General features: G+C 59.0%; 49 protein-coding genes, 4 tRNA genes, 1 pseudogene and 1 riboswitch (1 of these 55 cut by a window edge). Of the genes and pseudogenes, 39 read left to right on the plus strand and 15 right to left on the minus strand.

Features of this window, described 5'->3' with window-relative positions; genetic code table 11:
- A pseudogene (locus AACY52_RS19340) lies at window positions 1-177 on the minus strand (ribonucleotide-diphosphate reductase subunit beta); the annotation flags it as partial.
- Between the two features lie 484 nt (window positions 178-661).
- Between AACY52_RS19340 and vapB the strand changes: the two are divergent.
- Both vapB and AACY52_RS19350 read left to right on the plus strand, forming a co-directional pair.
- Entirely contained in the window at window positions 662-892 is a 231-nt protein-coding gene (gene vapB, locus AACY52_RS19345; RefSeq protein ID WP_339420786.1) for a type II toxin-antitoxin system VapB family antitoxin, read from the plus strand.
- Window positions 889-1,302 (plus strand): type II toxin-antitoxin system VapC family toxin, encoded by a 414-nt coding sequence (locus tag AACY52_RS19350; protein ID WP_339420784.1) that lies wholly within the window; start codon window positions 889-891, stop codon window positions 1,300-1,302. The genes vapB and AACY52_RS19350 overlap by 4 nt, the downstream gene beginning before the upstream one ends.
- 159 nt (window positions 1,303-1,461) lie before the next feature.
- Here AACY52_RS19350 and AACY52_RS19355 read toward each other — a convergent pair whose 3' ends face one another.
- Window positions 1,462-1,731, minus strand: a complete 270-nt coding sequence (locus tag AACY52_RS19355) for a DUF2790 domain-containing protein (RefSeq protein ID WP_339420782.1) — start codon at window positions 1,729-1,731, stop codon at window positions 1,462-1,464.
- Between the two features lie 397 nt (window positions 1,732-2,128).
- Between AACY52_RS19355 and acs the strand changes: the two genes are divergently transcribed.
- The 7 genes from acs to argR all read left to right on the plus strand — a co-directional run bounded on the left by acs (window position 2,129) and on the right by argR (window position 10,024).
- Window positions 2,129-4,084, plus strand: a complete 1,956-nt coding sequence (acs, locus tag AACY52_RS19360; protein WP_339420780.1) for an acetate--CoA ligase — start codon at window positions 2,129-2,131, stop codon at window positions 4,082-4,084.
- A 632-nt stretch (window positions 4,085-4,716) separates the two neighbouring features.
- Entirely contained in the window at window positions 4,717-5,502 is a 786-nt protein-coding gene (locus AACY52_RS19365) for an ABC transporter substrate-binding protein (protein ID WP_339420778.1), read from the plus strand.
- Window positions 5,503-5,592: 90 nt separating this feature from the next.
- A complete protein-coding gene (locus AACY52_RS19370) occupies window positions 5,593-6,282 on the plus strand; it encodes an ABC transporter permease (RefSeq protein WP_032886746.1) in 690 nt (229 codons plus the stop codon).
- A complete protein-coding gene (locus tag AACY52_RS19375; RefSeq protein ID WP_339457272.1) occupies window positions 6,279-6,977 on the plus strand; it encodes an ABC transporter permease in 699 nt (232 codons plus the stop codon). Before AACY52_RS19370 ends, AACY52_RS19375 begins: the two co-directional genes overlap by 4 nt.
- Window position 6,978: 1 nt before the next feature.
- Window positions 6,979-8,091: a succinylglutamate desuccinylase/aspartoacylase family protein gene (locus AACY52_RS19380; protein ID WP_339420774.1), complete on the plus strand. Its 1,113-nt coding sequence runs from the start codon at window positions 6,979-6,981 to the stop codon at window positions 8,089-8,091.
- Between the two features lie 27 nt (window positions 8,092-8,118).
- Complete coding sequence (locus AACY52_RS19385) at window positions 8,119-8,883, plus strand: ABC transporter ATP-binding protein (protein WP_005790637.1); 765 nt, start codon at window positions 8,119-8,121, stop codon at window positions 8,881-8,883.
- Between the two features lie 160 nt (window positions 8,884-9,043).
- The gene (gene argR / locus AACY52_RS19390) at window positions 9,044-10,024 is read left to right on the plus strand and encodes a transcriptional regulator ArgR (protein WP_339420771.1); all 981 of its coding nucleotides are present in this window, start codon (window positions 9,044-9,046) and stop codon (window positions 10,022-10,024) included.
- 3 nt (window positions 10,025-10,027) lie between these two features.
- Here the strand turns inward: argR and AACY52_RS19395 are convergent, their stop codons facing one another.
- Window positions 10,028-15,916, minus strand: a complete 5,889-nt coding sequence (locus AACY52_RS19395; protein ID WP_339560715.1) for a dermonecrotic toxin domain-containing protein — start codon at window positions 15,914-15,916, stop codon at window positions 10,028-10,030.
- Between the two features lie 246 nt (window positions 15,917-16,162).
- Here AACY52_RS19395 and AACY52_RS19400 point away from each other — a divergent pair, with 246 nt between their 5' ends.
- The 7 genes from AACY52_RS19400 (at window position 16,163) to astE (ending at window position 24,022) form a co-directional block, all read left to right on the plus strand.
- Entirely contained in the window at window positions 16,163-17,383 is a 1,221-nt protein-coding gene (locus AACY52_RS19400) for an aspartate aminotransferase family protein (RefSeq protein ID WP_339439427.1), read from the plus strand.
- A gap of 243 nt (window positions 17,384-17,626) precedes the next feature.
- The gene (aruF, locus tag AACY52_RS19405) at window positions 17,627-18,646 is read left to right on the plus strand and encodes an arginine/ornithine succinyltransferase subunit alpha (RefSeq protein WP_339420768.1); all 1,020 of its coding nucleotides are present in this window, start codon (window positions 17,627-17,629) and stop codon (window positions 18,644-18,646) included.
- A gap of 52 nt (window positions 18,647-18,698) precedes the next feature.
- Window positions 18,699-19,724, plus strand: a complete 1,026-nt coding sequence (astA, locus tag AACY52_RS19410; protein WP_065874005.1) for an arginine N-succinyltransferase — start codon at window positions 18,699-18,701, stop codon at window positions 19,722-19,724.
- Complete coding sequence (gene astD, locus AACY52_RS19415) at window positions 19,721-21,190, plus strand: succinylglutamate-semialdehyde dehydrogenase (protein WP_339420790.1); 1,470 nt, start codon at window positions 19,721-19,723, stop codon at window positions 21,188-21,190. The genes astA and astD overlap by 4 nt, the downstream gene beginning before the upstream one ends.
- A gap of 154 nt (window positions 21,191-21,344) precedes the next feature.
- Window positions 21,345-22,691, plus strand: a complete 1,347-nt coding sequence (gene astB, locus AACY52_RS19420; protein WP_339420766.1) for an N-succinylarginine dihydrolase — start codon at window positions 21,345-21,347, stop codon at window positions 22,689-22,691.
- Window positions 22,692-22,715: 24 nt separating this feature from the next.
- The gene (locus tag AACY52_RS19425) at window positions 22,716-23,006 is read left to right on the plus strand and encodes a hypothetical protein (protein WP_003214319.1); all 291 of its coding nucleotides are present in this window, start codon (window positions 22,716-22,718) and stop codon (window positions 23,004-23,006) included.
- Window positions 23,007-23,017: 11 nt separating this feature from the next.
- Window positions 23,018-24,022: a succinylglutamate desuccinylase gene (gene astE, locus AACY52_RS19430; RefSeq protein WP_339420764.1), complete on the plus strand. Its 1,005-nt coding sequence runs from the start codon at window positions 23,018-23,020 to the stop codon at window positions 24,020-24,022.
- A gap of 56 nt (window positions 24,023-24,078) precedes the next feature.
- On the opposite strand, the gene AACY52_RS19435 is transcribed toward astE, so the two are convergent.
- Window positions 24,079-24,588: a 6,7-dimethyl-8-ribityllumazine synthase gene (locus tag AACY52_RS19435; RefSeq protein ID WP_065874001.1), complete on the minus strand. Its 510-nt coding sequence runs from the start codon at window positions 24,586-24,588 to the stop codon at window positions 24,079-24,081.
- Between the two features lie 95 nt (window positions 24,589-24,683).
- Window positions 24,684-24,853, minus strand: a riboswitch (FMN riboswitch).
- Between the two features lie 190 nt (window positions 24,854-25,043).
- Between AACY52_RS19435 and ltaE the strand changes: the two genes are divergently transcribed.
- The 8 genes from ltaE (at window position 25,044) to mgtE (ending at window position 32,782) form a co-directional block, all read left to right on the plus strand.
- Window positions 25,044-26,048 carry a low-specificity L-threonine aldolase gene (ltaE, locus tag AACY52_RS19440; protein ID WP_339420761.1) on the plus strand — a complete coding sequence of 335 codons (1,005 nt, stop codon included), beginning with the start codon at window positions 25,044-25,046 and terminating at the stop codon, window positions 26,046-26,048.
- A 146-nt stretch (window positions 26,049-26,194) separates the two neighbouring features.
- Complete coding sequence (alaS, locus tag AACY52_RS19445; protein ID WP_339420759.1) at window positions 26,195-28,813, plus strand: alanine--tRNA ligase; 2,619 nt, start codon at window positions 26,195-26,197, stop codon at window positions 28,811-28,813.
- Window positions 28,814-28,905: 92 nt separating this feature from the next.
- Complete coding sequence (locus AACY52_RS19450) at window positions 28,906-30,147, plus strand: aspartate kinase (protein ID WP_049711891.1); 1,242 nt, start codon at window positions 28,906-28,908, stop codon at window positions 30,145-30,147.
- 174 nt (window positions 30,148-30,321) lie between these two features.
- A complete protein-coding gene (gene csrA, locus AACY52_RS19455) occupies window positions 30,322-30,510 on the plus strand; it encodes a carbon storage regulator CsrA (protein ID WP_003175645.1) in 189 nt (62 codons plus the stop codon).
- A gap of 62 nt (window positions 30,511-30,572) precedes the next feature.
- A tRNA-Ser gene (locus AACY52_RS19460) sits at window positions 30,573-30,663 on the plus strand.
- Window positions 30,664-30,771: 108 nt separating this feature from the next.
- Window positions 30,772-30,848 (plus strand) — tRNA-Arg (locus AACY52_RS19465).
- A gap of 72 nt (window positions 30,849-30,920) precedes the next feature.
- Window positions 30,921-30,997, plus strand: a tRNA-Arg gene (locus tag AACY52_RS19470).
- Window positions 30,998-31,336: 339 nt separating this feature from the next.
- Window positions 31,337-32,782, plus strand: a complete 1,446-nt coding sequence (gene mgtE, locus AACY52_RS19475) for a magnesium transporter (protein ID WP_339420757.1) — start codon at window positions 31,337-31,339, stop codon at window positions 32,780-32,782.
- A 137-nt stretch (window positions 32,783-32,919) separates the two neighbouring features.
- Here the strand turns inward: mgtE and AACY52_RS19480 are convergent, their stop codons facing one another.
- From AACY52_RS19480 to AACY52_RS19490, 3 genes are all read right to left on the minus strand, one after another.
- Entirely contained in the window at window positions 32,920-33,246 is a 327-nt protein-coding gene (locus AACY52_RS19480) for an Arc family DNA-binding protein (RefSeq protein ID WP_003175643.1), read from the minus strand.
- A 377-nt stretch (window positions 33,247-33,623) separates the two neighbouring features.
- A complete protein-coding gene (locus AACY52_RS19485; protein WP_339420755.1) occupies window positions 33,624-33,803 on the minus strand; it encodes a PA3371 family protein in 180 nt (59 codons plus the stop codon).
- An 11-nt stretch (window positions 33,804-33,814) separates the two neighbouring features.
- A complete protein-coding gene (locus AACY52_RS19490) occupies window positions 33,815-34,042 on the minus strand; it encodes a hypothetical protein (protein WP_339439428.1) in 228 nt (75 codons plus the stop codon).
- 325 nt (window positions 34,043-34,367) lie between these two features.
- On the opposite strand from AACY52_RS19490, the gene AACY52_RS19495 reads away from it, so the two are divergent.
- A tRNA-Arg gene (locus AACY52_RS19495) sits at window positions 34,368-34,444 on the plus strand.
- Between the two features lie 96 nt (window positions 34,445-34,540).
- On the opposite strand, the gene AACY52_RS19500 is transcribed toward AACY52_RS19495, so the two are convergent.
- The gene (locus AACY52_RS19500) at window positions 34,541-36,559 is read right to left on the minus strand and encodes a TonB-dependent receptor (RefSeq protein WP_339560718.1); all 2,019 of its coding nucleotides are present in this window, start codon (window positions 36,557-36,559) and stop codon (window positions 34,541-34,543) included.
- A gap of 171 nt (window positions 36,560-36,730) precedes the next feature.
- Window positions 36,731-37,120, minus strand: coding sequence for a DUF2946 domain-containing protein (locus AACY52_RS19505; RefSeq protein WP_339420752.1), 390 nt, complete (start codon window positions 37,118-37,120; stop codon window positions 36,731-36,733).
- Between the two features lie 196 nt (window positions 37,121-37,316).
- On the opposite strand from AACY52_RS19505, the gene AACY52_RS19510 reads away from it, so the two are divergent.
- Window positions 37,317-37,784, plus strand: a complete 468-nt coding sequence (locus tag AACY52_RS19510; protein ID WP_339457278.1) for a hypothetical protein — start codon at window positions 37,317-37,319, stop codon at window positions 37,782-37,784.
- A 246-nt stretch (window positions 37,785-38,030) separates the two neighbouring features.
- A complete protein-coding gene (locus AACY52_RS19515; protein ID WP_339420749.1) occupies window positions 38,031-39,416 on the plus strand; it encodes an MFS transporter in 1,386 nt (461 codons plus the stop codon).
- A gap of 59 nt (window positions 39,417-39,475) precedes the next feature.
- Here the strand turns inward: AACY52_RS19515 and AACY52_RS19520 are convergent, their stop codons facing one another.
- From AACY52_RS19520 to flgA, 4 genes are all read right to left on the minus strand, one after another.
- Window positions 39,476-40,225: a flagellar regulator YcgR PilZN domain-containing protein gene (locus AACY52_RS19520; RefSeq protein WP_339439430.1), complete on the minus strand. Its 750-nt coding sequence runs from the start codon at window positions 40,223-40,225 to the stop codon at window positions 39,476-39,478.
- A 96-nt stretch (window positions 40,226-40,321) separates the two neighbouring features.
- Window positions 40,322-40,792, minus strand: coding sequence for a flagellar protein FlgN (locus AACY52_RS19525; protein WP_339420747.1), 471 nt, complete (start codon window positions 40,790-40,792; stop codon window positions 40,322-40,324).
- 48 nt (window positions 40,793-40,840) lie between these two features.
- A complete protein-coding gene (flgM, locus tag AACY52_RS19530) occupies window positions 40,841-41,155 on the minus strand; it encodes a flagellar biosynthesis anti-sigma factor FlgM (RefSeq protein WP_339420746.1) in 315 nt (104 codons plus the stop codon).
- Window positions 41,156-41,295: 140 nt separating this feature from the next.
- The gene (gene flgA / locus AACY52_RS19535; RefSeq protein WP_339420745.1) at window positions 41,296-42,066 is read right to left on the minus strand and encodes a flagellar basal body P-ring formation chaperone FlgA; all 771 of its coding nucleotides are present in this window, start codon (window positions 42,064-42,066) and stop codon (window positions 41,296-41,298) included.
- Between the two features lie 81 nt (window positions 42,067-42,147).
- Between flgA and AACY52_RS19540 the strand changes: the two genes are divergently transcribed.
- From AACY52_RS19540 to AACY52_RS19570, 7 genes are all read left to right on the plus strand, one after another.
- Window positions 42,148-43,080, plus strand: a complete 933-nt coding sequence (locus tag AACY52_RS19540; RefSeq protein WP_339420744.1) for a chemotaxis protein CheV — start codon at window positions 42,148-42,150, stop codon at window positions 43,078-43,080.
- A 43-nt stretch (window positions 43,081-43,123) separates the two neighbouring features.
- Window positions 43,124-43,951, plus strand: coding sequence for a protein-glutamate O-methyltransferase CheR (gene cheR / locus AACY52_RS19545; RefSeq protein ID WP_339420743.1), 828 nt, complete (start codon window positions 43,124-43,126; stop codon window positions 43,949-43,951).
- Between the two features lie 242 nt (window positions 43,952-44,193).
- The gene (flgB, locus tag AACY52_RS19550; protein ID WP_010208346.1) at window positions 44,194-44,601 is read left to right on the plus strand and encodes a flagellar basal body rod protein FlgB; all 408 of its coding nucleotides are present in this window, start codon (window positions 44,194-44,196) and stop codon (window positions 44,599-44,601) included.
- Between the two features lie 3 nt (window positions 44,602-44,604).
- On the plus strand, window positions 44,605-45,048 hold the full coding sequence (gene flgC, locus AACY52_RS19555) for a flagellar basal body rod protein FlgC (protein WP_065873987.1): 444 nt from the start codon (window positions 44,605-44,607) through the stop codon (window positions 45,046-45,048).
- Between the two features lie 16 nt (window positions 45,049-45,064).
- A complete protein-coding gene (gene flgD / locus AACY52_RS19560) occupies window positions 45,065-45,790 on the plus strand; it encodes a flagellar hook assembly protein FlgD (RefSeq protein WP_339420741.1) in 726 nt (241 codons plus the stop codon).
- A 31-nt stretch (window positions 45,791-45,821) separates the two neighbouring features.
- The gene (flgE, locus tag AACY52_RS19565) at window positions 45,822-47,126 is read left to right on the plus strand and encodes a flagellar hook protein FlgE (RefSeq protein ID WP_339420740.1); all 1,305 of its coding nucleotides are present in this window, start codon (window positions 45,822-45,824) and stop codon (window positions 47,124-47,126) included.
- 179 nt (window positions 47,127-47,305) lie between these two features.
- Window positions 47,306-48,373, plus strand: a complete 1,068-nt coding sequence (locus AACY52_RS19570) for a hypothetical protein (protein WP_370467922.1) — start codon at window positions 47,306-47,308, stop codon at window positions 48,371-48,373.
- Window positions 48,374-48,461: 88 nt separating this feature from the next.
- Here the strand turns inward: AACY52_RS19570 and AACY52_RS19575 are convergent, their stop codons facing one another.
- Window positions 48,462-51,359: a ribonucleoside-diphosphate reductase subunit alpha gene (locus AACY52_RS19575; RefSeq protein WP_339420882.1), complete on the minus strand. Its 2,898-nt coding sequence runs from the start codon at window positions 51,357-51,359 to the stop codon at window positions 48,462-48,464.
- 726 nt (window positions 51,360-52,085) lie between these two features.
- Between AACY52_RS19575 and AACY52_RS19580 the strand changes: the two genes are divergently transcribed.
- Both AACY52_RS19580 and AACY52_RS19585 read left to right on the plus strand, forming a co-directional pair.
- A complete protein-coding gene (locus AACY52_RS19580) occupies window positions 52,086-52,811 on the plus strand; it encodes a response regulator (RefSeq protein WP_339420884.1) in 726 nt (241 codons plus the stop codon).
- Window positions 52,808-54,418 carry an ATP-binding protein gene (locus tag AACY52_RS19585; protein WP_339437446.1) on the plus strand — a complete coding sequence of 537 codons (1,611 nt, stop codon included), beginning with the start codon at window positions 52,808-52,810 and terminating at the stop codon, window positions 54,416-54,418. The genes AACY52_RS19580 and AACY52_RS19585 overlap by 4 nt, the downstream gene beginning before the upstream one ends.
- 36 nt (window positions 54,419-54,454) lie before the next feature.
- On the opposite strand, the gene AACY52_RS19590 is transcribed toward AACY52_RS19585, so the two are convergent.
- Window positions 54,455-55,171 (minus strand): 4'-phosphopantetheinyl transferase superfamily protein, encoded by a 717-nt coding sequence (locus tag AACY52_RS19590; protein WP_339420888.1) that lies wholly within the window; start codon window positions 55,169-55,171, stop codon window positions 54,455-54,457.
- 136 nt (window positions 55,172-55,307) lie between these two features.
- Between AACY52_RS19590 and AACY52_RS19595 the strand changes: the two genes are divergently transcribed.
- The 3 genes in view from AACY52_RS19595 to AACY52_RS19605 are tightly spaced (at most 18 nt apart) and all read left to right on the plus strand, a layout consistent with a single transcriptional unit that may run on beyond the window.
- Window positions 55,308-55,616, plus strand: a complete 309-nt coding sequence (locus AACY52_RS19595) for a hypothetical protein (protein WP_339437447.1) — start codon at window positions 55,308-55,310, stop codon at window positions 55,614-55,616.
- A gap of 18 nt (window positions 55,617-55,634) precedes the next feature.
- Window positions 55,635-56,312, plus strand: a complete 678-nt coding sequence (locus AACY52_RS19600) for a response regulator (RefSeq protein ID WP_339420892.1) — start codon at window positions 55,635-55,637, stop codon at window positions 56,310-56,312.
- Window positions 56,309-57,505, plus strand: the 5' portion of a protein-coding gene (locus tag AACY52_RS19605) for an ATP-binding protein (protein WP_339420894.1). Its footprint extends 150 nt past the window's final position; the window shows 1,197 of its 1,347 coding nt (coding positions 1-1,197); its start codon is at window positions 56,309-56,311; its stop codon lies beyond the right edge, outside the window. Before AACY52_RS19600 ends, AACY52_RS19605 begins: the two co-directional genes overlap by 4 nt.

The raw sequence follows: 57,505 nt of genomic DNA on the forward strand, positions 1-57,505 counted from the left end.
CTTGGCGCGCACGATGGCGGCGGAGTCATTGGCGGTGACGGCGCGGGCTTCGATGGCGGCGGCAGCGCCGGCACCGTCGAGGCGGTCCATGTTGGCTTCGGTGGCGTGGCCGGCGTTGGCGCCTTTGGTGGCTACTTCGCCTTCATCTTCTTTGTCGAATTCGTCCCAGCTCAGCATGACGTGTCGTCTCCTGCGTGAGGGCTCAAAGGTGCCCGTGTGAAACCGGATGGTTGGGTGTTCACACGGCCCAGAGGCCGCGGTGGATCTTAAGGAATCGTTTGTTGCAGCAGCTAGCGCAGGCATTAAACGGAATAGGGTTACGGGTACTCTGCGTGAGGCTTGAGGTGCGGAGCGGTGCGTGCTTGCTCCTGCGGAGGCCTCAGGTCTGGCTCTTCGTCCCTATGTAAAGGGATATTGCAGGCCCGATTTACCCGCGCATTGTAGGGGAAAAAAATGGGTTTGTGTTGGGACGGATAGTCTCGGAGGGAGAGCAAAATGAACGTCGTTACGGCCAGGGTCTTGGTTTGCAAGGGTTTGCGACTTCAGGATTTTTTTCGTGAATGCGGGAGGCTTCCGATCGTCGGCAAAGCGCCCTATGCCTTGCATATGTCTGTTTGGGTCCTTACATTGCATATGTCATGCATAGGTAGGAGTTCTAATCATGCGCACAGTCTCAATTTTTAAAAACGGAAAGAACCAAGCTATTCGGTTTCCAAACGATATGGCTTATGAGGGCGTCGGTGAGCTCGAAATTACTCGCAATGGCGACACGATTACGCTGCGCCCCGTCCGGCCTAGCTGGGGGTCTCTGAGTGATTTGCCTAAGGCGGACGAGGATTTTCTCCAAGAGCGTCAGGACGTCGTTGGCGATGAAGGCAGGTTCAATCTGTGACGACATACATGCTGGATACCTGCATTTGCTCGTTCATCATGCGTGAGCGGCCCGAGTGTGTATTGCAGCGGTTGGCGGCGGAGGTGGCGAGGAGTAATCGAATTGTTATCTCGGCAATTACCTATGCCGAAATGCGGTACGGGCAGATTGGTAAGAAGGCCTCTCCCCAGCACAAGACATTGGTTGATGAGTTTGTAAAGCGGCTTGATGAAGTACTGCCTTGGGGGCCGGCAGCCGTGGGTGCGACGGTCGAGGTGAAGCGAAGCCTTACTGAGACAGGGCTGATCATTGGTCAAAATGACACAGCTATCGCAGGGCATGCGATTGCGGCGGGGTGTACGTTGGTGACTAACAACGTTCGGGAATTCAGTCGGGTTGCAGGATTGTCGTATGAGGACTGGGTTCATTAGGGGAGGGGAATAGATTTAGAGCTGTGGAGTCGTCTGTACGGTCTTCGCGAGCAAGCCCGCACACCGTTGGATCTAGGTGTGCCAAGGGCGGGTCCTTGGCCGCAAGAACGATTTCTTGCGGCGGCCAAGATCCGGGGTTAAACCTGTCTTAATAAGTTATTATCCGTTAGAGCAACCATTGCCCATCACGTGGTAATTAAGAATATGACGCTGACCGTGCGAGTCTTCATATTCCATCTTCACCGGTACAACTTCGCAAACTTCCGGGACATTGCTCATCGACAATACTTTGGCGACGTCCAGGTGGGTGCTGTAAGTGTAGTCCTCAACAATCGGCGGGTTCTGGCCAGCCAGCTCAGTCGGGGCCTCGTCGGCCAGGGCGGCGGTGACGCACAAGCTGCTCAAGGCCATAACTAATAAAGCTTTCATTTCTTTACTTACCTTCTTCAGGGCGAAAGGGGGCACGGGGCCCTTGTGAGGCCACGTGTGTCACTTAGGATTGGTGAGTTCGGATTAACGTTGCCTTCGTGGGGGCTGTTGCGTTGTCAATCGCGGTGCCTTTGTTGGCGGAAGTGATTCTAGGCGTGTGGGTTATATTCATATACCCGCACTTTTGATAAACACTTTTGGCGGTTTTTGTAACAATCCCCTGGTAAAGCTTTTTTCACACAGCCGCCAAGCGCCGCAGCCCGCGGGCTAGAGGCGCGAACGGGGATGTCAGGGTAATTTGTAGGGGCTTGTTACTACCATCGTCGAATGGTTCTATAGGCCAGCCCCGGCTACAACAGGGCCATACAAAAACAACTATGTCACCGAGGTAAGAAAGATGAGTGCGGCTTCCCTGTACCCCGTTCGCCCCGAAGTAGCGGCCAACACGCTGACTGACGAGGCAACCTACAAGGCCATGTACCAGCAGTCGGTGGTCAACCCCGATGGTTTCTGGCGCGAGCAAGCCAAGCGTCTTGACTGGATCAAGCCTTTCACCACGGTGAAGCAGACCTCTTTCGACGATCACCATGTCGACATCAAGTGGTTCGCCGATGGCACGCTGAACGTTTCCTACAACTGCCTGGACCGTCACCTCGCTGAGCGTGGCGACCAAGCGGCGATCATCTGGGAGGGCGATGACCCAGCCGAGAGCCGCACCATTACCTACCGCGAGCTGCATGAACAAGTCTGCAAGTTCGCCAACGCCCTGCGCGGCCAGGATGTGCACCGCGGCGATGTAGTGACGATCTATATGCCGATGATCCCCGAAGCCGTGGTCGCCATGCTGGCGTGTACCCGCATCGGTGCGATTCACTCGGTGGTGTTTGGCGGTTTTTCGCCGGAGGCCCTGGCCGGTCGTATTATCGACTGTAAGTCGAAGGTGGTGATTACCGCCGATGAAGGCATTCGCGCCGGTAAGAAAATTCCGCTGAAGGCCAACGTTGACGACGCCCTGACCAACCCGGAAACCAGCAGCATCCAGAAAGTCATCGTGTGCAAACGCACCAATGGCCAGATCAAGTGGAACCAGCATCGCGACATCTGGTACGAAGACCTGATGAAAGTGGCCGGCACTGTGTGCGCACCCAAAGAGATGGGCGCTGAAGAAGCCCTGTTCATCCTTTATACCTCCGGTTCAACCGGCAAGCCCAAAGGCGTGCAGCACACCACCGGTGGCTACCTGCTGTACGCGGCCCTGACCCATGAGCGCGTTTTCGACTACCGCCCAGGCGAGATCTACTGGTGCACCGCCGACGTCGGCTGGGTCACTGGCCACACCTACATTGTCTACGGCCCGCTGGCCAATGGCGCAACCACGCTGCTGTTCGAAGGCGTGCCGAACTATCCGGACATCACCCGGGTGGCGAAGATCGTCGACAAGCACAAGGTCAACATCCTCTACACCGCACCGACCGCGATCCGCGCGATGATGGCTTCGGGCACCGCTGCCTGTGAAGGCGCCGATGGCAGCAGCCTGCGTTTATTGGGGTCGGTGGGCGAGCCGATCAACCCGGAAGCCTGGGATTGGTACTACAAGAACGTCGGCCAATCCCGTTGCCCGATTGTCGACACTTGGTGGCAGACCGAAACCGGCGGCAACATGATGAGCCCACTGCCGGGCGCTCACGCGCTCAAGCCGGGTTCGGCCGCGCGGCCATTCTTCGGTGTGGTGCCGGCGTTGGTGGATAACCTGGGCAACCTGATTGAAGGGGCTGCCGAAGGCAATCTGGTGATCCTCGATTCGTGGCCAGGCCAGGCGCGGACGCTGTACGGCGACCATGACCGTTTCGTTGATACCTACTTCAAGACTTTCCGTGGCATGTACTTCACCGGCGACGGTGCGCGCCGTGACGAGGACGGTTACTACTGGATCACCGGCCGCGTGGACGACGTGTTGAACGTGTCCGGCCACCGCATGGGCACCGCCGAGATTGAAAGTGCCATGGTTGCCCACCCGAAAGTCGCCGAAGCGGCGGTGGTGGGTGTGCCGCACGACATCAAGGGCCAGGGCATCTATGTCTATGTCACGCTCAAAAATGGCGAAGAGCCGAACGAAGCGCTGCGCCTGGAGCTGAAAAACTGGGTGCGCAAAGAGATCGGGCCGATTGCTTCGCCGGATGTGATCCAGTGGGCACCCGGGTTGCCGAAGACGCGGTCGGGCAAAATCATGCGTCGCATCTTGCGCAAGATCGCCACGGCTGAGTATGACGGGTTGGGGGATATTTCTACCCTGGCAGACCCGGGTGTAGTGGCGCATTTGATTGAAACGCACAAGACCATGAACGTCGCGTAAGGCGGTTTGATGGGACAGAGCCCTATTCGGTGTGAGCCGGGTGGGGCTTTTTTGTGGGATCCCGAAAACAATGAAGATCAAAGGTGGGAGCAGGCAAGCCAGCGCCCACCTTTTGACGGCATTTCAAAGCAGGCCTTATGGTGTCTGACAGATCTTCATTCCATCCAAGCCAATAAATATCGGTTTCTCACGTAGGAGGTTTCTGAATGTTACCGTCGAACGCAAATGTGTAACCTCACGCCCAAACATGAGGCAAAGTGCTACGTCCCCGCCCGCAAAAGCCGCATTCCAGACACCCCAACAAATTAGATTAAACGCCACACTTGCCGTGCTAGAAGGGTTTGCGAATAATAGGCCCGCAACTTGCAGTGTCTACAGGTTTAATGTCTTTTGTCTCTGCATAAAATACAGAGGCTGTCAATGAGTTGGAACGGCTTTCTCGGTGCTTCTGTAAATTGTTGTCGCATTGAGGAAATATCGGCTTCCAGCCTGTCGTTAGAATGCCGATCACTCGCTCGTCGTCGCAGGCTTAACTGGCGTAGGACGTAGCACCGCAATTCGGTTTCCTTTAAGTCGCATCGTGGGCCATGGCTCATACTGCTGTTTTTGCCCTATACCGATGGAGTCCCAAGATGAAGAAACTCGTGCTGTTGGGCGCCCTGGCGCTGTCCGTGCTGTCCATGCAGGCTTTCGCTGAAGGCAAGCCGCTGAAAATTGGTATCGAAGCGGCTTACCCTCCGTTTGCCTCTAAAGCTCCCGATGGCAGCATCGTCGGCTTTGACTACGACATCGGCAACGCGCTGTGCGAAGAGATGAAGGTCAAGTGCACCTGGGTCGAGCAAGAATTCGACGGCCTGATCCCCGCGCTGAAAGTGCGCAAGATCGACGCGATCCTGTCGTCCATGTCCATCACTGAAGACCGCAAGAAGTCCGTGGACTTCACCAACCGCTACTACCTGACCCCCGCGCGCCTGGTGTTGAAGGAAGGCACTGCGGTCAGCGACAGTCTGGATGAACTGAAAGGCAAGAAAATCGGCGTGCAGCGCGGTTCGATCCATGACCGTTTTGCCAAGGAAGTCCTGGCCCCTAAAGGCGCCACGGTTGTGCCTTACAGCTCGCAGAACGAAATCTACCTGGACGTGGAAGCCGGTCGCCTCGACGGCACCGTGGCTGACGCTACCCTGCTGCAGGAAGGTTTCCTCGATACCCCAGCCGGCAAAGGCTACGCGTTCACCGGCCCGGCCTTCACCGACGTCAAATACTTCGGCGACGGCGTAGGCATTGCGGTACGTAAAGGCGACAAGGAAAACCTGGACCGCATCAACGCAGCGATTGCCGCGATCCGTGCCAATGGCAAGTACAAAGAAATCGAGAAAAAGTACTTCGACTTCGATATTTACGGCGCTGAAGCCAAGTAAACCGTCGTAGCTGTCTGTCCTAAATGGCGCAAGCAACAGAGTTCCTGAGGTTTGCGCCATTTTTTCATCCCCTTTTCGAGGACCTGAATCATGTTGAAAGGCTACGGGGCCGTCATCCTCGATGGCGCATGGTTGACGCTTCAGCTCGCCTTGTCGTCCATGGCCTTGGCCATTGTTCTGGGTCTGATCGGGGTCGCATTACGCCTGTCGCCGGTGCGCTGGTTGGCTTGGCTGGGTGACTTGTACTCCACGGTGATCCGCGGGATCCCCGACCTGGTGCTGATCCTGCTGATTTTCTACGGCGGTCAGGACTTGCTTAACCGCGTCGCGCCGATGCTTGGCTATGACGACTATATCGACTTGAACCCCTTGGCCGCCGGCATCGGCACCCTGGGTTTCATCTTTGGCGCCTACCTCTCGGAAACGTTTCGTGGCGCCTTCATGGCCATTCCCAAGGGCCAGGCCGAAGCCGGCCTTGCGTATGGCATGAGCAGTTTTCAGGTGTTCTTCCGGGTGATGGTGCCGCAGATGATTCGGCTGGCTATCCCTGGGTTTACCAACAACTGGCTGGTCCTCACCAAGGCCACCGCGCTGATTTCGGTGGTGGGCCTGCAAGACATGATGTTCAAGGCCAAGCAGGCGGCAGATGCCACCCGCGAGCCTTTTACCTTCTTCCTCGCAGTGGCGGCGATGTACCTGGTGATCACCAGCGTGTCGTTGCTGGCCTTGCGTTATCTTGAGAAACGCTACTCGGTAGGCGTAAGGGCGGCTGATCTATGATCTTCGACTACAACGTCATCTGGGAAGCCATGCCGCTGTACCTCGGCGGCCTGCTGATCACTCTGAAACTGCTCGCCATCTCGCTGTTCTTCGGCCTGCTCGCCGCCTTGCCCTTGGGCTTGATGCGTGTGTCCAAGCAGCCGATCGTCAATGGCGCGGCCTGGCTCTACACCTACGTGATCCGCGGCACGCCGATGCTGGTGCAGCTGTTCTTGATCTACTACGGCCTGGCCCAGTTCGAGGCGGTGCGCGAGAGTTTCGTGTGGCCGCTGCTGTCCAGCGCCACGTTCTGTGCGTGCCTGGCGTTTGCGATCAACACCAGCGCCTACACCGCCGAGATCATTGCCGGTAGCCTCAAGGCCACGCCCAACGGCGAGATCGAAGCGGCCAAGGCCATGGGTATGTCGCGCTACAAGCTGTATCGCCGCATCCTGCTGCCGTCGGCGCTGCGCCGCGCGCTGCCGCAGTACAGCAACGAAGTAATCATGATGTTGCAGACCACCAGCCTGGCCTCCATCGTCACCCTGATCGACATCACCGGTGCCGCGCGCACGGTGAACGCGCAGTTCTACCTGCCGTTCGAAGCCTATATCACCGCAGGCGTGTTCTACCTGTGCCTCACCTTTATCCTGGTGCGCCTGTTCAAGTTGGCCGAGCGCCGCTGGCTCAGCTACCTGGCTCCGCGGAAGCACTGATATGGAACGTATCGATCACCTGTTGCCCTGGGGCCACCTGGGGTGCGAGCGCCAACTGAGCGTGTTCCGCTTTGGCAAGGGCGAGCGCAAGGCGTATATCCAAGCGAGCCTGCACGCCGATGAATTGCCCGGCATGCGCGCTGCGTGGGAGCTGAAAAAGCGCCTGGCCGAGTTGGAACAGCAAGGTGCGCTCAATGGCGTGATCGAGCTGGTGCCGGTAGCCAACCCGATGGGCTTGGGCCAGTTGCTGCAAGGCAGTCACCAGGGCCGTTTCGAAGTGGGCAGCGGCAAGAACTTCAACCGCGATTTCGTCGAGTTGAGCGAGCCGGTTGCTGCGTTGCTGGACGGCAAGTTGGGCGATGATCCTCACGCCAATGTGCATATGATCCGCCAGGCGATGACCGATGCGCTCAGCGCGTTGCCCGAGCCGAGCAGCCAGCTGCAAGGCATGCAACGCATCCTGCTGAGCCACGCCTGCACCGCCGATGTAGTGCTCGACCTGCATTGCGACGCTGAAGCCGCACTGCACATGTATGCGCTGCCGCAGCACTGGCCGCAGTGGCGCTCGCTGTCGGCGCATTTGGGTGTGAAGGTCGGCCTGCTGGCGGAAGATTCCGGCGGCAGCTCGTTTGATGAAGCCTGCTCGCTGCCGTGGCTGCGCTTGTCCCAGGCGTTCCCCGAAGCACAGATCCCGTTGGCCTGCCTGGCGACGACCCTGGAACTGGGCGGCCAGGCCGACACTGGTCGTGACGAGGCGATCTTCCACGCGGAAGGCATTCTCGCGTTTCTCGCCGAGCAAGGCCTGATCAAGGGTGAATGGCCGGCTGCGCAACACGCACCGTGCGAAGGCATGCCCTTTGAAGGCACCGAGCTGCTGTTCGCCCCCCACGCCGGGGTGATCAGCTACCTGCGTAAAGCCGGTGAGTGGATCGAGAAAGGCGAGCCGATTTTTGAAGTGATTGACCCCCTGGACGACCGCGTGAGCACCGTTTGCGCGGGCACCTCGGGGGTGTTGTTTGCCGTTGAACGGCTCCGTTATGCCCAAGCGGGTTTCTGGCTGGCCAAGGTGGCGGGGCGCGAAGCGCTGCGTCACGGGCGCTTGCTCAACGACTGACCACCTGTTTTTGTGAGAACCGACCGCATGTACAAACTTGAAGTCCAAGACCTGCATAAACGCTATGGCAGTCATGAAGTGCTCAAAGGCGTGTCCCTGGCCGCCGCGGCCGGTGATGTAATCAGCATCATTGGTTCCAGTGGTTCGGGAAAAAGTACCTTTTTGCGCTGCATCAACCTGCTCGAGCAGCCTCACGCCGGCAAGATTCTGCTCAACAACGAAGAGCTGAAACTGGTGGCCAACAAAGACGGCGCCATGAAGGCCGCCGACCCTAAGCAGTTGCAACGCATGCGTTCGCGCCTGTCCATGGTGTTCCAGCATTTCAACCTGTGGTCGCACATGACCGCGCTGGAAAACGTCATGGAAGCGCCGGTGCACGTGCTGGGCATGTCGAAAAAAGAAGCCCGTGAAAAGGCCGAGCACTACCTGGCCAAAGTTGGGGTGGGCCATCGTAAGGATGCGTTCCCCGGCCATATGTCCGGCGGTGAGCAGCAGCGCGTGGCAATCGCCCGTGCCCTGGCGATGGAGCCGGAGGTGATGCTGTTCGATGAACCCACCTCTGCGCTCGACCCTGAACTGGTCGGCGAAGTGCTCAAGGTGATGCAGGACCTGGCCCAGGAAGGCCGCACCATGGTGGTGGTGACCCACGAAATGGGCTTTGCCCGTGAAGTGTCGAACCAACTGGTGTTCTTGCACAAAGGTATCGTTGAAGAACGTGGCAACCCGCGTGAGGTGCTGGTGAACCCGCAGTCGGAGCGTCTGCAGCAGTTCTTGTCAGGCAGCTTGAAATAATCAAGGCTGCTTTTGTGCACTGAAGTAGTGCATGCTCGGCAGTCTTCGGGTTGGCCCGCTCCCACATTTGGATCTTCATCAGCTTTAGAGATTTGCGTTGGTTTACGGGCTAGCATTAGCCCTTGTCTTCATTACCGTTCTTCGTTTCGGATAGCCCTCCATGACCGCCCATAAAATTGGTTTCCTGATTTGGCCCAGCACAAAAGCCCTGACGCTTGCGCTGGCTGAGGAGGCCTTGCGCGTTGCTCAGCGGGTGCATCCGGACGTGGTCTACGAGCTGTCGTTTTTGCTCGCGGAACCGGCGGCCGAAGGCGCGTGGCAACTGCCGGGCGAGCCGTGGGCCGGTAAGCTTGAGGGCTTCCAGAAACTGTTCCTGCTGGCGGACGAACCGCCGACCATCATCGCCTCGCAACTGAGCACCGCGCTCAAGCAGCTGGTGCGCGCCGGTTGCGTGATTGGCGGCTTGTCGGCGGGTGTGTACCCGCTGGCCCAGCTCGGCCTGCTCGACGGTTACCGCGCCGCCGTGCACTGGCGCTGGCAGGACGATTTCGCCGAGCGTTTCCCCAAGGTCATCGCCACCAGCCATCTGTTCGACTGGGACCGCGACCGCCTCACCGCCTGCGGTGGCATGTCTGTGCTCGATCTGCTGCTGGCAGTACTCGCCCGTGATCACGGCGCCGAACTGGCCGGTGCAGTCTCCGAAGAACTGGTGGTGGAGCGCATTCGCGAAGGCGGCGAGCGCCAGCGCATTCCACTGCAAAACCGCCTGGGTTCCAGCCATCCGAAGCTGACCCAGGCGGTTTTGTTGATGGAGGCCAATATCGAGGAACCGCTGACCACCGATGAAATCGCCCAGCACGTCTGTGTATCGCGACGACAACTCGAACGCATCTTCAAGCAATACCTCAACCGCGTCCCCAGCCAGTACTACCTGGAATTGCGCCTGAACAAGGCGCGTCAGATGCTCATGCAAACCAGCAAGTCGATCATTCAGATCGGCCTGTCGTGCGGCTTCTCCTCGGGGCCGCACTTCTCCAGCGCCTACCGCAACTTCTTTGGCGCCACACCGCGTGAAGACCGCAACCAGCGGCGCAGCAGCAGCCCGTTCGAGCTGTCTTCAGTGCCGTCCGAGCGCGGTTAGCCGTTACTCCTCATCCATGGCGTCGTCTTCCGTGACCAATGGGGCACCGTGTTCATCCACGGTCACGTCTTGGATTTGGAAATCGATCCCTGTCTGTTGGTAGTACGCGCGCAAGCGCCTCATGCTCTTTGGCGACCAGGAGTTGCCACTCAAATCCGAGTCCGCGTCGAACACCTGCAGCATTTCCATCAGTTGCGCTGGGATCTTCGTAATGGAGTTACTGCTCAGGTCGAGGTTTTGCAGCAGGGGTAGTTGAAACACACCGGCGGGCACTTCGCTTATTTCCGTGTGCGGTAAGTGCAGTGAGCTCAACTGTTGCAGGTGGGTGACGTCCGGCGCGTTATTGAGTGGGTTGTTGGCTAAGCGCAGATACTCAAGGCTGTGCAGGTCACCCATTGCCCGGGCCGCGGTCGTCGTCAGGCTGATCTCGCAGTGCGACAGGTCCAGCGTGTTCAGGTGGGGCATGCTGAAAACCGCAGATGGCAACTTACCGAGCGTGCAATGGCTGACGATCAAGGTCTGGAGGGCGCCGAAGCGGGTAAGCGTGCCATTCACATCCGTGACGGTGAATGCGCCTTTGATTTCGAGCGATGTCACATGTTCGAAACCTGCCCTCAAGACTGGCATTGCGCCGATGATCGACACGTCGAGTACTACGGCGTGAGAAAAACGATCGTCCAGGCTTTCTGTGTCTTCCGGGGTCTCGCGGCGCCACGCCTTTTCAAGCTGACGCTTCAGGCGCAGGCGATTGAGCTCTTCTTCGACGCGCAGACTGTCACCCAGTACGCCGCCAACCAGTGGATGCTGCTCAGGAATATCCTCAGTCCAATGCTGGAGGTCCGCGACCAGTTGATGGTAGTCCGCCTCAAGTGCCATCAGTGCGTTATCGATGCCGTCCAGGTCGCCGGGCAGTCCAAAAATCAATCTGTTCAGGTCTTTTTCCTGTTTTTTGGGGTAGAGCGTTTTAGCGCGGCCTCGTTGTATGGCGGGTGTCTGGATATTAAAAAACACGTCAGTACGCTGGCAGTGGGTTTTGACCTGCTCAAGGGCTTGGCGCGTCAGTGGGTTGGCAGACAGGTCGATTGCTTGGCTGACGTGGCTGGGTAGCGCGAAAAGCTCGGGGGGCAGTTCAGTGATGCTGTTCCCGCCCAGATCAATGAGGGCGCGTGGTGTTTCCGTCAACAGGCTGAGGGGCACGGCTGAAAGCCCGGTGTCCCTTAGACGCAGGGTAGTCAGGTGGGTCAGTTGACTGAAGTCCGCTGTCTCGCCCAATGGGTTGTTGCTCAGGTTCAAGTAGTTGAGTTGGGTCATGCGTTCCAGGTTCGCGCGGCTGGTTTGCGTCAGGTGGACTGAGCAGTTTTCCAGATCCAAGAGTTCGAGTTTGAGGTGCGCAAAAATCGCGGATGGGATATCGCCAAGTCTCGCTCGATAAAGACTGATCGACCGCAGTTCGGGAAAGCGGTCGAGGAAGCTTTCGACGTTGATGAATACGTCGTTGCCCCGGATCATCAGCGAGGTAATGTGCGTGAACGAAGCGTCCAAAGTGGGGAGTTCGCCAGCCAGGTTGCGGGGAATGATCAGCGAGTGCCGTTGTTGGCTGCCGGTGGTCAATTCGCGTCGCCAACTGCTTTCCAGCAACCGGCGCAGCGCGATTCTGCGTTCAACCTCTTGTGGGGCAGTGCCGGGTGTCTGTTCCCACTGGCTGAGTTGCCCTTGCAGTGTTTCCAGCTCAGCAGCCCTGCGCGCCAGTTCGATACGGCCGGCTTCGAGTGTGCCCGGCAGGTTGTAGATCAATCGGTTGAGCTCTGTTTCTGTCAGGCTTGGGTACAGTCTATGTGCCTCGTGCACCTGCGCGGTCGGTGCGTCGGCTCCGAAATCAATGCCGTGGCGTTGGTAGTAGTTCTTGACCTGTTCCAGCGTGGGCAGCGACAACGGGTTGTCGCTCAGGAAGAACGTATTGGCTTTCTGCGGGGTGATCTCAAAAAAGCCAGGTGGCAGCGTCTGGATTCGGTTGTCGTTGAGCAGCGCCACTTGTAGCTCGGCGCGACTCAGCGCTCCGGCGGGTAACTGCGCGATACCGGTGTTCGAGAAGTCGAAGTGAATCAGATCGGGCATGTTTTCGATACTGGGTGCCAGGCCCAGAGGGTTGTTAGCCAGTTCCAGCGTCTGCAAGCGGCGCATCGATGCGATCCGGGCCTGGCTGGCCGGGTCCAGGCGTATCTGGCAATTGCTCAAGCTTAGGGAATTCAAGCGTGGCAGGGTAAAAATGGAGTCTGGAACGGTACCGAGGTTAAAGCCCCTGAGCGAAAGGTGACGCAGTTGCCGGAAGCCTTGCACAAACGCGCTGGCGCCAGGGGTGTGGGGGTGTCCGCTCAGCGTTAGCAGCGACACGTGGTTGAAGTTGGCCGTCAGTTCCGGCAGCGCGCCGAGGATCGGGTACTCCAGTCGCAGGCTGTGGCCATCAACGGAGGGGTCGTCGAAGTAGTCGTCGACTTCGGTTTCGCGTCGCCAGCAGCGTCGCAACGCTTGGGCGATCATGCGCCGGTTCTGGCGCTCGTTGCTGCGTTCGGGCGCGGTTAAAGGCTGCCCAGTGTCGGGGTGGACGTCGATGACGTGTCGCCGCCAGGTACGCAGGTCACTGTCCAGTTGGCGGTACTCCTCGGCCAGTGCCGCAAGGCCGTTAGCAGCGCCTTCCGGTTGGCTGCGCAGATAGTTGAGCACGTCGTTGATTTGTCGCGCGTCGAATGCCGGGTACAGTGCCCGTGCGCGTTGCTCCAAGGTCAACGGTAACGCTGCTGGCCCTGCCTGAACGCGGTAGCCCGCATCCATTCCCAGTGCGTGCAGTGTTTCCCGACTCGGTGGGCGGATCACCTCAGGATTCAGGGCTTTTCGCAGTTCGTCGCGGGGCAGTGGGTGTTGCCGCAGGCGTTGTTGCAGCGCCGGGCCTTGATTGACGTGGAACCCTAGGGCGTTTCGTTGTGCGTCGGGCAGGGCGTTGAGCGTCGCGGTATATAGGTCGGTTTCGCCAAACAGCGGGCCTTTTTCGTCGTGAGGAACATAGCGTCCGTCGGCGGTGCGCACCAGCGTGCGTAAGAGCGGCGCATCATCCGAGCCGATGTGCAGCCATTTCTCCCCGTCGGCGGTCAGGTGTCGGGCTTCAATGCGCATATTTGGCGACCAGCCCGGTTGGACTCTCAACGTGTTCAGGGCCAGTCTTTCGCTGTCCAGGTTGGGGGATGCGATTAGGTGTTGACCCTCGTAAGCCCGGTTCAGGCGCAGTTCGGCCAGTGCGGCGCTTGCCAAGTCTGCGAGGCGCGGTGGTGTGCGTTGATGGTCGAGCTCAGACCGTTCATTCGCGCTGGCGTGGTCCAGCAAGTGTGCAGCGACCTTGGCCGGCAAGCCTGGCGCCGCCTGAGCCAACTGCTGCGTCGACGTACCTTGGCCCAGTTGCTGCTGGGCGTAACGCGACTCGAACAGCTCGGTGCGATTGCGTTCGGCGAGTCGCCCAAGCTTTTTGCGCAGTTGCTTGACGCGGTTATCCAGGCTCAGTTGCGGGTCAGCGGCGCTTTCGTCGAACTGGGCGCGGATTTCTTCCGGGCTGAGGGCTTGCAGTACGGTCTTGAGCAGTTCGCCATTGGCCAGTTGGGTTTCATGGATCTGCACGACCGGCATGCGCATGTCGCCAAACTCCCAGGCAGCCCTGCCTTCGGCGTTGAGCATGCGCAGGGAACGGGTTTTGGGCCAGTTGCCGTGGGTGGTCAGCAACTGGAGCGTGTCCTGGGGGTCGATCTGGGCATGGTCGTCAGGGTTGTCGCTGTTGAGCTGGTCTATCAGGGTTTGCAGGTCGCGATCGATGCGCAGCCGCTCAAGGGTATCGTCCAGCAGTGGCGGTATCGGCTCACCCCGTACGTGCATCTGGCGCAGGGCGTTTTCCTTGACGTTGCTGAGGTTCAAGGCCAAGCGTCGGTCGGCCTCACCCAGACCGCGCGCGCCATGTCCCAGGCGCCCCAGCAGGGTGGGTTCGTCCCATTGCAAGGGCGTGTCCAGTTCGCTGTGCCATGCGCCTGCGCCGTTGTGTTGCAGACGTGGGGTGTAGGCGTCGGGGCGGGTAGGGTGTTTGATCACATAGTCTTCGTCCCCAGCAGCTTTTTGCACGCTGTACAGCTTGTCTTCCAGTGCCAGCATGGGCTCGCCGCGCATCTGGTGCAGACCCAGGCGGTCATGGCCCAGTTTCGGCGGCAGTTTGATGTCTTGTTGATAAGGGGCAAGGTCGGGTTTCCAATAGCGCTTGGCACCATTGGCCAAGGTGACGGGCTTGAAGCGATCGATAAAGGTCAGCACTTCCTGAGGCAAAACTTTGCGCAGCTCGGCGACGCCGATGTGGCCGCCCAGGCCGAAAATACCCAGCTGTACCAAGGATTGCAGCACACTCATCAAGTGGCCAAAGGCTTCTTGGTCAAGCCCTTCGGCCCAGTCGATGACACCTTCGAAGAGGTCATCGAGCAGTTGATAGGCCATGTACGCCAGCATCAGCTCGCCCAGCCCGGGAATGAACGGTGCAACGATAAGCAGCGCGGCGTTGAGGATCGACGACGCCACATTGACGAACGAGTCCCAGCGCGCCCACCGCGCTGCGCGATCGGCCTCGGCGGTCGACACGGCCTGGGAGCGGGCGTCGTTGAGGATCTGGTTGAGTTTTTGTTGATAGAGGTGCTGCCAGGCATCGTCCTGAATCGGGGTGGCAACGAACTGTAGTTTGGGGTCGTCGGTCGGCTCCTTGCGCCACGGCGCCTGGCCGCTGCCATGCTCGGGCGGGTGCCAGGTAATGCGCGCCAGGCGCTGGCTCAGGCCTGCGAAAAACACCCCGCGGCGCTCATGGGAGACGAAACGGCTGAAAAACGTCTGGTAATTGGCATTACGCAGTTGACGGGTGAGCTCCTGCTTGAACGCCAGCGCCGATGGGTATTCCTTGAGCGGATGCAGCGGGTCATCCGGTACGTAGGCGACCAGGCGCTGCACGGTGCGCGTGGTTTCCAGGTTTGGGGCAAGCAGCAGGATGCCGGCCAGCGGCGCACCCATCAGCGTCAAGCCGTGGCAACGCAGTGGCAGGTTGCCGAGCGTCAGGTCGCTGCGCCCTTGTAATAACCCCTCGACCTGTTGCGCAAAGTCGTCCTTGATATCTGCACCGATTTTCGCCAAATGCAGTGCGGCACGCAGGGCGGCTTTTTGGCTGGTTTCGACTTTGTTCTGAATGACAGCAGCGCTCAGCGGTTCGGTCAGACCCAGTTGCAGGCGCAGGTAACGACTGTAACGCGCGCCGATATCCAGTTCGCGGCACAGGCCGGTAAACGCGCGGATGCTGATTTTTTCCAACGTGGCCGGCAGGGTATAGAACTGTCCACTGGGCGTGGGGCGGGTGATAAAGGTTGATGCCGCCTCGTAGGCGCCCTCGACGGTTTCACCCTGCTCGAAGTTGTGCAGCGCGGCGTCCAGCAATGACACGGTCCAGGTGCGCGCGGCACCGGACGGTAGCTTAAACAACGTGATGGTCTGGGGAATGTACAGGCGCAGGTAGACGGCTTCGCTGTTGAGGTGCAGGCCGTAGCGCGTCAGCAGCGCTTCTTCGAGGATGCCACGTGCGTAGGTCCTGGGGTCCTGCACATTGTTAAGCGCGTCATCCACGGTATTTTGCGCGCTCCAGTGAGCGGCGTTCAGGCGTTTGAGTTCGCCCAGCAGCGCGGGGCTGGTGTGCAGTGGTTTTGGTTGGGCTTGGGACATGGCTTGGTGCTTGGCGCTGGAGGCCTTGCCCAGCCAGTCGGGAATGGCGGTTTGCAGCAGGTGATAGTGGCTGTCGGGCTGAACGGTATCAGTAGGGGGTGTTGGCGTGCTCATGGGCGCAACTCTGAATGGCAACAAAGCACATCAGTAGATCAGTGCGTTTCCCCCGGCCTGCTCTAGATAGTTAGTTTAAACTGCGCCATTGCGATGCTATTTGTCGCATTGGCGTAAACCCGCCAAAATCGCGGGTTGGCGCTATAAGAAGTTGTCGCTTGGCGGCAAGGCCCTACTGAAAACTGTCCTTACAATCCCTGCATCGCCCGCCAGTTCCAGGCAGGCGTTCCTCTTCAGGAGACTCCGATGTCCGTTGAGCAAGCCCCGGTGCAACGTGCCGATTTCGACCAGGTCATGGTTCCCAACTATGCACCTGCTGCCTTCATTCCCGTACGTGGCGAAGGTTCGCGCGTGTGGGACCAGGCCGGTCGCGAGCTGATCGACTTTGCCGGCGGCATCGCGGTCAACGTATTGGGCCACGCCCACCCGGCGTTGGTCGGGGCTCTGACCGAACAGGCCAACAAGCTGTGGCACGTCTCCAACGTCTTCACCAATGAGCCGGCCCTGCGCCTGGCGCATAAACTGATCGACGCCACCTTTGCCGAGCGGGTGTTCTTCTGCAACTCCGGCGCCGAAGCCAACGAGGCCGCGTTCAAGCTGGCCCGTCGCGTCGCGTTCGACCGTTTCGGCACCGAGAAGTACGAGATCATCGCGGCGCTGAACAGCTTCCACGGCCGTACCTTGTTCACCGTTAACGTCGGTGGCCAGTCCAAGTACTCCGATGGCTTCGGGCCTAAAATCACCGGCATCACCCACGTGCCTTACAACGACCTGGCTGCGCTGAAAGCCGCCGTGTCTGACAAGACCTGCGCCGTAGTGCTGGAGCCGATCCAGGGCGAAGGCGGCGTACTGCCGGCCGAACTGGCTTACCTGCAAGGTGCCCGTGAACTGTGCGACGCGAACAACGCATTGCTGGTGTTCGACGAAGTGCAAACCGGCATGGGCCGCAGCGGCCACCTGTTCGCCTATCAGCGTTACGGCGTGACGCCGGACATCCTCACCAGCGCCAAGAGCCTGGGCGGCGGTTTCCCGATCGCAGCGATGCTCACCACCGAAGCGCTGGCCAAGCACCTGGTCGTCGGCACCCACGGCACCACCTACGGCGGCAACCCGCTGGCGTGCGCAGTGGCCGAGGCAGTGATCGACGTGATCAACACCCCTGAAGTGCTGGCCGGTGTGAACGCCAAGCACGACCTGTTCAAGGCGCGCCTGGAGCAGATCGGCAAGCAATACGGCATCTTCACCCAAGTGCGCGGCATGGGCCTGCTGATTGGTTGCGTGCTGAGCGATGCGTTCAAAGGCAAGGCCAAGGACGTGTTCAACGCAGCCGAGAAAGAAAACCTGATGATCCTGCAAGCTGGCCCGGATGTGGTGCGTTTTGCACCGAGTTTGGTGGTGGAAGAAGCGGATATCAACGAAGGCCTGGAGCGTTTTGAGCGTGCTGTAAAAGCACTGACGCAAGTTTGATCTACCGCTCGGCGCCTGGCGATCGGGCGTCGAGCAAAAATTCTATATGCCGGACCGAGTCAAATGTGGGAGCTGGCTTGCCTGCGATAGCATCACCTCGGTGCAACTGACAGACCGAGTTGCCTGCATCGCAGGCAAGCCAGCTCCCACATGGATCTGCTTGCACATCGAGATGTATGTGAACTCAGATCTCGTGTCCGGCATTTTTCCCTCTATGAAGTTTTCGAGTTAAGGAGTGACACCATGCTGGTGATGCGCCCCGCGCAAATGGCTGATCTGGGCGAGGTACAGCGTCTGGCTGCGGACAGCCCGATTGGTGTCACCTCCTTGCCGGACGATGTGGAACGCCTGAGTGACAAGATCGCTGCCAGCGAAGCGTCCTTCGCGGCCGAGGTCAGTTTCAACGGAGAAGAAAGCTATTTCTTCGTATTGGAGGACACCGAGACCGGCAAGCTCGCGGGCTGCTCGGCCATCGTCGCCTCGGCCGGTTACTCGGAGCCGTTCTACAGTTTCCGTAACGAGACCTTCGTGCACGCCTCCCGCGAGTTGAAGATCCACAACAAGATCCACGTGCTTTCCCAGTGCCATGACCTCACCGGCAACAGCCTGCTCACCAGTTTCTACGTGGTGCCGGAGCTGGTCGGTTCGCTGTGGTCGGAGCTCAACTCCCGTGGCCGTTTGCTGTTTGTCGCCAGCCACCCTGAGCGTTTTGCTGACTCGGTGGTGACCGAAATCGTCGGCTACAGCGACGAGAACGGGGATTCGCCGTTCTGGGACGCCATCGGCCGCAATTTCTTCGACCTCAACTACGCTGCCGCCGAGCGCCTGTGCGGGCTGAAAAGCCGTACGTTCCTCGCTGAGCTGATGCCGCATTACCCCATCTACGTGCCGCTGCTGCCGGACGAAGCCCAGGAAGCGATGGGCCAGGTGCACCCACGGGCGCAGATCACCTTCGACATCCTGATGCGCGAAGGCTTCGAGACCGACCATTACATCGACATTTTCGACGGTGGCCCGACGCTGCACGCACGGGTTTCGGGCATTCGCTCGATTGCCCAGAGCCGCGTGGTACCGGTAAAGATCGGCGAGAGGGTCAAGGGTGTGGGCCGCCAGTACCTGGTGAGCAACGTGCAGTTGCAGGATTACCGTGCGGTGATGCTGGAGCTGGACTATGCGCCCGGCAAACCGGTGACCCTGGACCTGGCAGCCGCCGAGGCCTTGGGCGTCGGCGAAGGCGCGAGCGTGCGCTTGGTAGCGGTTTAAAAGCAGAGTTTCGCGGGTGGCCTGAAGCAGGCGGCCCGTCTGAGGAGATAGCATGATCGTTCGTCCCGTACGCAGCAGCGATTTACCGGCCCTGATTGATCTGGCGCGCAGCACCGGCACCGGTCTCACCACTTTGCCGGCCAACGAAGAGCGCCTGACCCACCGGGTTGGCTGGGCGGAAAAAACCTTTCGCGGCGACGCCGGGCGCGGCGATGCCGACTACCTGTTCGTGCTGGAAAACGACGAGGGCCGCGTGGTGGGCATTTCCGCCATTGCCGGCGCCGTTGGCCTGCGTGAGCCCTGGTACAACTTCCGGGTCGGCCTGACTGTCAGCGCCTCCCAGGAGCTGAATATCTACCGCGAGATTCCGACGCTGTTCCTGGCCAATGACCTTACCGGTAATTCCGAGCTGTGCTCGTTGTTCCTGCACGCCGATTACCGCACCGGCCTCAACGGCCGCATGCTGGCCAAGGCGCGCTTGCTGTTTATCGCTGAATTTCCGCAACTGTTCGGCAACAAGATCATTGCCGAGATGCGCGGTGTGTCCAACGACGCCGGGCGTTCGCCGTTCTGGGAAAGCCTGGGCCGCCATTTCTTCAAAATGGAGTTCAGCCAGGCCGATTACCTCACCGGCGTGGGCAACAAAGCGTTTATCGCCGAGCTGATGCCGAAGTTTCCCCTGTACAGCTGCTTCCTGTCGGAAGACGCACGCAACGTAATCGGCAAGGTCCACCCGGACACCGAACCTGCGCTGAGCATGCTCAAGAGTGAAGGCTTCAGCTACCAGGGCTATGTCGACATCTTCGACGCCGGCCCTGCGGTGGAATGCGAGACCAGTAAGATCCGCGCGGTCCGCGACAGCGAAGCGCTGGTGCTGGCGATCGGCACGCCCGGCGACGACGCCACCCCGTTCCTGATCCATAACCGTAAACGCGACGATTGCCGCATCACCGCCGCCCCAGCGCGGCTGGCGGCAGGCACCCTGGTGGTTGACCCGCTCACCGCCAAGCGCCTGCAGCTGATCGCCGGCGATCAAGTGCGTGCCGTACCGTTGTCCGCTGCCCGGGAGTCGAAATAATGAATTCGCTGTATATCGCAGGTAGCTGGTTGGAAGGCCAGGGTGAACTGTTCGAATCGCGCAACCCGGTGACCCAGCAAGTACTGTGGGCCGGCAATGGCGCCACTGCCGAGCAGGTCGAATCCGCCGTGCAGGCCGCACGCCAGGCATTCCCTGCGTGGGCCAAGCGCCCGCTGGAAGAACGCATCAGCGTGCTGGAAACCTTCGCCGCCACCCTGAAAAGCCGCGCCGATGAAATCGCCCGTTGCATCGGCGAAGAAACCGGCAAGCCGCTGTGGGAATCGGCCACCGAAGTCACCAGCATGGCCAACAAGATCGCGATCTCGGTGCAAAGCTACCGCGAACGCACCGGCGAGAAGAGCGGCCCGTTGGGCGACGCCACCGCCGTATTGCGTCACAAACCTCACGGTGTGGTTGCGGTGTTCGGTCCGTACAACTTCCCTGGCCACTTGCCGAATGGGCATATCGTGCCGGCGTTGCTGGCGGGCAATACTGTGCTGTTCAAACCGAGTGAGCTGACCCCCAAAGTCGCCGAGTTGACCGTGCAGTGCTGGATCGACGCGGGGTTGCCGGCGGGTGTGCTGAACCTGCTGCAAGGCGCGCGTGAGACCGGTATCGCGCTGGCGGCCAATCCTGGCATCGACGGTTTGTTCTTTACGGGCTCCAGCCGCACCGGCAATCACCTGCACCAGCAGTTCTCCGGGCGCCCGGACAAGATCCTGGCCCTGGAAATGGGCGGCAATAACCCGCTGGTGGTCGACGAAGTGGCCGATGTGGACGCGGCGGTCTACACCATCATTCAGTCGGCGTTTATCTCCGCCGGCCAGCGTTGCACCTGTGCCCGCCGTTTGCTGGTGCCGGAAGGCGCCTGGGGTGATGCGTTGCTGGCGCGCCTGGTGGCGGTCAGCGCGACGATTGAAGTGGGTGCGTTTGACCAGCAACCGGCGCCGTTCATGGGCTCGGTGATCTCTCTTGGCGCCGCCAAGGCCTTGATGGACGCCCAGGAACTGATGCTGGCCAACGGCGCCGTGGCGTTGTTGGAAATGACTCAGCCTCAGGATCAGGCCGCCTTGCTGACCCCAGGCATCATCGACGTGACGGCCGTGACCGAACGCGAAGACGAAGAACTGTTCGGCCCACTGTTGCAAGTGATCCGCTACGCTGATTTTGAAGCGGCGATTGTCGAGGCCAACAACACCCAGTACGGGCTGGCCGCCGGTTTGTTGTCGGATTCTGAGGCACGCTACCAGCAGTTCTGGCTGGAAAGCCGCGCAGGCATCGTCAACTGGAACAAACAGCTGACCGGCGCCGCCAGTACCGCGCCGTTCGGTGGGGTAGGGGCGTCGGGCAACCATCGCGCCAGTGCGTATTACGCGGCGGATTATTGCGCGTACCCGGTGGCGTCGCTGGAAACGCCTAGCCTGGTTGTTCCAGCCACACTAACCCCCGGCATTACGCTGATCTAAATCGGGGAGCGGGCTTGCTCGCGAAAGCGGTGTGTCATTCAACATTTCAGGTGACTGATCCAGCGCATTCGCGAGCAAGCCCGCTCCCACTTGATTTGTGGTGTATTCAAGTAATTTGAAGCCTATAAAAACAGATGTTCGTGGAGCCTCGCCGATGAAATCCTATGAAGTCAATTTTGACGGTCTAGTGGGGCCGACCCATAACTACGGCGGTTTGTCCTTCGGCAACGTCGCGTCCCAGAGCAACAGCCAGCAGCATTCAAGCCCCAAGGAAGCGGCGTTGCAGGGCCTGCAAAAAATGAAAGCCCTTATGGACATGGGCTTTGTGCAAGGCGTATTGGCGCCGCAGGAGCGCCCGGACGTGGCCGCTTTGCGCAGCCTTGGTTTCAGCGGCACCGATGCTCAGGTGATTCAGCAGGCGGCCAAGCAGGCAATGCCTTTGCTGGTCGCGAGCTGCTCGGCGTCGAGCATGTGGGTAGCCAATGCCGCGACCGTCAGCCCAAGCGCTGATACGGCCGACGGCCGCGTGCATTTCACCGCTGCCAACCTCAATTGCAAATACCACCGCAGCATCGAACACCCCACCACCAGCCGTGTGCTGGGCGCGATGTTTGCCGATGAAAAGCACTTTGCTCACCACGCTGCGTTGCCGGCAGTGGCGCAGTTCGGCGACGAAGGCGCGGCCAACCACACGCGCTTCTGCCGGGAATACGGTGAGGCCGGCGTTGAGTTTTTCGTGTTCGGTCGCAGTGCGTTCGACCCCCGCTACCCGGCGCCGCAGAAGTACCCGGCGCGCCAGACGCTTGAAGCGTCCCAGGCAGTTGCACGCCTGCACGGCTTGAAGGATAACGGTGTGGTGTACGCCCAGCAGAACCCGGCGGTGATCGATGCCGGCGTGTTCCACAATGATGTGATCGCGGTGGGCAACGGTGAAGTGTTGTTCTATCACGAGGACGCGTTCCTCAATACCGAGCAGATGCTTGGCGAGCTGCAAGGCAAACTGGGCAAGTTGGGCGGCAACTTCCAGTCTGTTTGCGTGCCCCGCGCCCAGGTCAGCGTCGAGGACGCGGTGCGTTCCTACCTGTTCAACAGCCAGTTGCTGACCCGTGCCGACGGCTCAATGCTGCTGATCGTGCCGGACGAATGCCGCGTCAATGAACGCGTCTGGCATTACCTGCAAAGCCTCACGGCTTCAGGCGGGCTGATTCGTGAAGTGAAAGTCTTCGACCTCAAGCAAAGCATGCAGAACGGCGGTGGTCCGGCGTGCCTGCGCTTGCGCGTAGCCTTGAACGAAGCCGAGCTGGCGGCGGTGAATCCAGGCGTTATCATGACTGCACCGTTGTACGAAACCCTGACCCAGTGGGTCGACAAGCACTACCGCGACAGCCTTCGTGAAACCGACCTGGCTGACCCGCAATTGCTGCTGGAGTGCCGGACGGCATTGGATGAACTGACGCAAATCCTTAAACTGGGCTCGGTTTATCCTTTCCAGATCAATTAATGCCGTATGGCTGAGAGTTATTTTATGACCACCGACACCCTGAAACTGATCCTTGAAGACACCGACGGCACCCAGCTGGAAACCTCCTGCACCCGCGTCGCTGTGGTCTGGCAGGGCAAGGAAATCTGGATTCAGCACGACGGCCGTGGCCAACTGCTGATCGGCGTAGACGTGGAAGAAGGTGACGCGGAATACGCCAACCTGCTCATGCGCCCATTGGCCACCAACCTGATGAGCCTGCAACTGGAAATGGAACCGGCCGACGTCGAAGGTGATGACGACGATCACGTCCACGGCCCAGGCTGCAACCACTAAGGAAGCTGCGTATGCTCGCCCTCGGCAAACTGCTTGAACTGACCCTCGCCGGTCGTGAACCGGCGCAAAAAATTCAACTGACTGTCGACGGCGTGCAAATGCGCTGGCTCAGCGAGGGCGCACTTGAAGTGCGCCCGCCGCAAGCCCAGGACAAAGGCAGCGACTTGCTGCTGTCGTCCGGCATCCATGGCAACGAAACCGCGCCGATCGAACTGCTCGACCGCCTGTTGCATGGCATCGCCCGTGGGGAGATCAAACCCCGCAATCGTATTCTGTTCCTGTTCGGCAACCCCGAGGCCATGCGCCGCGGCGAGCGTTACCTCGAACTGGACGTCAACCGGCTGTTCAACGGCCGTCATGAAAAAAACATCGGCCCTGAAGCCATGCGTGCCGCCGAGCTTGAGCAATTGGCCCGCAGCTTCTTCAGCGTGCCTGACCGTTCGCGCCTGCATTACGACCTGCACACGGCTATTCGCGGCTCGAAGATCGAGCAGTTTGCCCTGTATCCGTGGAAGGAAGGTCGCCAGCACTCTCGCCACGAACTGGCGCGCCTCAACGCTGCCGGCATGCAAGCGGTGCTGCTGCAAAACAAGACCTCGATCACCTTCACCGCGTTTACCTACGAGCAGTTGGAAGCCGAGGCCTTCACGCTGGAGTTGGGCAAGGCGCGACCGTTCGGGCAGAACCAGAGTGTGGATGTGTCGCGCCTGGAAACTCGCCTCAAGCAGATCATTGAAGGCACTGAGCCTGATACCGATAGCCTTGAAGGCCTGAAGCTGTTCGCCGTTGCGCGTGAAGTGATCAAGCACAGCGATGCCTTCCTGATGCACTTGCCGGCGGATGTGGAAAACTTTTCGGAACTGGAAAAGGGCTATCTGCTGGCCGAAGACGTGGCCAAGACCCGTTGGGTGATCGAAGAGGAGGGCGCGCGCATCATCTTTCCCAACCCGAAGGTGAAGAATGGCTTGCGGGCGGGGATATTGATTGTGCCGACGACGGACGCTGGTTTGGCCTGAATTCCAAGCCAGCTCCCACACAAGCCCAGCTCTGAGGCTGGGCCTGGCGGTATTGTTTAGACCGCTACAGCACGCGGCTCGCTGCGACGGATCGCACGCACTTTGTGCAGCGTATCGGCGCAGGTCCGCGCCGCTTCCTGGCCTTTGTGCACGAAGTGCTCGTAGAAAAAGGTGTGGTGCTCAGTGCCCGCATGGAAGTGATGCGGTGTCAGCGATACCGAGAACACCGGCACTTCAGTTTCCAGCTGCACCTGCATCAGGCCGCTGACGACCGATTGGGCCACGAATTCGTGACGGTAGATGCCGCCATCCACCACCAGCGCAGCAGCGACGATACCCGCGTAGCGGCCGGTCTTGGCCAGCAGCTTGGCGTGCAGGGGCATTTCAAAGGCGCCGCCGACTTCAAAGAAATCAATATCCGATTCCTGGTAGCCCTGGGCGATCATTTCGGCGAGGAAGCCTTTGCGGGATTGGTCGACAATATCCTTGTGCCAGCAGGCCTGGATAAACGCGACGCGCTCGCCGTGATGGTTTTTGCTTTTGCTGTCGATTGCGGTGGGTTGCATGTTCTGACTCCTGTTTAAGAAAAAACAGGGCGTTATGAATCGAATGGGATTTAAGGGTACGCAAGCACATTTCGTGCACGGCCCTTAGGCGCCAATCCCGTTCTCTCTTCATCCGGACTATGACCGTCGGCCCCGGGATCACACCGGGTCTGCTGACCTTGTCGCCGTCCTGCGTGAGCAGTTCGAGGCGCCAAGCGCTCGCGGGCTATACACATTGCGTGTAATTACCGCCGGTGGGGAATTGCACCCCGCCCTGAGAACGTTGCCACCAGAACCCTGGCGGCGGAGAGTTTTTAACACGGTTTTTCGCAAACTGCACGATCACCGTATCGATAAGCTATATCGGTTTGTTTGGTCGGTATTCGATTGAATGCAGCGGGGGCTTGATATTCCGTGGCTTTGCCCGCAGTAATCACTCACAAAAGGAACTTACTGAACCCCTAGAGGCTTGTTTCATGTCTGTGATCGACCTGCGCAGCGACACCGTGACCCAACCCACTCCCGGCATGCTCGACGCCATGGCCACTGCTGTCAGCGGCGATGATGTGTATGGCGAAGACCCCAGCGTCAATCGTCTGGAGGCCGAGCTGGCCAAGCGCCTGGGCTTTGCCGCTGCGCTGTTCGTGCCTACCGGAACCATGAGCAACCTGCTGGCGTTGATGGCTCACTGTGAGCGTGGCGAGGAATACATCGTCGGCCAGCAGGCCCACACCTACAAATACGAAGGTGGCGGGGCAGCGGTGTTGGGTTCGATCCAACCGCAACCGCTGGACGTGCAGGCGGATGGCTCCCTGGACCTGGACCAAGTGCTGGCGGCGATCAAGCCGGACGACTTCCATTTCGCCCGTACCCGCCTGCTGGCACTGGAAAACACCATGCAGGGGAAGGTATTGCCGCTGGACTACCTGGCGAAGGCGAGGGCATTCACCCGGGAACAGGGTCTGGCCCTGCATTTGGATGGCGCACGGCTCTACAACGCCGCGGTCAAGCTGGGCGTGGAGGCGCGTGAGATTGCCAAGCACTTTGATTCGGTGTCGGTGTGCCTGTCCAAGGGCCTTGGCGCGCCGATTGGCTCAGTGTTGTGCGGTTCCACGGCGTTGATCGCCAAGGCCAGGCGCCTGCGCAAGATGGTCGGCGGCGGCATGCGCCAGGCCGGTTCCCTGGCGGCGGCCGGGCTGTATGCGCTGGATCACCAGGTGCAGCGCCTGGCCGACGACCACGCTAACGCCCAATGGCTGGGCGATGAGCTGCGCAAAGTGGGTTATGAAGTGGAGCCGGTACAGACCAACATGGTCTACGTGCAGATCGGTGATCGGGCCGAAGCCTTGAAGGTTTTTGCTGCCGAGCGTGGTATCAAGTTGAGCACTGCGCCGCGCCTGCGCATGGTCACGCATAGGGATGTCAGTCGGGCGCAGATCGAGCAAGTCGTGCAGGCATTCGTCGAGTTTTCGCGCAAATGAGCCTGCAGACCGTCTAATTGAACCGTTCAATCGTATAAACACGCTGTACCCCCGGCAAAGGGCCGATATAATGCGGCCCTTTGCCGTCGCTCCGTCTGATGATGTTGCGCACTGGCCTTTGGCCGCAGCCTCCGTGGAAGAACCTAATGAAAAGCGCAGAAATCCGTGAAGCCTTCCTTCGCTTCTTCGAAGAGCAAGGTCACACCCGTGTCGCCTCCAGCTCCTTGATCCCAGGCAATGACCCAACCCTGCTGTTCACTAACGCGGGGATGAACCAGTTCAAGGACTGCTTCCTGGGCCAGGAAAAGCGCGCCTACACCCGCGCCACCAGCAGCCAGAAGTGCGTGCGTGCCGGCGGCAAGAACAGTGACCTGGAAAACGTGGGCTACACCGCCCGCCACCACACGTTCTTCGAAATGCTGGGTAACTTCAGCTTTGGTGACTACTTCAAGAAAGATGCGATTACGTTCGCCTGGACCTTCCTGACCGGCGTGTTGAAGCTGCCAGAGGAAAAACTCTGGGTTACCGTGTACGCCACGGACGACGAAGCGTACGACATCTGGACCAAGGAAGTCGGCGTGCCCGTCGAGCGCATGATTCGCATCGGCGACAACAAGGGTGCGCCGTACGCTTCCGACAACTTCTGGACCATGGGCGATACCGGCCCGTGTGGCCCTTGCACCGAGATCTTCTACGACCACGGCGCCGACATCTGGGGTGGCCCCCCGGGTTCGCCCGAAGAAGACGGCGACCGTTACATCGAGATCTGGAACAACGTGTTCATGCAGTTCAACCGCACCGCCGATGGCGTGTTGCATCCGCTACCTGCGCCGTCGGTGGATACCGGCATGGGCCTGGAGCGGATCAGTGCGGTGCTGCAGCACGTTCACTCCAACTACGAAATCGACCTGTTCACCCAGTTGTTGAGCGCGTCGGCCGCGGCGATTGGGTGTGCCAATGAAAGCCAGTCTTCCCTCAAGGTGGTGTCTGACCACATCCGTTCCTGCGGTTTCCTGATCGCCGACGGTGTGTTGCCGTCCAACGAAGGCCGTGGCTATGTGCTGCGCCGTATCATCCGTCGCGCCTGCCGTCACGGTAACAAGCTGGGCGCCACTGGCAGCTTCTTCTACAAAATCGTGGCCGCACTGGTTGCCGAGATGGGCGAAGCCTTCCCGGAACTCAAGCAGCAGCAAAGCACTATCGAGCGCGTGCTCAAGGCTGAGGAGGAGCAGTTCTCCAAGACCCTCGAACACGGCCTGAAAATCCTCGAGCAGGACCTGGCTGAACTCAAAGGCTCCGTGGTGCCAGGCGATGTGGTGTTCAAGCTGTATGACACCTATGGCTTCCCGATGGACCTGACCGCCGACATCGCCCGTGAGCGTGAGCTGACCATTGATGAAGCGGGTTTTGAGCGTGAGATGGAAGCCCAGCGCGTGCGTGCTCGCTCCGCCAGCTCCTTTGGCCTTGACTACAACACCCTGGTCAAGGTTGACGTGCCCACCGAATTCATCGGTTACAAGGCTACCGTTGGCGCTGCCAAGATCGTTGCCCTCTATAAAGACGGCAAGTCGGTCGACGTGTTGAGTGAAGGCGAAGAGGCGGTTGTGGTCCTCGACCAGACGCCGTTCTACGCCGAGTCGGGTGGCCAGATTGGTGATTGTGGTTTCCTGAGTTCGACGTCCGGCCGTTTTGAGGTGCGCGACACCACCAAGACCGGCGGTGCGTTCCTGCATCACGGTGTGTTAGTGCTGGGCAACTTGACGGTTGGTGCGCCGGTGGACACCCAGGTCGATGCCGATGTACGCCATGCGACCGCGTTGAATCACTCGGCCACTCACCTGCTGCACGCCGCGCTGCGCCAGGTACTGGGCGAGCACGTTCAGCAGAAAGGTTCGTTGGTTGACAGCCAGCGCCTGCGCTTCGACTTCAGCCACTTTGAAGCGATCAAGCCCGAGCAGATCAAGGCCCTGGAAGACATCGTCAACGCTGAGATTCGCAAGAACACCCCAGTAGAAACCGAAGAAACCGACATCGAGACCGCCAAGGCCAAAGGCGCCATGGCGCTGTTCGGCGAGAAGTACGGCGACAACGTGCGTGTCTTGAGCATGGGCGGCAGTTTCTCTGTGGAGCTGTGTGGCGGTATCCACGCCAACCGTACCGGCGACATCGCCCTGCTGAAAATCATCAGCGAAGGGGGTGTAGCGTCCGGTGTGCGTCGTATCGAGGCCGTCACTGGCGCTGCAGCCCTGGCCTACCTCAATGCGGCTGAAGAACAACTCAAGGAAGCGGCCAGCCTGGTCAAGGGCAGTCGCGACAACCTGATCGACAAGCTGTCCGCTGTGCTGGAGCGCAACCGTGCGCTGGAGAAACAGCTGGAGCAGTTGCAGGCCAAGGCGGCCAGTGCGGCGGGCGATGATTTGTCGGCTTCTGCGGTGGACGTCAAGGACGTGAAAGTGTTGGCTGCGCGCCTGGACGGTCAGGACGGCAAGGCGCTGTTGGCCTTGGTCGATCAGTTGAAGAACAAGCTCGGCCGCGCAGTGATCCTGCTCGGCGGTGTCCATGAGGATAAGGTCGTTCTGGTTGCCGGTGTAACCAAGGACCTGACTGGCCAACTCAAGGCCGGTGATTTGATGAAGCAAGCCGCCGCGGCAGTGGGCGGGAAGGGCGGTGGTCGTCCGGACATGGCGCAAGGCGGTGGTGTAGACGCTGGCGCCCTGGACGCAGCCCTGGCCCTGACCGTGCCGTTTGTCGAGGCAGGTATTTAAGGCACTGTTAATCAGCCCGTGGTCTAGTCGCGGGCGGGTTCGGTGCTGGTTGATTTATCAGGCGCCCCTTTACGGGCTGAGGCGGCTTAGAAATGGCTTTGATCGTACAGAAATTTGGAGGCACCTCGGTCGGCTCTGTCGAAAGAATCGAGCAGGTGGCCGACAAGGTTAAGAAATTCCGCGATGCTGGCGACGACCTGGTGGTGGTGCTGTCGGCCATGAGCGGCGAGACCAATCGCCTGATCGATCTGGCCAAGGCAATCAGTGGTGATCAACAGCCGCTCCCGCGTGAGCTGGATGTGATCGTGTCCACCGGCGAGCAGGTGACCATCGCCTTGCTGGCCATGGCGCTGAATAAGCGCGGTGTGCCGGCGGTGTCCTACACTGGCAGCCAGGTGCGTATCCTCACTGACAGCGCGCATACCAAGGCGCGCATCCTGCAAATTGATGATCAGAAAATTCGCACTGATCTAAAAGCCGGCCGCGTGGTAGTTGTAGCGGGCTTCCAGGGTGTGGATGAGCAGGGCAATATCACCACCCTCGGGCGTGGCGGTTCAGATACCACCGGCGTGGCGCTGGCGGCGGCGCTCAAGGCCGATGAATGTCAGATTTACACCGATGTGGATGGCGTCTATACCACCGATCCGCGTGTAGTGTCCGTGGCTCAGCGCCTGGATAAGATCACCTTTGAAGAGATGCTGGAAATGGCCAGCCTTGGTTCCAAGGTGTTGCAGATCCGCGCGGTGGAGTTTGCCGGCAAGTACAACGTTCCGCTGCGCGTATTGCACAGCTTCAAAGAGGGTCCGGGCACCCTCATTACTATTGATGAAGAGGAATCCATGGAACAGCCAATCATTTCCGGTATCGCTTTCAACCGTGATGAAGCCAAGCTGACCATCCGTGGCGTGCCAGACACCCCGGGCGTGGCGTTCAAAATCCTGGGCCCTATCAGCGGCGCGAACATCGAAGTCGACATGATCGTGCAGAACGTATCGCACGATAACACCACCGATTTCACCTTCACCGTGCACCGCAACGAGTACGATGCGGCGGAGCGGATCCTGCAGAACACTGCGAAGGAAATCAGTGCCCGCGAAGTGATCGGCGACACCAAGATTGCCAAGGTGTCGATCGTGGGTGTGGGCATGCGTTCGCATGCCGGCGTTGCCAGCCGTATGTTTGAGGCCCTGGCCAAGGAAAGCATCAATATCCAGATGATCTCTACCTCGGAAATCAAGGTTTCGGTGGTGATCGAAGAGAAGTACCTGGAACTGGCTGTACGTGCGCTGCATACCGCTTTTGAGCTGGACGCTCCGGCCCGACAGGGCGAGTGATGCAGTGCCAGAAAGGCGCGGTTTACCGCGCCTTTCATTTTTTTGTAGGGCGCATGTTCTTTTGCGTGGGCTCGACAATACTTAGGTGGTAGAGCTACGGCTTTTAGGTTGTAGGTCGAATGCCTTTTTTTTGCAGACTGTTGTTCCTGAACTGAAATGCGTGAGGAGAAAGGTATGTTGATTCTGACTCGTCGTTGCGCAGAAAGCCTGATTATCGGTGATGGCGAAATCACCGTGACCGTGCTTGGCGTCAAAGGCAATCAAGTACGTATCGGGGTTAACGCTCCGAAAGAGGTAGCGGTGCACCGCGAGGAAATCTACCTGCGGATCAAGAAAGAGAAGGACGAAGAACCAAGCCTTTAATTTTTATCGTTTTTTATGTTTGCAAACGGGGATGAACGTGGTTAATATACGCCCCGTGTTGCGGAGAGCTGGCCGAGTGGCCGAAGGCGCTCCCCTGCTAAGGGAGTACACCTCAAAAGGGTGTCGGGGGTTCGAATCCCCCGTTCTCCGCCATTATTTGCTTAGTACGTTGCAATCTGGTTTTTTCGGTAAGTTGTTGAAGTTACTCGAAAAAATAGCTTTACATAGAGATTGAACGGCCTATAATGCGCGGCAACAAATGCACTCGTAGCTCAGCTGGATAGAGTACTCGGCTACGAACCGAGCGGTCACAGGTTCGAATCCTGTCGAGTGCACCAATTAAGAGTCAGTTGCAGCAATGCAGGTGATTCGGTTGCAACCAGTTGTGATCTGGTCTAAAAACACAATCTGCACTCGTAGCTCAGCTGGATAGAGTACTCGGCTACGAACCGAGCGGTCACAGGTTCGAATCCTGTCGAGTGCACCATACAAACAAAAAGCCCGCCTAGTGCGGGCTTTTTGCCGTCTGGAGTTTGTGTAGGATTTTTTCTTTTTCGCTTCTCTCATGTGTTTTCCTTCCACACTGCGTCGTCGCAGTTCATAGATGCAGCCAATGCTTAGCGTTGGCTCGCAAGCGCTTGTTCTTTCCAGTTTTTTAACGTTTAAAGTGGCCGGGCGGTGTATCATTGCGCCCGTCAGCCCCGCCGGGGCTTGTGGAATACCTCCATGGACTTACCCAGTAGTTACTCAGTACCCCGTTTTACCAATCATGAATTGACTGATTGATCCTTCCGGCGTGCCCCGCTGCTGGGAGTGGAGTTCGCCTATGACCGAAGTAGAAGTAAAGAAAAAAACACAAGACAGCCTGCAGGATCGCTTGGCTCAAGTCATTGAGCTGCTGCAGCGCCAGCGCGTGGTCGAAGACCTTACGCACCGCCAGGATGGCCCGAATAACGACTTGGTCGAAAACCTTGTCCACCGGCAAAACCTCGTCGAGCTGCAACGCAAGCTCGATGACCTGCACTCCGCCGACGTCGCCTATATTCTCGAAGCCCTTCCGCTGGATGACCGACTGGCCCTTTGGCAATTGGTCAAGGCTGATCGTGACGGCGACATCCTGCTCGAAGTATCCGACTCAGTCCGTGAAACCCTGATCGCCGACATGGACGATCATGAGCTCCTGGCTGCGGCCAGGGAGATGGACGCCGATGAGCTGGCTGACCTTGCCCCCGAGCTGCCACGTGATGTTGTCCATGAGCTGATGGAGGCGCTGGACACGCAACAGCGCGAGCGCGTGCGCTCTGCGTTGTCTTACGATGAGGATCAAGTCGGCGCGCTGATGGACTTCGAGATGGTCACCATCCGCGAAGACGTCAGCCTGGAAGTGGTCCTGCGCTACCTGCGCCGGCTGAAAGAGCTGCCTGGCCACACCGACAAGCTGTTCGTGGTCGACTACGAAGGCATTCTCAAGGGTGTACTGCCGATCAAGCGTCTGCTGGTCAATGATCCGGACAAGATGGTTGCGGATTTAATGGCCAGCGATACGGTGAGTTTTCACCCAGATGAAGATGCCTACGACGCGGCGCAAGCATTCGAACGTTATGACTTGATCTCGGCGCCGGTGGTCGACAAGAACGGCAAATTGATTGGCCGTTTGACCATCGATGAGATCGTCGACCTGATTCGTGAAGAGAGTGAAACTGAAGTCCTCAACATGGCGGGTTTGCGTGAAGAGGAAGATATCTTTGCGTCGGTCTGGCGTTCGCTGCGTAACCGCTGGGCCTGGCTGGCGGTCAATCTGGTTACCGCCTTTATTGCCTCGCGTGTGATCGGCTTGTTCGAAGGCTCCATTGAGAAGCTGGTAGCCCTGGCGGCATTGATGCCGATTGTGGCTGGTATTGGTGGCAACTCCGGCAACCAGACGATCACGATGATCGTGCGCGCGATGGCGCTGGACCAAGTGAGTACGGCTAACTCATCGCGTCTGTTGCGCAAAGAGCTGGCCGTGGGCCTGATCAACGGGTTGGTGTGGGGTGGGGTGATCGGTGTGGTGGCCTACTTGCTATATGGCAGTTGGTCGCTCGGCGTGGTGATGACTGCTGCCATGACCCTCAACCTGCTGTTGGCGGCCCTGATGGGGGTGTCGATCCCCATGACCCTGGCGCGTCTTGGGCGGGACCCGGCGATGGGTGCCAGCGTGATGATCACAGCCATGACCGACAGTGGTGGCTTCTTTATCTTCCTGGGCTTGGCAACAATTTTCCTGCTCTGATCCCTTTCGGCGGGGGCAAGTCTGCCCCCTAACGAGCTCCCCGCGTAGCACCAGCACATCAAAAATGTGTGGATGCCTATACAAATTCCAGGCAAAAAAAAGCCAGCACATGGCTGGCTTTGGCTTTCAGCTGCAAATCAATTGGCTTCTGCGGCCGCCTCAACGTCGTGCGCGATGAGCGAGACGAGAGCATTTTGCTGGCGGTGGGAAAGCTGGCGAAAACGCTGCAGCAGTTCGCGTTCGTGCAGCGACAGCTCGGGGCTGTCCAGACGCATGCTCAACTCGTCGCCCAGCGCACCTTCCTGAATGAGGCTTTGTTCCAGGCGCGCGATGATTTCGGAGTTCATGCTGCGGTGATGATTGCGAGCCACCTCGGCAATGCGTTCACGCATTCCGTCTGGCAGACGTACGACGAACTTGTCAGCCGTACGGCTGGAATAAATTGCCTGTTTCAATGGGCGCATATATTTAACCGGTTAGTTCAGGGGAGCGGTTTTTGGAATTGGCCGCAAGATGAATGTTAAGACAAGACTCACGACCAAAGTTCAACCCGAATTGCAAAGAGGCCGCATCATGCCTCAGATTTGCCAGTTCCTTGGCGTCAATTCTGTGACAAATATTGAACTGACTAAAGGCTTTATGCCAGCACTCATTTGTTTTTTTGCGGACTGGTTTGAAAAATCTTCTACGGGTGATTCCGCGAGGGAACTTCCCATAACTCCAGACCAGCACAGGGCTTGAGGCCGAACATCCTACAGCAAGGTGGCACTTTGCGATTAGTTTTAAGAATAGTGGCAATCTGCCGATTAGCCAGAACAAGGCGACGTAAGGTAGGAGGGGATCAGCGCAGGACAGGGTCGAACTTGATACGACGACCGACAATGAGGGAGATCAACAACAGGCTGGCAAACACACCGGTGGCAATAAATGCGGTGGTTTGGCCGTCTTGCGATTCGGCGCCCAAGCCCACAGCGCCGGTGAAGGCGGTCAGGCACAAAAACAGCCAGGCAGATTTGGTCATTTACGATTTCCTTAGAAAACCCAGTGTTCAGATGCAGGTGCAGCCTGGGTGCCTTCGGTCAGGCGTACCAGCGATTGCGCGTTGGGCGTCATTACCGCCAGTTGCGGCCGCTGTTGCAGGTGATGCGGGACAGCCTGACTGATCTGCGCAGGATCGTCAGCGCCAGTCGATTGAAAATGGAATGTTGCTAATGCAGCCAAGGCTACGGTGTTGAGGGCTAACAGAAGGGCACTGTTCATGGTCATGTTCTCCGCTTAACGCCGTGGCCTGTTGGGTTTGTAGGAGAAGTATTGCAGGTCTCGTGCCAATCCATTAATCCAATAAAATCAATGGTTTAAGTGTACTTTAAAGGTGCGAAAGGTTGCAATTTGCAATGATGGCATTTTGAGGGAGTGCATTTTGCACGATGGCGGCAAGTGCCCGGATTTACGGGGCGAAACTGCGATCAGCCGCGCAGGGATCGGCCTACACTCAAAAAGCCGACGGACGACATGACAAAACCCACCTCGGCCGTTAACATGCACGCCGTCCGTCGCCGTGCCCTTGGCCAGACGACTGTCATTTGTCCCAGTAGCTCAATTGGATAGAGCATCCCCCTCCTAAGGGGAAGGTTGGCCGTTCGAACCGGCCCTGGGACACCATCTACCTCAAGGCTTTCAGCTACCCTCCCTCTGCTCGGTACGGCATCTCCGTGCCCCGGGCTGCGCAGCCCATATTGACCTGCGCAATGCCCCCGCTCAGAAGTCCACAGTTACGCCGGTGTAAAGCGCGCGCCCATCACCTGGAGAATGCAGGGATGCCTGTGCACCATCCGGGTCGTACCAGACGTATTCATAGTATCGGTCTGTAAGGTTTTTCAGTTGTAGGTCGACGCTGACGGACTGCGTCACCTTGTAGGTTGCACCCAGGTTAACCAGCACGTAGCCGCCATAGGTTCCTTTGGTGTTTTCCCGCTCCAGATAATAGTGAGTCTGGCCGTTCATCCAGGCGGTGAGCTGTAAGGCAGGTGTCACGTCATAGCTTATGCCTGCGTTGTAAAGGTGATGCGGGATGTGATCGATTTCCTGACCTTTGCTGTTAGGCAGCGTTGCGCTCGGCCGGAGTATTTTCGAGTACTGCCACGAGTACGCCATCCAAATTTCGGTGCGGTCGTCAGGGTGCAGGTTCATTTGCAAGTCATAGCCCCACCGCCGGGTTTCACCAACGTTATCGGACTCGCCGCTCGGGTCATTAAGCCTGCGACTGACTTCCCCAGAGGCCTCTTGCTGCCAATAGGCGACTCGCCCATCGACCCAGTCAGCCGGCGTGAACTTGATGCCCGTTTCCCAACCTTCGTTGATCGAAGGTGCCAGGTCAGTATCCCGGGGCGGAATTTTATAGGCCGCCGCTCCCGTGCCTACCTGAAAGGTGCGCCCCCAGTTTGCGTAAACGCTGGCGACCTCCCATGGGGAATAGACAACGCTGATCTTCGGCTGCTTGATCAGTCCGTAATCGTTGATGTCGAAGTCGGCGCCGGTCATTTCGTTGGTGAAGTCACCCTGGATCTTGTCGACCCGGTAGGCCGGTACGATCTTCAGTGACTCGAAAGGTTTGATCTCGGCTTGGATATAAGCGCCGTAGGTGTCGAAGTCGAACTGTTGATTGCGAGTGGTCGCCAGGCGTGCACGGTCTTTGGTGCGATAGCGTTCGCTCTTGTTTTGCTGTTGTTGTACATCTGCACCACCTTCCAGGGCAAAATCGTATAGCCCGCTGACGTCCGGGCGCCAGGTCAATGACGTGAGGGCGCCGTATTGAGTCTCGTAGGTGTCGCGCTCCTGCTGCGAGCTTGTTTGCCAGTATTGCGTCCAGCGCCTGTCATCGAAGGTGTTGACGTAAGTCTTGGCTGACCAGGCGAGCGTATCAGCCAGGTCGGTATCGAAATGCAGGCTGACCTGGTTCATGCGCCGGGTGCCTTTATCCGTGGCATTGAAACGGTTGGTCATCTCGGGGTGATGACGTGCATCGTCCTCAGCCAGATAGCCCGGCTCCAGAGCCTCGGTTTCGTAGTGACGTGCGATCAGGCCGATGCGGTAGCTGGCATCGTCGGGCGTATAGAACCATTTGCCTGACATTGAGAACTTGTCGGCTTCGGCATGATCCCGGTAGCCCTCGGACTTCTGATAGGCGAAGAAATAGTTTTGAGTCCAGTTGCTGCTTTCAATGCCTTTGGCGAGTTGGGCCTCCTGGGTATTGAAGCTGCCATAACGAAGCCGCGCTTTTGTGTAGTCGCCACCCGTGCGGGTCAGCATATTGACGTTGCCGGCGATGTTATTCAGGCCATAACGCGCATCGCTGGTGCCACGCACCACCTCGATGCTGTCCAGCTCCATGGGAAAAATCATGTCCATGTACGGCATGTTGCCGTCGTTGCTATTGCTTGGGATTCCGTCGATCAGCAATTTGACCGCATTCACTTCCCCTTCGCCGTTGAAGCCTCGCAAGGAGATCTTGCCGGAGGTGGTGCCTTGGTTGAACTCCGTAAGCATCACTCCCGGGGCGCGGCTGAACAGTTCCCAGCTGTAATTGACGGGCATCTTTTCGAGGATATCTGCCCCCAGGATATCTACCGAGCTGAGGACGGTGCTGGTGCTCAATGGGCCGCTGGGCGCCGCTTGAACATTTACTGTGCCGAGGGTCAACGTTGAGTCTTCCACCTTGGTGACGTCAGCCAACGCGGAGCACAAGGGGCTTAGTGCGAATAAACCAGCGGACATCATCGGCCACAGGGGACGGGGCACAGGCAAACGCTTTGCGTGACGCAAAGGCAATGGAGCAGGCATAGCACGCACTTCCTGATGATCAAGAAACTTTAAGGGCGTTCAGCGTCCTTCGCGGGCCGCTAAAAGGATTTAAAGAGAGCTGCACCGGACAATGTCGCGGTGTTGTGATCAGGCGAGGGGGGAGGCGCGTGGACTGAGGCTGGGCCAACGAATCCTTGGGTGCCGGGTTGGCAACTCTGGATTTTCGAGGGAGGTATCGGGTGTGTACTGCGGCAGAAAATGCCGGTAGTAGTTGGAGGGTAATGCGGCCAGTCCGGCGTGGCCACAACAGCAGTCACCGTGTTGCATGACCGATTTCGACTGAGGTACCTGTAAGGCATCGATCACTTTGCTGAATGCTTGAGGCAACGCGCTCGAGTTTCCACCCGAACAGAACCCGCCCCAGAGCATCAGGCGCGTGTCGGGCGTCTGCATCGCACGGCTCAAGGGCATGGCGAACAGGTTCAGCAAGACCGCCAGGCAGGCGATCCAGGGGCTGATGCGCTTCAACGAACCCATAAATGAAATCGCCGTAAAGGGGCCACTATTTAGCCCGCTTTAACGGATGAAGTAAATTTTTCCAGGGTGCGCTATTTTGCCACAGGTGCTACACCTTTGCGGGCGCGTGATGGTAATCAGGGGCATTATCGCTGCCTATTCACGGCACCCGCCACATCCGTTTGATCAAGTGACAGCAGGGAGTAGGCGACCTTTGATGGATATTCAATTTTGCGGTAATGGCACGCGTGATAACCCGTCTATAGGTACATGCGATGAATACCGCGTGAGCGGCATTACCAGCATCGATGATCTGACCGGGGCTTATCGTAAGCTGGCTGACAGCCACCCTGGTTTTAAGCCCTTATTCTCGCTTGATGATCTGTCCCAGGCCCGTTACACCTCAGGGCATGCGCGCAATAATCTGGGGATGGGCGACGCATCGGCGCAGGACATCATCGGGTTGCCTCCAGCGTGCTTCGAGATGGGTGAATACATCGGTTATCCGACGACTTCATTCGTGCTGAGCCGCCCGATATATCCTTGGCTGACCGCGTTGCGAAGGATTTTTGTGCGCTCTACAACACTGACGATGAAAGCCTGCCAGCACGGGTCCGTGCAGTCACAGAGGCGATCTCAGGTCGCACGCACCAGTGGTTGCGTTACGTGGAGTGACGCTTTGTGAAAGCCATAAGCCCTGACGGCCGAGCATTTTCGATACTTTGTCGAACCTTGTCGGTGTTCAGGGTTCTCAGCACGTGCGCGGTGTATTTATCTCAACTTATGTACCTTGCAAGCGGTCGGGCAGCGTCTGAGCTATTACGCACAATAATCCCCGGAAACAGCGAATGTTGCCTGTCCGGACCCGGCCACCCCGGACTATCATGCCGATAGTCCTACCTCTCACCGCAAGGAGCCGCTCGGAACGCCGATGCGCCAAATCTGGAAATCTTTTCGAGCCCTTTATTTCGCCTCTTTGATGATGCTGATCGGCTCCGGCTTGCTCAGTACCTACCTGGCGTTGCGCCTGGCGGCGGACCATGTCGACAGCCTGTGGGTGGGTGCGCTGATGGCGGCCAACTATTTTGGCCTGGTGCTGGGAGGCAAGATCGGGCACCGCCTGATTGCCCGGGTCGGGCATATCCGCGCCTATGCCACCTGTGCTGGGATTGTCGGCGCAGCGGTGTTGGGCCATGGCCTGGTCGACTGGCTGCCGGCCTGGATTGTGCTGCGGATCATCGTAGGCCTGGGGATGATGTGCCAGTACATGGTGATCGAAAGCTGGCTCAATGAGCAGGCCGACGTCAAGCAGCGTGGGGTGGTGTTCAGCGGTTACATGATTGCGTCCTACCTGGGCCTGGTGCTCGGTCAACTGATCCTGGTCATGCACCCCCAGCTTGGCCTTGAATTGCTGATGCTGGTCGCGCTGTGTTTTGCCCTGTGCCTGGTGCCGGTGGCCATGACCCAGCGTATTCACCCGGCACCGCTGCATCCGGCGCCGATGGAGCCGCGCTTCTTTATCAAGCGCGTGCCACAGTCACTGAGTACTGTGCTGGGGTCGGGCTTGATTGTCGGTTCTTTCTACGGTCTGGCGCCGCTCTATGCGTCGCAGCAAGGGCTCAGCACCGAGCAGGTCGGCTTGTTCATGGGTAGCTGCATTTTTGCCGGCCTGCTGGTGCAATGGCCGCTTGGCTGGTTATCGGATCGGTATGACCGGGCGCTGCTGATCCGCTGTTTTGCCTTGTGCCTCGCGGTGGCGGCGTTGCCGCTGGCCATCATGTCCAAAGTCCCCCTGGAAGTGCTGTTTGTCGCTGGGTTCTTGTGCTCGCTGGTGCAGTTTTGCCTGTACCCGTTGGCCGTGGCGTTTTCCAATGACCACGTCGAAGGTGATCGTCGGGTCTCCCTGACAGCGATGCTGCTGGTGACCTACGGTGTCGGCGCCAGCATCGGGCCTTTGTTGGCGGGCGTGGTGATGAAGCTCTTTGGCAGTCAGATGCTGTACGCGTTCTTCAGTCTGTGCGCGGTGATCCTGGTATGGCGCATCCGCCCGAAAGCCGTGACCAACCTGCACCAAGTGGAAGATGCGCCACTGCATCACGTGGCGATGCCTGACAGTATGTCCAGCTCACCGCTGGTCGCTGCCCTGGACCCGCGGGTTGATGAGCAGGTGGTGCAAGAGCAGATGCAAAACACCGTTCCCGACCCGGAGCCGGAGACCGAGCCGCAACCACCGACGGATGAGCCGCCCTTTGAGGGGCCGCCGGAGCCGCTGGGGCCCGAAGAGCATCCGCATGACTTGAGCAGGGCGCGTCCCTGAAAGCAAAAACGGGCAGATCCCTCAAGGATCTGCCCGTTTTTTATGGCGGTTGTTAAGCCTTAAAAATCGTCGTCTTTGTCGAAGCGCCGTGCTTCACGTTGGAGCTGGTATACAAAACGCTCGACCTGACGCTGCACCAAACCACTCATGTTATGGAAGCGCACGCCGGCGAAGGTGGTGTTGATCCTTTCTTCGAAATGCAGATAACGCAGTTCGACCGAGGTGGTCATGCTGCCAAAGGGCAGTGCCGCGATAAACCGATCGTAGACCTGGCCCAGTTGCAAGCGCTCGGAAATGTCGCCTTCAAAACGCAGTTTGCAGCCGGTAGCGGAAATATCCAGCAACTTACCGTTGACCGGCGCCTGGAGTTTCTCGCCGCCCAATTCGATGTTGATCAGTTGCGCCAACTTCAACGCGGCGCGAAAGGCATTGCGCCGTTGATGGTAGACCACCTCGTCAGGCAGGCCGCCGGTGTAAATACGGTGGCCGTCCTTTTCGCTTACGGTAAGCGTACCGTTGCTTTCCCATGCCATACGCACACCGTCATGGAAACCTTCAATGCGGAACGGTTCGCCATTTTCGAGGTGGCGTTCACCGTCGCGGGGGATCATTTCATCCAGGGCGAGGGTACCGCCGTCCCGATTGACGTCCACCAAGTAGCTCTGGAAGCGTTGGCTGCGTTCATGGAAGGTGATGATCAGCGGGTCATGGCTTTCTTGCAGCATCCGCAAGGTGCTGGCGATTTCCAGAGGGGTGGTGAGGACCTTGGGTGGCTGCGGGGCATCTTCCGCATTAAGGGCGTTGAACACGGTTCTTCCATCTCCAGACAAAATACGACTACACGCAAGAGCAGGCATTCTGCCAGTATGTTGCGCGCCTTGGATAGGCCGCGCTGTAAACGGGCGTCAGGCTTGGCTGCGGGTGCTTGGCTTGACCAGGCGCGAGGTGGAGCCTTGCGCGTTATATAGCGCCGGAGGCTCACCGCCGTGAAGTATACGCAACTGGTTGGCGGTCGTAGCTTGCTGAAGCTGGATCGACTGACCGTTGAGCCGGTTGGCTTCCTGGCACAAGGAGAGCAATTGATTGAGTTCTTTGCTCTGGGCCAGTAATTGGTCGCCGACCGAGGAGTGGCTGGCCAGCTGCGCCAGGCCGTCCTGGTCGGCGGGCAGGCCCAGGCTGATGAGGATCTGACTGCGTTTTTTGCCGTGCTGTTCCAGCAGGACAATCAACGACTGTTTGCGCGCCAGAATTTCTTCCAGCAAGGGCATATCGCGGCCGTAGAGGGCCAGGGATTCCTCCCTGAGCAGCTCGAGCAGCTGTTGCGTCGGCGCTAGATCATCAATGATCAGCTGAAGCAGATTTTCGTCGTGATGCATGGCTGGCCTTGGGTTTTAAGCGTCCAAAAGCCCGGCGCAGGCCTTTGCCTAGCGCTCGGCTTCGAAGTTAAGCAGCTTGCTGGCTACACGGTTGCTGTCGACTTTATAGCTGCCATCGGCGATTGCCTGTTTCAATTCAGCCACACGGGCTTTATTGACCACCGGTTGATCGCGCAGCGAGTCAGTGACCTTCTGCAACTGTTGAGCCTCATTGCTCAGGTGTACGGATTCCCCGCTCTGGCTGACGCTGGCCTGTTCTGCCTTGGCTGGCAGAGGCTGGGCCTTGGCTTCCACGCTTTCCTTGGAACGCGTAGTGCCTGCCGTTGATGGGGCGTTATTCAAACGACTGAAATCGATGACCATGATAAAAAACCTCTGGGTATTTGGACGCTTGCCATGTTTTCGGCAATACCCGGATTAACTTTAGGCGCGAATGACAATAAATCTCCGCACGGAACATCTCGTGCACAGTGTAGAAAAAGCCAGCGTCCACTACCAGCAATCTATAAAGCGACCTCGACTTGCCCCGGCGCCGTTACCCTGGCCTTGATTACCCGGTTGGAATTGAGGTTCTTGACGCGTATCTGTTCGCTCATACCGCCGTTGGACAAGGCTTCCCCCGGCATTTTTACCTGCAGTGCACCACTGCTGGCGGAAATGACCACCTGTTCGCCTTTGCGAATCACCTCTGCCTGCTCAAGATGCACCAGCGTGATCACCTGGTCAGTGACCACTGGTCGGGTCAATTTCTGCCCGATGGCCTGATCGAGGGACGTCAGGTAGCCCTGACTGATCATGCTGATGTCGCGCTCGCGCAACACAACGTCCTCGAAACCGATGATGCCGGTGCGTTTGAGTGGGCGGGCCACCACCACCACATCGCGAAACAACTTGACCTGGGCCGGCACGAACACGGTCCAGGGCGAGGCGCCGTCGCAGCGAACCTTGACCGTCACGCGGCCGATGGGCTGTGCCGGGCTTTCCAGGGTGGCTGTCAATTCCTTGTCGCACATTGGCATGCGCAAACGCGGGTCCAACTGGTTGACCTGGATTTCATAACGCCCTGGCGTCTGGGTGGTCGCCAGATAATCTTCTACAGTGAACTCAAGAAAGCCTTGAGTGACGCCGATAAGTAGATCAGGCAGGGTGACGTTATCTGCGCGGGCTGTGGCGCTCAGGCCCAAGGCGAGGGCGAGTATCGCCAGCGGTGTGCAGAACAATCTGCAAAACCGTGTAGGGTTGGAGCGTCGGGAAACCGTCGTTTTAATGTCCATAATCAATAAATAGCAAAGCTCGTGCCGTTTAGCGTTGGGTGCGCGTCGCACCCTCAAAGGTTTTAGCGTAGGAGTCTGGGCATGGCAGGAGTAATGGATTCAGTAAACCAGCGCACACAGCTGGTAGGGCAGAATCGCCTGGAGTTGTTGCTTTTTCGCTTGGATGGCAAACAGCTGTATGGCATCAACGTGTTCAAGGTGCGGGAAGTGCTGCAATGCCCCAAGCTGACGATCATGCCCAAGTCCAGCCCGGTGGTGTGCGGCGTTGCCAATATCCGTGGCGCGACGATCCCGATTCTTGATCTGGCCCTGGCCACCAGTTCTGCAGGTTTGCAGGATCGCCAGAATCCATTCGTGATCATCACCGAGTACAACACCAAGACCCAGGGTTTCCTGGTGCGCTCGGTGGAACGCATCGTCAACATGAATTGGGAGGAGATCCATCCGCCGCCCAAGGGCACGGGTCGCGATCATTACCTCACGGCAGTGACGCGGGTAGATAACCAGTTGGTCGAAATCATCGACGTGGAAAAAATCCTCGCCGAAGTGGCACCCACCTCGGAATCGATTTCCGTGGGTGTGGTGGACGCTGAAACTGCGCACAAGGCAGTCTCCCTGCGCGTGTTGACGGTGGACGACTCTTCTGTGGCACGTAAACAGGTGACCCGTTGCCTGCAAACCGTCGGCGTGGAAGTGGTGGCTCTGAACGATGGTCGCCAGGCGTTGGACTACCTGCGCAAGCTGGTGGATGACGGCAAGAAGCCAGAAGAAGAATTCTTGATGATGATCTCCGACATCGAGATGCCGGAAATGGACGGCTATACCCTCACGGCCGAGATACGCAACGATCCACGCATGCAAAAATTACATATCATCCTGCATACTTCGTTGTCGGGTGTATTCAACCAGGCAATGGTCAAGAAGGTCGGTGCCGATGACTTCCTGGCCAAATTCCGCCCCGATGACCTGGCATCCCGGGTCGTCGAGCGGATCAAAGCAGCAGATCACGGCTAGGGGCTTTTTCCCTGGCGATCACACGATTTAAGAGGCGGTATCAGTGTCTACAGGTAATTTGGATTTTGAACAGTTCCGGGTCTTCCTGGAAAAGGCCTGTGGCATATTGCTTGGTGAAAACAAGCAGTATCTGGTATCCAGCCGTCTCAACAAACTGATGGAGCAGCAGGGCATCAAGTCGTTGGGTGAGCTGGTCCAGCGCATCCAGGGGCAGCCGCGCAGCGGGCTCAAGGAAATGGTGGTCGATGCCATGACCACCAACGAAACCCTGTGGTTTCGCGACACCTACCCCTTTGAAGTGCTCAAGAGCAAAGTGCTGCCGGAGGCCATCAAGGCCAGCCCGGGCCAGCGCCTGCGCATCTGGTCGGCGGCGTGCTCCTCGGGGCAGGAGCCGTACTCGATCTCGATGTCCATCGATGAGTTCGAGCGGACCAACATGGGCCAGTTGAAGGCCGGGGCGCAAATCGTGGCCACCGACCTGTCCGGCACCATGCTCACCAACTGCAAGACCGGCGAGTACGACAGCCTTGCCCTGGGCCGTGGCTTGTCCCCGGAGCGCCTGCAGCGTTACTTCGACTCCAAAGGGGCGGGACGCTGGGCAATCAAGGCGCCGATCAAGAGCCGCGTCGAGTTTCGCTCGTTCAACCTGCTCGACAGCTACGCCAGCCTGGGCAAGTTCGACATGGTGTTCTGCCGCAACGTGTTGATCTATTTCTCCGCTGAAGTGAAGAAGGACATCCTGCTGCGCATCCACGGTACGCTCAAGCGGGGCGGCTATCTGTTCCTCGGTGCATCCGAAGCGCTGAACGGTTTGCCGGATCATTACCAGATGGTGCAGTGCAGCCCGGGGATCATCTACCAGGCTAAATAGTACGCAAATCTAAAGGTGGGAGCGGGCAAGCCCGCTCCCACTTTTTTTTGTGGCAATTCTCCCAATAGCGGCAACCCTCCATTGCCGCTTTACTGGCGCCACGCGGAAACCCCTTGCCGCTTTTCTGGCATTGCCGCCGGCAACCGCCTCGCAAACCCTTGATATACGGGCCTGCGCAAGATTGGCATGCACCTTGCTATAGCTCTGTTAACGAAAAGCAGGTCAGCCTAAAGGTTTCCGCCATGAGCATCAGCTTCGATAAAGCGCTCGGTATCCACGAACAAGCCCTGGGCTTCCGCGCCCAGCGTGCCGAAGTCCTGGCCAACAACATTGCCAACGCCGACACCCCGAACTACAAGGCTCGGGATCTGGACTTCTCCGCCGTGCTCGCCGCACAGCAGGACAAGACCAAAAACGGCACCTTCGCCTTGAACATGACCAACAGCCGTCATATTGAAGCGCAAGGCCTGAGCAATGGTGACGAGTCGTTGCTGTATCGCACGCCGATGCAGCCGTCGATCGACCAGAACACCGTCGACGCCCAGCTGGAGCAATCGGCCTATGCCGAGAACTCGGTGAACTTTCAAGCCAGCTTCACCCTGCTTAACAGCAAATTCAAAGGGCTGATGTCAGCCCTGCGTGGAGAGTAAGCCATGTCCCTGTCCAGTGTTTTCAATATTGCCGGCAGTGGCATGAGCGCGCAGACCACGCGTTTGAACACCGTCGCCAGTAACATCGCCAACGCCGAGACCGTGTCTTCGAGCATTGACCAGACCTACCGTGCCCGTCACCCGGTGTTCGCCACCATGTTCCAGGGTGGCCAGGCTGGCGGCAGCGATTCGCTGTTCCAGGACCAGGGTAATGCCGGTTCTGGCGTCCAGGTGCTTGGTGTGGTCGAAGACCAGAGCAACCTTGAAGCCCGCTACGAACCCAACCATCCCGCCGCGAACGAAAAGGGTTATGTCTACTACCCCAACGTCAACGTGGTTGAGGAAATGGCCGACATGATTTCCGCCAGCCGTTCGTTCCAGACCAATGCGGAAATGATGAACACCGCCAAAACCATGATGCAGAAGGTCCTGACCCTGGGTCAGTGATAAGGGGCGCCAAATAATGGCCATCGTTGATACGAGTAACAACACGGCAGTCCAGGACCTTTTCAACTCCAAGGTCAAGGCCGCGACAGACAACAGCAGCGTCGGTGATGCAGCCAAGACGGCGACGGGCAGCCAGTCGCTGGGCAAGGATGCGTTCCTGCAACTGCTGGTGACCCAACTGAAAAACCAGGACCCGTTGTCGCCGCAAGACAACGGCGCGTTCGTGGCCCAGTTGGCGCAGTTCAGCAGCCTGGAAGGCATCAACACCCTGAACGACTCGGTGAACAACATCTCGAGCAACTTCAGCTCGTCGCAAGCTTTGCAGGCGTCGTCGCTGGTAGGGCGTTCGATCATCACCCAGACCGACAAGGCGCTGGTGGACACCAGCAAGAGCATGACCGGTTCAGTTGCAGTGACTGCGGCGACAGGCAACGTCGCCATAAAGATCACCGACAAAGACGGCAACGTGGTGCGCACTATTGATACGGGCGCCCAGAGTGCAGGCAACTCCGACTTTATCTGGGATGGCAAGAACGACAAGGGTGAGGTCGCCCCAGCGGGCACTTACACCTTCGCGGCCACTACCAAGAATGACAACGGCGACGCGGTTGCCTTGGCAACTTCGCTGCCGGCAACGGTAACCAGCGTGACGTTGAGCAAGACCGGCGGCGAAATGCTGCTGAACCTTGCAGGCGGCATGGGCAGCGTCAGGCTGTCGCAAATCCAGACTATCGGTACATAGAGCCGGCTAACTACGGCAGAGGGAGAGAAACATGTCTTTTAATATCGGCCTTAGCGGCCTCTATGCGGCCAACAAACAACTGGACGTGACCGGCAACAACATCGCCAACGTCGCGACCACTGGCTTCAAGTCGTCCCGTGCGGAGTTCGCGGACATCTACGCGGCCTCCAAGCTGGGCACCGGCCAGAACAGCATCGGCAACGGCGTGAACCTGGCGGCTGTGTCCCAGCAGTTCACCCAGGGTGACGTCAACAACAGCGGCGGCGTGCTGGACATGGCGATTCAGGGCGGTGGCTTCTTCGTTCAGAAGGGCAGCGACGGCTCGCTGGAGTACACCCGCAGCGGTGCCTTCCGTGCCGACAAAGACGGCTATATCACCAACAATACCGGCACTTCGCGCTTGCAAGGCTACGCCGCGGACGCGGACGGCCAAATCGTCAAGGGCGGCTTGACCGACCTGCAACTGAACCTGTCGTACCTGCCACCCAAGGCGTCCACCAAGGTGGATTCCACCAGTAACCTGAACTCGTCGTCGCCGGTGATCGATCAGGTTACCAAGCTGTTTGATCCTACTGATACGAGCACCTTTACCACCCAGAACAGCACCACGTTGTATGACGCCCAGGGTAACTCCCACGAAATGGTGCAGTACATGGTGAAATCGGACGCCAACGAGTGGAAGGCTTACACGTTGATCGACGGCCGTAACCTGGATGGCTCTAAGCCTACAACCACCGGCGCCACCGCCCCCGTGCCGGCGACCTATACCTTTGACGGTGCCGGTAAGCTTCTGGGGGTCACCGGTACAGGTGTGGTCGGCACGACCCTGACACTCACGGGTTGGGTCCCGGGTACGGTGACCAACGGTACATGGGCGCCAAACAACGCTACAGCGCCGGATATTGCCGTCAATCTGGGCAATGTCACCCAGTACAACTCGGCCAGTTACCGCAACCCGCCGACCACCGATGGTTACGCTACCGGGCAGATCACCGGCCTGAAAATCGACGGCAGCGGCGTACTGTTCGCCACGTTCAGCAACCAGCAGAGCAAGGCCATCGGCCAGATTTCCCTGGCCAGCTTCAACAACGAACAAGGTTTGCAGCCGTCGGGCGGCACCACTTGGAGAGAGACCTTCGCCTCGGGTCAACCGGGTTACGACACTCCGCAATCCGGTACCCTGGGTTCGATCGTGGCCAACTCCCTGGAGAACTCCAACGTCAACCTGACCAACGAGTTGGTGGACCTGATCAAGGCCCAGAGCAACTACCAGGCGAACGCCAAGACCATCTCCACCCAGAGCACCATTATGCAGACCATCATTCAGATGACGTGATGCAGTCGTGCTCCATAAGAAGCCCCTCGTAAGAGGGGCTTTTTTGTGGGCGTAAGAAAAATACCTGCGACCACTAGGGTTACGCGCTGAATCGTTTGGTGGGGAACGTCCAGTCCCCGTCTTGCCACTGATCGGATCAGAGCCCCAGAGGCTCACCAATCATTGGGAGGGCGCGGGATATGTGGAGTTCTGGGATTTTCGGGCCAGGTGCCGGACGCGCAGTTTCTGTACCCGGTGCAGCGCCAGGGAGGGCAACACCGGTTGCGCCGGTTGCCGAAGTGACCGCGATCAAGACGCTGCTCAGCGAACTGTTTGATGCACAGCAAACAGGTAAGACCCAAACGGTTCAGGACACACGCGATAAGTTGAACAAGCTGCGTGAGCAGCTGGGTGATGCAACATTCAAGGACATCCTTAACAAGCTGATCGATCAGGCTGATCAGCAGTTTCTTGAATTTCTCAAGCGGCTGCTGAAGGCGCTATTTCCCGAGAATGAGGATGTTGCTCCGCCTCCGCCTTCACCGGGAGGAGGTGGCGGCGGCGGTGGACGCAGGGTCAATCCACGGGATTTCGGCGGCAGCGAACCCATGACCAACAAGCCATTCACTGAGGGTGCGCGCCACTTCGACTACAAACCTGACCACAGTAACCCTGGCAAGAAACCGGGCGTAGGCAGGGGGGACGGCAATATCTGGAGTGGTTTCAAGCAAGGTCCGGATGGAAACTGTGTCACCGTTTCAGCCATAAAGGCATCAATGATGCAGTTTGGCCAGAAGCCCACGGACGTCTTCAAGGACGTCAAAGGAGTGGGAGATGGCTACGACGTAAAGATGCGGGATGGGTTCGAGCTGCATTTATCCAAGGCCGAATTGAAGCAGGCAGCGAGGTATGCACAGTTCCAGGGTGATGATCCGACCATGATGGCCGATGCTAACTTCATGTACGCGGCGAGTGCCAAGCGAGCGCAGATGGAGGGTAATGGGTTCGATGATGACAAAAATGTCGCAAAGCAGAGTCTTGCTCATGCGATGCAAAGTTTGAACAATGGAGAAATGGGCTGGGAAGCGCTGGATAGGCTTGGCTTGAAAGGTTTGTACAGGAACTCTTCGAGTTCTGAACTTGCAAGCGGCAAGTTGGGTGTCGTTGATTATGGTGGTCATTCGATGGCCGTGATAGGCGGCAGCATCGAGCTATGGGGGCAGCGGGGCCAGGCGCCACGGCCCGGTAACGCGTATGCGTTTAAATGACCGCCAATAAAAAACCGATAACCCCAGCGAGTACAGAGGTTATCGGTTTCATTCAATCCCGGGCGTTTCAGCCTGGGATTGGCTTAGCTTATTGGCAAGCTTCGCAATCCGGCTCGTCAATCGCACAAGCCTTTGGCACCGGGGCCGGACCGGCTGGAGCGGCGAGTACCGAGTCATCACCGTGGTTGCCGCCGCTGGAAACTGCGTTCAGCTTGCCGGTGTTGATGGTCGACTTCTCGGTGCTGGTCGCGGCCAGGGCACGGAGGTAGTAAGTGGTTTTCAGGCCACGGTACCACGCCATGCGGTAGGTCACGTCCAGCTTCTTGCCCGAAGCGCCGGCGATGTACAGGTTCAGGGACTGCGCCTGGTCGATCCACTTCTGGCGACGGCTGGCGGCGTCAACGATCCACTTGGTGTCCACTTCGAAGGCAGTCGCGTAGAGCTCTTTGAGTTCTTGCGGGATGCGCTCGATCTGCTGCACGGAACCGTCGTAGTACTTCAGGTCGTTGATCATGACCGAGTCCCACAGACCGCGGGCTTTCAGGTCGCGAACCAGGTACGGGTTGATCACGGTGAATTCGCCGGACAGGTTCGATTTCACATACAGGTTCTGGTAGGTCGGTTCGATCGACTGCGATACGCCAGTGATGTTGGCGATGGTGGCGGTCGGAGCGATGGCCATGATGTTGGAGTTACGAATGCCCTTCTGCACACGGGCACGTACCGGCGCCCAGTCCAGGGATTCTTCCAGGTCAACGTCGATGTACTTCTGGCCACGTTGCTCGATCAGGATCTGTTGAGAATCCAGCGGCAGGATGCCTTTGGACCACAGCGAACCCTGGAACGTCTCGTAGGCGCCGCGCTCGTCAGCCAAGTCGCAGGAAGCCTGGATCGCGTAGTAGCTGACCGCTTCCATGGACTTGTCGGCGAATTCGACCGCTGCATCCGAACCGTAAGGAATGTGCTGCAGGTACAGCGCGTCCTGGAAGCCCATGATGCCCAGGCCGACCGGACGGTGCTTGAAGTTGGAATTCTGCGCCTGTGGCACCGAGTAGTAGTTGATGTCGATCACGTTATCGAGCATACGGACGGCGGTGTTGACGGTGCGTTCCAGCTTGGCGGTGTCCAGCTTGCCGTTGACGATGTGATTCGGCAGGTTGATCGAGCCCAGGTTGCAAACGGCGATCTCGTCCTTGTTGGTGTTCAAGGTGATCTCGGTGCACAGGTTCGAGCTGTGGACCACGCCCACGTGTTGCTGCGGGCTGCGCAGGTTGCACGGGTCTTTGAAGGTCAGCCATGGGTGGCCGGTTTCAAACAGCATCGACAGCATTTTACGCCATAGGTCTTTGGCCTGGATGGTCTTGAACAGCTTGATCTTGCCAGGGTACTGGGACAGCGCTTCGTAGTACTCGTAGCGCTCTTCGAAGGCCTTGCCGGTCAGGTCGTGCAGGTCCGGAACTTCGGAGGGCGAGAACAGGGTCCACTGGCCGTCATCGAAGACTCGCTTCATGAACAGGTCAGGGATCCAGTTGGCGGTGTTCATGTCGTGGGTACGACGACGGTCATCACCCGTGTTCTTGCGTAGCTCGATGAACTCCTCAATGTCCATGTGCCAGGTTTCCAGGTAGGCACACACCGCGCCTTTGCGCTTGCCGCCCTGGTTGACCGCTACGGCGGTGTCGTTCACAACTTTGAGGAACGGCACAACGCCCTGGGACTTGCCGTTGGTGCCCTTGATGTACGAACCCAAGGCACGTACTGGCGTCCAGTCGTTGCCCAGGCCGCCAGCGAATTTGGACAGCATGGCGTTGTCGTGGATCGCGTGGTAGATGCCCGACAGGTCATCCGGCACGGTGGTCAGGTAGCAGCTAGACAGCTGTGGACGCAGGGTGCCGGCGTTGAACAGGGTCGGGGTCGACGACATGTAGTCAAAGGACGACAACAGGTTGTAGAACTCGATGGCACGGTCTTCTTTGTGCTTCTCTTCAATCGCCAGGCCCATGGCCACGCGCATGAAGAACACTTGCGGCAGTTCGAAGCGGATACCGTCCTTGTGGATGAAGTAACGGTCGTAAAGGGTTTGCAGGCCCAGGTACGTGAACTGCTGGTCGCGCTCGTGGTTGATTGCCTTGCCGAGTTTTTCCAGGTCGAAAGTGGCCAGGATCGGGTTCAGCAATTCGAATTCGATACCCTTGGCGATGTAGGCCGGCAGGGCCTTGGCGTACAGGTCGGCCATTTCGTGGTGGGTAGCGCTGTCGGCGACACCGAGGAAGCCCAGGCCTTCGGCACGCAGGGTGTCCATCAGCAGGCGCGCGGTCACGAACGAGTAGTTCGGCTCACGTTCAACCAGGGTACGGGCGGTCATTACCAAGGCGGTATTGACGTCGGTCAGGGCCACGCCGTCGTACAGGTTCTTCAGGGTTTCGCGCTGGATCAGGTCACCGTCGACTTCTTCGAGGCCTTCGCAGGCCTCGGTGATGATGGTGTTCAGGCGACCCAGGTCCAGCGGTGCAAAGGTACCGTCGGCCAGGGTGATGCGGATCGATGGGTGCGCTTGAACGGCGGCTTCGTCGGCCGGAGTGCGCACGGCACGTTCCTTGGCACGCGAATCACGGTAGATCACGTAGTCACGGGCAACTTTTTGCTCGCCGGCACGCATCAGGGCCAGTTCGACCTGGTCCTGGATTTCTTCGATGTGGATGGTGCCGCCCGAGGGCATGCGACGCTTGAAGGTCGCGGTGACTTGTTCGGTCAGGCGGGCAACGGTGTCGTGGATGCGCGACGAAGCGGCAGCGGTGCCGCCCTCAACTGCAAGAAACGCTTTGGTGATCGCGACGGTGATTTTGTCATCGGTGTAAGGAACGACAGTGCCGTTACGCTTGATCACGCGCAATTGGCCAGGTGCAGTGGCGGACAGATCCAGGTTCGAATCAGCGGCCTGCGGCACGGAGCCCTGCGGGTTCTCGCGAGTTGTGTCGGTTTGCATGGGGGGGTGTCTCCACATTCTATATTTATTTGGGCACCATCTCGGTGCCCACCGTTCCGTCCTGAAGCACTTACAGCAGGCCTGGGCCTGGCATAACAACTTCGGGACAGGAGGAAGGGAGCTATACGCGCCGCTTCCATGCCGAAGTCTTCGGATCGGGGCTGAAAAGCCCTTGGCCGTATTCCTGGTGGGTGACAGTTGCCAGGTTCAGGCACTGCAACACCCGTACCGTTTTCCGCTGTATGAGCTTGAAAACGGCTGCCATCCGCGTGCGCGGTTTGGGCTTTCAAAAAATGCGTGGGTTCAACCAAGCGAGTGCAAGAAAGGGCTTGAGTTTCTTGTCTGATCTGTGTTTGGTTTTTTCGCTCAAAACGCTACATGTAGGGTTTTTTTAGCGCCGGGCTACAAGATAATGCGTTTTGGGGGTCTTAGCAACGCACTACCTGTGGATAACGTTGTGGGTAAAATGTGTATGAAACGTGGAGCACCCGTGTAGGCCGCATTGCTGCTGGATTCGGCCGTTTGTCACCGGATATTCCAAGATAAAAACAGCGGGTTGGATTTTTGAGGGCGCGAACCCTATCACAAAAAAACGCGATCACCGAATGGATTTCCCAACTTGTGTTTGGGGGTTGGGGCATGGCTACAATCGGCCATTGTTATGCCCTTAAAACATGACAAACAGGGTATGGCCAACGCAGTTTCTAATAACAACGAGGACCACCCGTGGAGCAAGAAGCCTGGCAAATACTGATCGTCGAGGACGACCAGCGACTGGCCGAACTGACCCGTGAGTATCTGGAGAGCAATGGCCTGCGGGTGTCAGTGGAAGGCGATGGCGCCCAGGCGGCCGCGCGTATCATCGCCGAGCAACCGAACCTGGTGATTCTGGACCTGATGCTGCCCGGCGAAGACGGCCTGAGCATCTGCCGCAAGGTGCGCGAGCGCTATGACGGCGTGATCCTGATGCTCACCGCGCGCACCGACGACATGGACCAGGTGATGGGCCTGGACATGGGCGCCGATGACTACGTGTGCAAACCCGTGCGCCCGCGTCTGTTGCTGGCACGCATCCAGGCCCTGCTGCGGCGCAGCGAACCGGCGGAACCGCCTGCGGTAGAGAATCAGCGCCGCCTGCAATTCGGCCGTTTGGTGGTGGACAATGCCCTGCGCGAGGCCTGGTTGAGTAATGACGGTATCGAGCTGACCAGTGCCGAATTCGACCTGCTCTGGCTGCTGGTGGCGAATGCCGGTCGCATCCTGTCCCGCGAAGAAATCTTCATCGCCTTGCGTGGTATCGGCTACGACGGCCAGGACCGTTCGATTGATGTGCGCATCTCGCGCATCCGCCCGAAAATCGGCGACGACCCGATCCACCCACGTCTGATCAAGACCGTCCGCAGCAAAGGCTATTTGTTCGTCCCCGAAGCCGCCGCCGACATGCCGCTGTGAATTCGATCTTCCTGCGTATCTACGGCGGCATGTGCGCAGCGCTGATTCTGGTGGCGCTGCTCGGCGTACTGGCCCTGCACCTGCTCAACGAGGTGCGCAGCGGCCAGTACCGCGAGCGCCTGGCCCATGGCACCTTTGCCTTGATGGGCGACAACCTGCAGCCCATGAGTCCCATCGAGCGCCAACGCGCCCTGGCGGTGTGGGAGCGTTTGCTGGGGATCCCGCTGGAATTGCGCCCCCTGGCCGATGCGCACTTGGACTTGAGCCAGCGCAACAGCCTGCAACGTGGCCAAGTGCTGGTGCAACAGACTGGGCCTCACGCCGCGCGGGTGCTGCGATTGGTCAGTGCCCAGGAACCTCTCGTGCTGGAGGGGGAGGTGCAGCAGATCAGTGAGCAACTGGCGCGCGCGACGATCTACCTGCTCGCCGACGAACTGGTGCGCTTCCCGGTGGCCGAACAGCCGCAGCGCCTGGCAGACATAAAAGAAGCCAAGGGTTTTGGCTTCGACATGCACTTGATGACCCTCGACCAGGCTGATATGGACGAAGACCAACGCCGTCGCGTATCGGAAGGCGATACAGTGATGGCCCTGGGCAAGGGCGGCGATTCGATCCGCGTGTTTGCCGGCATGGTTGGCACGCCGTGGGTGTTGGAGCTCGGCCCCCTGTATCAGATGAACCCTTATCCGGCGCACTGGCTGATCTTGATCGCCTTGATCGGCCTGACCCTGATCGGTCTGATCGTCTATCTATTGGTGCGTCAGCTTGAACGTCGCTTGCGCGGCCTGGAAGCCGCCGCCACACGCATTGCCAAGGGCAACCTGGAAGTCCGCGTGCCGGCCCGTGGCGCTGACTCGGTGGGGCGCCTCGCTGCAGCGTTCAACGGCATGGCCGAGCACTTGCAGCAGTTGCTGGCGATCCAGCGTGAACTGGTGCGTGCGGTGTCCCACGAACTGCGCACGCCCGTGGCGCGTCTGCGTTTCGGCCTGGAGATGGTCGGCAATGCCACCACCCCTGAGGCACGGCGCAAATACCTGGAGGGCATGGACAGCGACATCCAGGACCTCGATGGCCTGGTCGATGAAATGCTCACTTATGCGCGTCTGGAACAGGGCTCGCCGGAGCTGAATTTCCAGCGGGTCGACCTCAATGCGCTGCTCGATCAGGTGATCGGCGAATTATCGCCACTGCGCCCGCAGATCAACGTGGCGCGGGGTATCTGCCTGTCTTCGACGCATTGGGATGACGCCTGGGTCGACGCCGAGCCGCGTTATTTGCACCGTGCCCTGCAGAACCTGGTGAGCAACGCCATGCGCCACGCCCAAGGCCGCGTGCTGATCAGTTATCAGGTGGGCCAGGTGCGCTGCCGCGTCGACGTGGAAGACGACGGCCCTGGCGTGCCGGAAAGCGCTTGGGAGCGCATCTTCACGCCGTTCTTGCGCCTGGACGACAGCCGCACTCGCGCCTCGGGTGGGCATGGCCTGGGCTTATCGATTGTGCGTCGGATTATCTACTGGCACGGCGGCCGGGCGTTGATCAGCAAGAGCAACAATTTAGGAGGGGCGTGCTTCAGTCTGAGTTGGCCCAGGGATCAAGAGAAACCCTGATGCCGCCTTCGCGGGCTGGCTCGCGAAAGCGATCGATCAGGCGCTGATAGCCACCAGGCTCAACAACTGCCCATCGGTCACCGCAAACTGCCCCACCAACGCCTTGCCATGGCACCACTCACTGGAAAGATCCGTCAGCAACCGTAGCCGCAGTTGGCCCGACTCGGACCACTCCAGCAACTCCGCATGCTCAAAATAAAAACGCTTCTGCACAATAGGATAGAGCGCCTTGAACAGGCTCTCCTTGGCGGAAAACGTCAGCGTCACCAGCAATGCGACCTGCTCTCGCGGGAGGGCGGCCATACGCCGCATTTCATCGGCAGTCAGGATTTCCCCGGCCAGCCGTTCAGCCCGCTCCAGCGTCAGCACATTCTCCAGGTCCATCCCAAGCCCGCGCCATTGTGCCGTGTGCGCGGCAATCGCAGCGGCATGCCCGGTGCTGTGGGTGATGGAGCCACAGATGTGCGCGGGCCACACCGGTGCGCGGTCTTCACCGATGGCCGGCACGCAATCGAAGTGATCGAGCTGTTGCAGTGCCGCGCGGGCGCACAGCCGGCCGGCCAGGAACTCGGCCTGACGCTTGGCCACTGAACGCTGGATGCTCGCGGGGGGCGGCACGGCACTGCGCTGGAAGTCGCCTGGCGCTAATAAGGCTGGGTCAAACCGGGTGCTGAAAAACACCGTGCCCGGCAAGGGATCGGGCAGCGGCCAATGGGCGTCGAGCGGAGTGCAGCAAGCGGGTAGGGAATTCATGGGCGGTATTTTGCCGAGTTGATGGGCAACAGGATAGCCCGCTGCGGTTCAGGTGCGGTTCAGAGCCTGTTCAGGGGGAGTTCAGGGGCGCCTGCGTAGTCTGGTCCTACAGCCAAAACGCGTGGAGGTAAGCACCATGAGTGCGATCAAAAAGCTGATGTTGGCGTTAACCATGCTCAGTGCCACTGCAGGGGCCCAGGCCGCCGATGGTGCCTTTGCCGCATTCGGCAAAGAAAAGACCCGAAAAACCAGCACTTTGATTCAGCGTGTCAGCGTCGAAGACGCTGGCAGCCAACCTACGCCTTGGGGCCAGTCCCTTGGCCTTGTAACCCCGCAGCCGGCCTACCGCGCTGGCTATGAACACCTGACCGGTCAGTTCAATGGTATTAAACTGCGCCCGCAAGATCTGCAGGGCCGCTATGATATCCCTCTGTCGGACAGTTGATTTGCTTTGGAGAGCCTTATGAAATTGCTGGTGGTGGAAGATGAGGCGCTGCTGCGCCATCACCTGTTTACCCGCCTGACCGACAGCGGCCACGTGGTCGAGGCCGTGGCCAATGCCGAAGAGGCCCTCTACCAGACGGGCCAATTCAACCATGACTTGGCCATCATCGACCTGGGCCTGCCCGGCCTGGGTGGGCTGGACCTGATCCGCCAACTGCGTACCCAGGCCAAGACCTTTCCGATCCTGATCCTCACGGCTCGCGGCAACTGGCAGGACAAGGTCGAAGGGTTGGCTGCCGGCGCGGACGACTACTTGGTCAAGCCGTTCCAGTTCGAAGAGCTGGAAGCGCGGATGAACGCGTTGCTGCGTCGCTCCAGTGGTTTCACCCAGTCGACCATCGTGGCCGGGCCGTTGCTGCTGGACCTTAACCGCAAGCAAGCGTCCCTGGACGAACAGCCCCTGGCGCTGACCGCCTACGAATACCGGATTCTCGAATACCTGATGCGCCACCACCAGCAAGTGGTCGCCAAGGACCGTTTGATGGAGCAGCTTTACCCTGATGATGACGAGCGTGATCCAAATGTCATCGAAGTGCTGGTCGGTCGCCTGCGCCGCAAGCTGGAAGGCCCGGTTGGGTTCAAGCCGATCGACACCGTGCGTGGCCTGGGCTACCTGTTCAATGAGCGCTGCCGTTGATTCGCTCGTTACGCGTGCGCTTGATGCTGGCGGCCGCCACCCTGGCCGTGCTGTTTATGCTGGGTTTGTTGCCGGCCATGCAGGGTGCGTTCAGCCTGGCATTGCAGGATTCCATCAAGCAGCGCCTGGCGTCGGACGTCACCACCCTGATTTCCGCCGCGCGGGTCGACAATAACCGCCTGCAGATGCCGGCGCAGTTGCCGGACGAACGTTTCAACCTCACCGACAGCCGCCTGCTCGGCTATATCTACGACCGCGAGGGCCACCTAGTGTGGCGTTCGCGGGCGACCAAAGAAGAAAACATCAACTACAAACCGCGCTACGACGGGCGCGGTAATGAATTTGCGCGAATTCGTGAGGCCAATGGTCAGGAATTCTTTGTATATGACGTCGAGGTCAGGTTGCTGGGCGGCAAGAGCGCGGCGTTCAGTATCGTCGCCCTGCAACCGGTGCGTGAATATCAACTGACCCTCGAGGGCCTGCGCGAAAACCTTTACCTGGGTTTTGGTGCGGCGTTGCTGGTGTTGCTGACCTTGCTCTGGCTGGGCCTGACCTGGGGCTTACAAGCCTTGCGGCGGCTTAGCCAGGAACTCGACCAGATCGAAGGCGGCACCCGAGAGAGCCTTAGTGAACAACACCCCCGCGAATTGCTGCGCCTCACCGGCTCCCTCAACCGTTTGCTGCACAGCGAACGTGAGCAACGTGCGCGCTACCGCGACTCCCTCGACGATTTGGCCCACAGCCTGAAAACCCCGCTGGCGGTGTTGCAGGGCGTGAGCGAAGACATGGCCCAGCGCCCGGAAGATCGCGACCAGGCCTGGGTTTTGCAGTCGCAGATTGAGCGCATGAGCCAGCAGATCAGTTACCAGTTGCAACGCGCCAGCCTGCGCAAAAGCGGCCTGGTGCGCCACCAGGTACGCCTGGCGCCGGTGCTGCAAAGCCTGTGCGACACACTGGACAAGGTCTACCGCGACAAACGCGTCACCGTCTCCTTTGAACTGCCGGATGAATGCGACGTGCCCATCGAGAAGGGCGCCTTGCTGGAATTGCTCGGCAACCTGCTGGAAAACGCTTACCGCCTGTGTTTGAGCGAAGTGCGCATCAGCCTGGTGGAAAGCCTGGAGGGCAGTGAGCTGTGCATCGAGGATGACGGGCCGGGTGTGCCGCCGGACCAGCGTGCACGGATTCTGCAA

This window comes from Pseudomonas sp. EA_65y_Pfl1_P113, assembly GCF_963970525.1.
GTDB lineage: Bacteria > Pseudomonadota > Gammaproteobacteria > Pseudomonadales > Pseudomonadaceae > Aquipseudomonas > Aquipseudomonas tritici.

Excerpts from the sequence above, each read along its gene's own strand:
- AACY52_RS19480 (WP_003175643.1), bottom strand. The coding sequence starts at position 33,246 with ATGCGCCCATTGAAACAGGCAATTTATTCCAGCCGTACGGCTGACAAG.
- flgA (WP_339420745.1), bottom strand. The coding sequence starts at position 42,066 with ATGGACATTAAAACGACGGTTTCCCGACGCTCCAACCCTACACGGTTT.
- astB (WP_339420766.1), top strand. The coding sequence starts at position 21,345 with ATGAAATCCTATGAAGTCAATTTTGACGGTCTAGTGGGGCCGACCCAT.
- AACY52_RS19500 (WP_339560718.1), bottom strand. The coding sequence starts at position 36,559 with ATGATGTCCGCTGGTTTATTCGCACTAAGCCCCTTGTGCTCCGCGTTG.
- flgE (WP_339420740.1), top strand. The coding sequence starts at position 45,822 with ATGTCTTTTAATATCGGCCTTAGCGGCCTCTATGCGGCCAACAAACAA.
- astA (WP_065874005.1), top strand. The coding sequence starts at position 18,699 with ATGATCGTTCGTCCCGTACGCAGCAGCGATTTACCGGCCCTGATTGAT.
- AACY52_RS19435 (WP_065874001.1), bottom strand. The coding sequence starts at position 24,588 with ATGCAACCCACCGCAATCGACAGCAAAAGCAAAAACCATCACGGCGAG.
- flgD (WP_339420741.1), top strand. The coding sequence starts at position 45,065 with ATGGCCATCGTTGATACGAGTAACAACACGGCAGTCCAGGACCTTTTC.
- aruF (WP_339420768.1), top strand. The coding sequence starts at position 17,627 with ATGCTGGTGATGCGCCCCGCGCAAATGGCTGATCTGGGCGAGGTACAG.
- AACY52_RS19450 (WP_049711891.1), top strand. The coding sequence starts at position 28,906 with ATGGCTTTGATCGTACAGAAATTTGGAGGCACCTCGGTCGGCTCTGTC.
- ltaE (WP_339420761.1), top strand. The coding sequence starts at position 25,044 with ATGTCTGTGATCGACCTGCGCAGCGACACCGTGACCCAACCCACTCCC.
- acs (WP_339420780.1), top strand. The coding sequence starts at position 2,129 with ATGAGTGCGGCTTCCCTGTACCCCGTTCGCCCCGAAGTAGCGGCCAAC.
- AACY52_RS19395 (WP_339560715.1), bottom strand. The coding sequence starts at position 15,916 with ATGAGCACGCCAACACCCCCTACTGATACCGTTCAGCCCGACAGCCAC.
- mgtE (WP_339420757.1), top strand. The coding sequence starts at position 31,337 with ATGACCGAAGTAGAAGTAAAGAAAAAAACACAAGACAGCCTGCAGGAT.
- AACY52_RS19365 (WP_339420778.1), top strand. The coding sequence starts at position 4,717 with ATGAAGAAACTCGTGCTGTTGGGCGCCCTGGCGCTGTCCGTGCTGTCC.
- AACY52_RS19570 (WP_370467922.1), top strand. The coding sequence starts at position 47,306 with ATGTGGAGTTCTGGGATTTTCGGGCCAGGTGCCGGACGCGCAGTTTCT.
- vapB (WP_339420786.1), top strand. The coding sequence starts at position 662 with ATGCGCACAGTCTCAATTTTTAAAAACGGAAAGAACCAAGCTATTCGG.
- AACY52_RS19600 (WP_339420892.1), top strand. The coding sequence starts at position 55,635 with ATGAAATTGCTGGTGGTGGAAGATGAGGCGCTGCTGCGCCATCACCTG.
- alaS (WP_339420759.1), top strand. The coding sequence starts at position 26,195 with ATGAAAAGCGCAGAAATCCGTGAAGCCTTCCTTCGCTTCTTCGAAGAG.
- csrA (WP_003175645.1), top strand. The coding sequence starts at position 30,322 with ATGTTGATTCTGACTCGTCGTTGCGCAGAAAGCCTGATTATCGGTGAT.
- AACY52_RS19375 (WP_339457272.1), top strand. The coding sequence starts at position 6,279 with ATGATCTTCGACTACAACGTCATCTGGGAAGCCATGCCGCTGTACCTC.
- AACY52_RS19400 (WP_339439427.1), top strand. The coding sequence starts at position 16,163 with ATGTCCGTTGAGCAAGCCCCGGTGCAACGTGCCGATTTCGACCAGGTC.
- AACY52_RS19540 (WP_339420744.1), top strand. The coding sequence starts at position 42,148 with ATGGCAGGAGTAATGGATTCAGTAAACCAGCGCACACAGCTGGTAGGG.
- flgM (WP_339420746.1), bottom strand. The coding sequence starts at position 41,155 with ATGGTCATCGATTTCAGTCGTTTGAATAACGCCCCATCAACGGCAGGC.
- AACY52_RS19525 (WP_339420747.1), bottom strand. The coding sequence starts at position 40,792 with ATGCATCACGACGAAAATCTGCTTCAGCTGATCATTGATGATCTAGCG.
- AACY52_RS19355 (WP_339420782.1), bottom strand. The coding sequence starts at position 1,731 with ATGAAAGCTTTATTAGTTATGGCCTTGAGCAGCTTGTGCGTCACCGCC.
- AACY52_RS19490 (WP_339439428.1), bottom strand. The coding sequence starts at position 34,042 with ATGAACAGTGCCCTTCTGTTAGCCCTCAACACCGTAGCCTTGGCTGCA.
- AACY52_RS19485 (WP_339420755.1), bottom strand. The coding sequence starts at position 33,803 with ATGACCAAATCTGCCTGGCTGTTTTTGTGCCTGACCGCCTTCACCGGC.
- AACY52_RS19595 (WP_339437447.1), top strand. The coding sequence starts at position 55,308 with ATGAGTGCGATCAAAAAGCTGATGTTGGCGTTAACCATGCTCAGTGCC.
- astE (WP_339420764.1), top strand. The coding sequence starts at position 23,018 with ATGCTCGCCCTCGGCAAACTGCTTGAACTGACCCTCGCCGGTCGTGAA.
- AACY52_RS19590 (WP_339420888.1), bottom strand. The coding sequence starts at position 55,171 with ATGAATTCCCTACCCGCTTGCTGCACTCCGCTCGACGCCCATTGGCCG.
- AACY52_RS19515 (WP_339420749.1), top strand. The coding sequence starts at position 38,031 with ATGCGCCAAATCTGGAAATCTTTTCGAGCCCTTTATTTCGCCTCTTTG.
- AACY52_RS19425 (WP_003214319.1), top strand. The coding sequence starts at position 22,716 with ATGACCACCGACACCCTGAAACTGATCCTTGAAGACACCGACGGCACC.
- argR (WP_339420771.1), top strand. The coding sequence starts at position 9,044 with ATGACCGCCCATAAAATTGGTTTCCTGATTTGGCCCAGCACAAAAGCC.
- AACY52_RS19510 (WP_339457278.1), top strand. The coding sequence starts at position 37,317 with ATGGATATTCAATTTTGCGGTAATGGCACGCGTGATAACCCGTCTATA.
- AACY52_RS19505 (WP_339420752.1), bottom strand. The coding sequence starts at position 37,120 with ATGGGTTCGTTGAAGCGCATCAGCCCCTGGATCGCCTGCCTGGCGGTC.
- AACY52_RS19380 (WP_339420774.1), top strand. The coding sequence starts at position 6,979 with ATGGAACGTATCGATCACCTGTTGCCCTGGGGCCACCTGGGGTGCGAG.
- AACY52_RS19575 (WP_339420882.1), bottom strand. The coding sequence starts at position 51,359 with ATGCAAACCGACACAACTCGCGAGAACCCGCAGGGCTCCGTGCCGCAG.
- AACY52_RS19385 (WP_005790637.1), top strand. The coding sequence starts at position 8,119 with ATGTACAAACTTGAAGTCCAAGACCTGCATAAACGCTATGGCAGTCAT.
- flgC (WP_065873987.1), top strand. The coding sequence starts at position 44,605 with ATGTCCCTGTCCAGTGTTTTCAATATTGCCGGCAGTGGCATGAGCGCG.
- AACY52_RS19370 (WP_032886746.1), top strand. The coding sequence starts at position 5,593 with ATGTTGAAAGGCTACGGGGCCGTCATCCTCGATGGCGCATGGTTGACG.
- flgB (WP_010208346.1), top strand. The coding sequence starts at position 44,194 with ATGAGCATCAGCTTCGATAAAGCGCTCGGTATCCACGAACAAGCCCTG.